A 57,671-nucleotide genomic window follows, 5' to 3' on the forward strand; every position below is an offset into this window, starting at 1 on the left:
TAATTTGTTGAATAGCATTAGTAGTTTGATTAATGGAAACAGCTTGATGGCTGGCTAGTCTCTGCTGTTGTTCAGTAGCCACGGCAATTTCTGCTGAGGAGGTAGCCAGAACCTGTGTAACTTGTTGAATAGGATTCATAATCACACGAATCACAATAAAGCTAGTTATAGAGCCAATGGTGATTACCATAAAAAAATTACCCCAATTAATGATTATTGCTAATTTTTGGATGGCTTGATAACGCTGATTTCGGTCAGTCAATAAATTTTGTTCCTCCTCAATCATCCTATTAATTTCACTGCGAATATTATCCATAAGTTGCTTACCAATTCCCGAATTAACCCAGGCTAAAAATTGTTCTGATTCTCCGGATCTAACTGAATTTATGGTTTGTTCAAGTAGCGCCAATTTTTGGTTAGTTAAGTTTTGAAGATTGGTTAATCTCTGGGTTTGTATGGAATTACCTTGCAGCAATTGAGATAAAGTGTCTAAATTACCCTCGATTTTTGTATTAGCTGAATAATAGGGTTCCAAAAAACCTTGGTCTTTGGTAATAATGAATCCCCTTTGAGAGCTTTCTGCATCGACCAAATTTTTGTAAATATCCTGCAAATTCAGCTTAACTTCGTAGGTATGAACTACCAACTTAAAGGATTGATCTAGAGTTCTTTGTTGCCACTCTTCCACTAAGGTACTGATGCCGACTAATAAAAAAATTGCACTAAATCCTAGATATATTACTTGATTAATTTTCATAATACAAAGCTGCCATATTTTGGTGAGAAATAGTTGACCGTGTGAGCAGTTTTGATGAACGGAAATTGCTGCCTGACCCCACCCGAATCCTAGGTGGAAATAGCAGATGCAAGGGGCTGATTTAGGGAAAATTTTTGGGGGTTAATTAACAGTCACTATAATTATATAAAATACCTGTGATTTTGACAATTAAGAAACCATTAAGAAACGGAGTTTTGAGGGTCAAGGGAAGGAGAAAGTGGTACGGGGGTAAGGGGACTGATTTAAGCAATATCTGGAGGGATAGGGCGAGACTTAGAGCGACGCAGAGACTGATATTGTTGTAGGTAAACTTGGATAGTATCCTGTACATCTTGGCGTTTAACCTCAGTAGCAGCGTCAAGATGACCAGGCTGGTCAAAGAAAATAAAACTATCTAGTTGGGGGATAGCGATCGCCTGAAACAAAATGTGGGTAACGGGAACGGGGACAGCGACCACAGAAGTGGAAAGATCTATCCTAGAGTGAACGGAAGCATCATCTAAACTAGAAAAAGCATAAATAACTTGCTTTTGTAGATCGGGATTATCCACATTACCGAGAGTAGTTAATACCAAATTTTGGTCAAGACTGGTCAAAATAAAATACTGTAGGTGTGCTAATTGAGCGGCCAGTAATTTGAGACCGGGAGCGATCGCCTTAATAATGTCAGGAGTAGAACCATCCTGGGGGGCATTTTCAATCAAGGCTTGAATTTGTTGGTCGAAATCCATTGTTAAACTTGAGTAAGTGCTGATTTTCGCGCTACATGATAACCGAGAAAACCCCAATTGATCAGGTAGGCGACTAGAAAATTGCCGGTGTTGTGATCGTAACTAAACACAACCCGGTTGGGAAACCCTCCGGAAACTCAGAGGCTTTACTGGAAAGCATAGGTTAGGGTCATTGTTACTAAAATTATCATCATGGGGGAAATCTGCCAGAGCCATAAAATTTTTCAACGGTTGTCCGGTGAGCTAAAACAGGCCACCCAGGCATCTGAGCAGAACTGTCAGGATATCGCTTGGCGCTTAACAGAAGAAGCAATTCGGATCTGTACAGAAAGCCAGCGCATCCAAGCCTCGGGGGATGTGGAGACTTGGGCGATGACACTCGCACAGCATCGCTTACAACAATGTCTTCACTATTATAAACTCAGGTCAAAGCAGGCACCGTTGGAACTCCACAGCACTCTCAGTGCCATTATCTATCGATATATCACACCGCGCCAGGTTCAATCAAGTTATCACGCTAGATTGGAACTGATTAGGGACTTTTTACAGGGGTTTTATGTTGAATCACTAAATGCCTTCCGCAAGGAAAACCAAATTCCGGCCGATTATCGTCCCCAGACATTACTGGAACTAGCGGAATATCTAGCCTTTACGGAACGATATGGAAAACGGCGTATTCCTCTCGCCCGAGGTCGTAGTCAACAATTAATCATTCTACGATCGCAGACATTTTCTCAACAACAACCCAGAGAAGCGTTTGTGGATCTTGATCAAGCCGCAGAAGGTGGGATACAGGATTCTGATCAAACCTGGAACGACTCATCTGTACAAGAGGTGCGAGCCGCCATGGTGGCTGAGTCTAACGAACCAGAACTAGAATCCCTACGCCAAACGGTTGTGGAAGAGTTAATCGAATATCTTGAGGAACACAATCAAAAAGACTGTGCCGATTATTTCACCTTGCGAATGCAAGATTTGCCCACTCGAGAGATAGAGGCGATTTTGGGGCTAACCCCTCGCCAACGGGATTATCTTCAACAGCGATTTAAATATCATTTGTTGCGATTTGCTTTGAGTCATCGTTGGGAATTGGTGCATCAGTGGTTAGAAGCGGATTTAGATCGCAATTTGGGTTTACTCCCCCACCAGTGGGAGGATTTCCAGAGTCAACTTAGCCAAGATCAAAAGAATTTGCTAAGGTTAAAGCAAAAGGGGCTATCTGATCATGCGATCGCCGAAAATCTAGGTTGCAAGGCGACTCAAGTACAAAAGCGGTGGTTTAAAGTTTTGGAATTAGCCTGGGATCTTAGAAATCGTTCAGTGTCCGGAGCTAGTGCATCTACTGATGAATAACGAAATAAATCCAGATCGTCAACTCTCCGAGTGCCAGTTTTTCGAGGGGTCTGAATCACAACCCCTTGAGACTGCTTCCTCTGCTGCTGGTGAACCTGCTACCTCAGCAGATCAATTAGCAAATAGTTCTAGGGTCGAAGAACCAGGGTGGTCAGAAGCCGATCTACTGGACTATGAAGAGATTGACGTTTTCTACCCCAACGACGAACCAATTAAACTGGGAGAGATACCAACCGTGAAAGACAGATTTGAAAGCCTGTTAAAAAACAGGTTAAGAATTGAGATCCAAGAAAAACCACCGCTATTCCCTTGGGAAACTGAACTCGGCGCTGATGCTATTTACCCAGACGTGATTAGCGATCCGACTGTTCCCAATCCTTCTTGGTGGAATGCTCAAAGGGAAAACCTGAAATGGTCTACTTTTCTACCAGAAACGGTTTTTGCTGATCTTCTGACTCCGTGTCAGAAGGTTTTGCATTCAACCCTACAACAAGGCGCGAAACTGGTGGAAGCGGTGGAAAGTTTTTTCCCACAAGCCTCTGATTTGCTTAATGAATGGGCAGGTAGGCTGGTTTTAGGGGAAGTTCGCGATCCTGAATTGAACAAGCTACAACTCCCCCCCTATGAGACGGCTAATCAACAACAGCAAATGGTTTTGTTGCTACTGGCGGCGCGAGAAATCCTCGATACGCTGACGATAACTTGTTTTTTGAATAAGTCGGTAGGGCTTCAGGAGTGGCAAACTAGCTTAGGGCTGTTAACAGTACAAGCCCAATATCAGACCCGCGATTATGGCAATTGCTTAATGATTTTGGCTAAATTACCTGCCGGTGGATGTCTGCAATTGAAGGGAAATCATGGCGAAACCACGGCTAGACGCACCGAGGCTGGATATGTGACCATGGAGCTGGTAGATCCAGAGCCTAATCATATCTATCGACTCAATGTGTTGTTTTATGACTGCGAACAAAATCCCCTCTGTTTTGCCATTTACCCTCGGATGATGAGTTAAATTTTGATAGGTGAAGCTGATTTTCAGAAATATGGGTTACAGTAATCTGAGAGTGACTAGCAGATTTTCAAATCCATGACAGCCGATATCCCTATCTTCAGTCAATTGTGGCGACGGATCGAAGCAATACCTCAACCTGAGCCAGAGGACTCACTTCTGCTCCGCATTTTCGTGCAGTTATTGGTGGTTGTGGGCATTATTGCTACTGATGTGGCGATCGAGGAGCCACTAAATCTATGGGCGATCCCTGTCAGTTTGGTGGGGGCGACCTGGAGTTGGTTTCGTCGTCGTCATCGTAATGTGCCAATTAAATTTTGTATTGCTATTGGTATGTTGGTAGCAATGGCGGTTTTTTTCAGTCGTCTAGTGCTGGAGTTGATCGATACCAGAATTGTTTTGGCACAACTGTTAATTAATTTGCAGGTTCTCCATAGCTTTGATCTGCCACGACGCAAGGATCTGGGCTATTCGATGGTCATTGGCTTGATTTTAATGGGGGTGGCTGGTACTCTTAGCCAAACTTTGACTTTTGGGCCGGTGATTTTGGTGTTTTTGGCGCTCTCGTTGCCAACTTTAATCTTAGATTACCGTTCCCGGTTGGGATTGGAAAAGTTGAACCCCTCGGAGGCTAGTTCTCCTAAATTGAGGATTCCTTCTAACTTGAATTTCAAGTTTTTGGGGGTTAGCTTTCTGGCTATTGTGGCTTTGGGATTGGTGATTTTTGCCCTTCTCCCTCGGTTTCCTGGCTATCAACTGCGGAACTTTCCGATGAGTTCCCCTATTCAAATGCCACGAGGGGAATTTGATGGCAGACAAATTTTTAACCCTGGTTATACGGGGGATTCTGGAGATGGCACGGGGTCGGGAATTGGACAAAATCAGGAGTCGGGGGCGGGTGTTTTAGATGAGGTTCAATATTATGGTTTTAACACTCGGATTAATCAGAATCTTAGGGGAAATTTAAGGCCGCAGGTTGTGCTGAGGGTTCGATCGCAAGCACGGGGATTTTTTCGGGTGATCGGCTTTGATAAGTACACGGGTCAGGGGTGGGAAATTTCCCGCAATGACCAGGTAGAAACTGTCCAACGCACTTGGTGGTCCTATCTGTTTAATCTGTTTCCGCCACCGACACAGGCTAGAACTAGGGAGGTGATCCAAAGTTATACGGCGGTGATTCAATTACCTAATTTAATCCCGGCTTTAAAACAGGCTAAACAATTGTATTTCCCGACTGAGGAAATTGCGATCGACCGAGAGGGAACTTTGCGATCGCCTTTGATGTTGCGGGAGGGATTAACCTATACGGTGATTTCCAGAGTCCCCTATCGTAACCGCACCCAGTTGGGTCAAGCCTCCACTGACTACACACAAGCTATTCGTGATTACTATTTGCAGGTTCCTGATGAAATTCGGGACAGGGTGCGACAAAGAACCGAGGAGATTTTGGCGGCGCGGAATCAATCCAACCCTGAGCAACAAGCCTTAACATCTCCCTATGAAATAGCCCTTTATTTAGCTCAATACTTAAAACAAAGCCCCGTTTATAAACTACAAGAAGACCCGCCTTTTTTGAGACCTGATGAGGATTTGGTGGAGGCGTTTTTGTTTGGCTATAAAGATAGTCCAGAGGGAGAAATTATCAGAGGCGGTTATCCAGATCACTTTGCGACGGTGTTAACCATTATGTTGCGTTCTATTGGCATTCCGGCGCGACTAACGGCGGGTTTTGAACCGGGTGAGTTTAACCCATTTACGGGGTTATATGTGATTAAAAATACTGATGCTCATGCGATGACGGAGGTTTATTTTCCTGAATATGGTTGGTTTGCTTTTAATCCCATTCCGGGGATGGATTTAATCCCGCCTTCTATTGAGGAAAATCAGACTTTTAGTGCGCTGAGGGCTTTTTGGAATTGGGTGGCGGGATGGCTACCTTCTCCGGTAACAAATAGTTTACAGAGGATATTGGCGACTATTTTCGGGGCGTTGGATACGGTTGTCGGCTGGTTTATCGATCTGTTTACTAGGGGGTGGGTTGGCTTGTTTACGGCGACGATAACTTTATCTGGTGTCGGGTTCCTAAGTTGGTTGCTGTGGGATGGATGGAAAAATTGGCGCGAGAGGCGACGCTTGGCTAAATTACCCCCGGAAGAAAGACTATATCAAAAACTGTTGGCATTATTAGCCCAACGGGGTTATCCGAAACATCCCGCCCAAACTCCGGTGGAGTATGCAGAGGCGATCGCTAATCAATGTTCTGTTGATGAAGCTGAGGCGATATCAGAAGTTTGTCAAACTTATGTGCATTGGCGATATGGACGCAGAAACACTAATTTAACTCAACTGCAACAGTTAGTTAAAAACTTGGAAAAAGCCGGGATTAAGCGATTTCAGCAACGATACAGACGCAGATAGTTAGTGGCTATTGTGTTCTGGGTAATTCGCGATCACATATTGGTTTCTGCCATTGTTTTTGGCTTGGTAAAGGGCGCGATCGGCATCAAAAAGAAGTTGGGTTGGTGATTGTTTGTGGCTGGGAATTTTACTGGCAATTCCCATACTCACAGTCACCCGTTGGAAGTTAGCAGGAATTGCGCCGGGCTGCATATTTAACTTGAACACAGCTTCCTGTATTTGTTGGCTAATTTCTAGACCACCTTCTATGGGTGTGTTGGGTAATAAAATCACAAATTCTTCGCCACCATAACGGGCGACTAAATCCCTCGGTCGTTTCAGGGAATTTTTGATGGCATTAGCTACCCTTTGCAGGCATTTATCCCCGGCAATGTGTCCATAAGTGTCATTATAACACTTAAAATAATCAATATCACACATGATTATTGATAGGGGTTGTTTTTCCCGTTGCAGTTGTAACCATTCCTGCTGTAAAATATGATCAAAATGGCGGCGGTTAGCGATTCCGGTCAGAGAATCGAGATTGTAGACTTTCTCGAGTTCCTCATGGGCTATCTGAAGCTGATGATATAGTTCGCCTTGTTGAATGGCGATCGCTAACTGTTCTGTTAGTTGTTTCAGCATATCGATTTCTGCGGGTTTATAGTTGTTATCTTCTGAGGAAAAATAAGCGATAAGTAGTCCCCAAAGTTGCTCGGCTTCTAACCAAATGGGGAAGATTAAATGAGTCGGTCCTTGAAATTTTTGCCACCTTTCCACAGAAGCATTAATTTTTCCGGTGCGACAAGATTGGGCAATTTCCAAAATTATTTGGTCAATTTTGATAGTCATGACCGGATCTATTGCACAAAAAAGTAGGTCAGAGTCCCTAGATAGTTCCCTAGAATGAGCGATGATTTCATAACTCCAATTTAACTGGAATTTGCAAACTAAAACTATGTCATTTCCCAGAAATTTGGAGACTTCGACAACGGTGGTATTAAGGATATCCTGAACATGGAGCGATCGCCTGATTCTATTGGTGACTTTTGATAAGATATCCTGTCTCTCAGATTGTTGTTGAATGGCAAGTTCTGCCTGTTTTAATGAGGTTAAATCTCGGACAGTGACAATCACTTCATTTACTGTGCCATCAGGTTGCAAAATCGGGGAATAGGTGGCTCCGATAAACCTGGGTTCTCCCGGAAAACTTAACCAGGCTTCATAGCGGACTATTTCTCCGGCTAGACATCTATCAAATAGAGGCTTAACTATTTCATTAAAAATCTGTTTACCTAATACATTTTCGATGATATTGCCAATAATAAAATCCTCGGATTTTCCGGTTAAATTGGCGTAGGTTTGATTAACAATTTGGTAAATATAATCCCGATTAATTAAGGCGATCGCTTCCGCAGTCGTGGCAACAATACCCTGGAAACGCCGCAGATTTTCTTCATATTTTTTGCGTTCACTAATATCAAAAACAATGCCATGCCAAATATTACCTTCTGGGGTTGATTGGGGTTGAGCATTACATTCTACCCACTTCATTTTTCCCGAATTAGTAATAACCCGACCTTGCCAATACCAGGGTAAAAATTCCTGCAAAGATTGTTGCATTGATTCACGCAAAGACGGTAAATCATCTGGGTGGATTAAGTTAATCAGAGAATTGATGTCTGCCAGAATAGTATTAGCTTCTAATTCAAAGATATCAAAGCAGTGATGACTCACAAATTTAAAATCAGGCAGATTTTGGGAGTTGTTTGGACAGTAACTATAGACCATTCCCGGCATATTAGTTACCAATGCTTCAAACTTGGCTTGACTAAGTTTTAGGGAGGTTTCGGCTTGTTTACGGTCAGTTACATCTCTGGAAATACAAAGGATAGATGTAAGATTTTTGCCTTGGTTAATTTCTGGGACGATCGCCATTTCAAAATAGCGCCAACCATTAACTGTCTCAGCTTCAAATTCAATAATCTGTTTTTCACCAGTTGTTAATAACCGATTCGCCGCCGCCTCCCAACTATCAGCCATGGCTACAGAGAATGGCAAATCCCGGCAAGTTTTGCCAATCCAAGTCTGTAGAGGAATTTCGGTTAATTGGCTTAAAATGGGACTGACATAAATATGTTTAAAACTGGTATCAAAGCGTTGAATAATATCCGGGGAATTTTCGATGAGGGTTTGATATTGTCTTTGGGAGTCTAGGAGGATGGCTTCTATTTGCTGTCTGTGGATGATTTCATTTTGCAGTTGCTGGTTAATTTTTTGGGTTTTGCCAGCATAACGCCAAGCATATTGACCTAAATAGACGGTGAGTGCCATAGTCCCAACTATGATTAAACCTGCTGATAAAACCAGGGTAGGAAGGGGAGATTTTTCCTCTTCAATCCAAGCAGGTTGCGGAGAAATTTGGACTGTCCAATCGGCTCCATAGGCGCGGACAATTGAGGTTTTTTGAAAGGGAGATTCTGAGAAATCACCATTGCTATAAACTAAATCCCCACGGTCATATATTTGAATCGTATACAAGGGAGATATGGGCAAAATCCCATCAAAGAAAGATGTAAATTCAAAGACTCCCACAATAAACCCATCATGGCGCTCATTCACAAACAAAGGAATAATTACTAGAAATCCCTCGCCACCCTGAACTAATGAAATATGTTTACTCAGGATAATCTGATTGAGGTCTCTGGCTACTTGTAAACTAATTCGGCGACGGGGTTCTTGTGTCCAATCCATATCCTGGACTTGTTCGTTTCCCTCTAAAGGAACTATCCAACGGACGATAAAAGATGGATCTACCCAGAGTATGGCTTGGTAGCCATGAGTATCATCTAAATAGTTGCTGACATCAGCTTCCCAAAATTCTCGGGAAGTGCCATTACTGAGTTCCCAACGCTTGGCGATACGATTTAGGGATACAATGTGGCTGGATAACTCTCGATTGAGGATAGACTGGATACTGTTGGCTTCTTGCTGAACCAGTTGTGCAAAATGCCGTTGCTCTCGGATGTAGAGTTTGTGCCAAATCAGCAGCACGGCGAGAGTGGCGATCGCACCAATGAATAAAGCTAACCAGCAGTATTTAAATCGCCTCTTAATGGACTGTAACCATCGATGTAAATGTGACAAGACCGCTGACCCCCATATAATAAGAGTCTATATTTGGTATATTATAGCCCTTGGGGTTCCCGTAGAGAGTTACGGCTGTACATATTGTAATGGCGTTTATTGGGATGATGTTGGCTTTTTGGCAGCTAAAATCAGGGTTAAATCATCATCGGTGCGCTGATTTACCCTAGGCGATCGCAAAAATGAAATTAACTGTTGTTCGGCTTCTGTGCGATCGCAGATAGTTTCCACAAATTGAAATAGAGGAGAAAAAAACGGAGCGTGCGGTTTTCCTTCAGGCATTTTTAATCCTAACATTTGTAAACCATCGGAAAATATAGCCAAATACTTAGGCATTCCAGACCATACCTGAATTTGAGCAGATTCTAACGCATTCGGGGAAACCAGAAAGGTGGTTTCGTTTAAATATTCTCCACTGGCGGGAATAGTTAAAGCCATCAAAGTTCCCTGTTGATCTTCAACTACCACCGCGCCATCACCTATCTGAACTACAGCAATGGTGGAAGCGGTAATTACCCCTAAAATTAATGTGGTTGCTAGTTCCCGCGCCAATATATCCCTGTGGTCGGCTTCGGCTTCGATCGCCTGTTTGGTTTGGCTAACAACAGCTAACAATTGACTGTTCCAGTCCACGGCGGCGGTGTCATCGACGGAGGATAGATACTCTTCGATTAATTGGGTGGCGGTTTTAACTGCTAGTTGGGCTCCCACATCAGCAAGGGAAGCTGAACCCGCACCATCGGCTACAGCGACAATAAATTGATGGGGGTCAATCTCCCGATAGATATGAGCATCTTGACAGGGAATGGCTTGCTTTTCGTGACTGGTTCCCGCCACGGAAGCTGAGATAATTTGCCAGTAGGCAGAATTTGGGTTCATGGTAAAAGTCTGCGATCGCATGAGTTTTTGGCTAGACAGTTCCCCATCCTGGCGGTGGTAGGGCTACCTGTTCGTCAACTTTGGAGTGAGAAACTGTTTGCATACTGGCGGATAGCCAAATGAACATTTCCCGAAAATCTAACCCTTTCAGTTTCAGGGGGGTTCGTTGAGCAATCTCTCCTAAGCGCTCCATATTCGCCCCTTCTACGCCTACCGCAAAGAATGCGACCTGTTTGTTGGCTTCCTCGTCTCGAATGCGTTTAATGGCCTGTTCTGTGATGCGATCGCTTTCTCCCTGGGGTTCGCCGTCGGTAATCATGAACACCCAAGGACGATAGTAGGTAATCCCATTATTGCGATACTCGGCTTTGCGACTGGCAATCATGTCTAAAGCCTCCCCTATGGCTGTTCCCATATAGGTTTGACCCTGGGCGTTTAACAGGGGGGGTTCAAAGCGATCGGCTGTGACAAAATCCTGGATGATTTTTACCTGGTTATCAAAGGTGATCAGCGCGATCTCAACCCGTTTTTTCGCGAGTTCGTCTTTGATTAGGTTCTCCCTAAAAGTCATTAATCCTGCATTGAGACCATCTAGGGGTTCTCCCTGCATAGATGCTGATGTGTCTAGCAATAACACACAGGGACACCGGGGTTCCGGGTTTTCGGCAAATTCAACCGCTTCCTCAAGTCTCATATTTTGATTTTTGACTCTGACCATCCACATCACCTAGGATATCAGTCAATTATCAACAATTAAGAATCCACAAAGTGGCGTTTTTGTCAATAGGCATAAAAAAGGCGATCGCTTTTGGCCAGAAAACTCGTGCATCGCCAGTTTAATATTTTCGTGAGAAAATAATGTTAATCGCGATATAATCGGGGTTGTAGGCTCTATTTTTGCATAAGGACAGAGTAATCCCTTGGGTGAGATTTATTTGATGGTATCATAACCCCCAGAATCTCGTCAACTTTTTGCGAGCAATTTTCCATAAATCTGTAATAATTCTTAACAGTCTTTTGAAAATCCAATACCTTGGGGATTGTAGATTATCAGAAATTATGAATAGCCAGCTATATCAATAGTCTGTTTAGGAAGATTAGCTATAATAGTCGCTAATTAATTATTAGATAGCAAATGATGATTAGCAATAAAGAAAGAATTGGGGACGCTTTAGAGTTATTAGCTGAGGGCTTATATCCTCCGTTTAAACAGGAAATGACAAACAAATATTCAGACCAATGGCAGGAGGAAGCTCAAAAATATATCACCAAATACAAAAACATGAAAAAGCGAGAATTGGAGGAGAGGCTATCTCAAGATATCGGAGCATTACTGCAAGTTATATCGAATAAATGGGATAGTATTTTTAAAAACAATGAAAATGTGGATAATCAACATAGGGGGATAATATTTGAGTTAATTCAACTTAGGAATAACTGGGCTCATGGGAATGAATTTTCTCACCGATATACGGAACGTGCTATAGATAACATGGTGCTGCTGTTGACGGCTTTTCAGGCTGAAAACTCCATAATTAATCAATTAAAACAACATCAGGAGATTATGTTAAGTAAAATTATCGAAGACCAAAATATGGATCCTGACCGAGAAAAAAAACTGCGGCGAGAATTATCGAAATTGCTGAAAAAAATACCTTTTCAAAATGTGGATTTACTCAATCACGCCTTAACTCACAGTTCCTATCTATATGAACACCCGAAGGAAGTTAAGCGGGATAATGAATTGTTGGAGTTTTTGGGGGATTCGGTGTTAAATTTTATATCGGGTGAGTATCTTTATAATAAGTATAAAAGTGTCAGGAATGAAGGGGATTTAACTAAGTTGCGATCGGCTTTGGTGGAAAATAAGCAGTTGGCTAAGTTTGCGGAAAAATTAGCCCTACAACAATATATCAGATTAGGGAAAGGCGCGGCGCTGAATCCTTCCTTATTAAGCAATACGTTTGAGGCGATGATTGGGGCTTATTTTTTGGATTCTGGGATGAAGAAAGTACAGGAATTTCTACAACCTTTGTTCGATTCGGTGATAGCTGAAATTACTTCGCTTTCTCAAGGTAATTCGGGGAAAGTGGCGGCGGACTCGAAAAATAGATTACAGGAATGGGTGCAAAAAAATATAGGTCCAATTACACCAGAATATGAAACAATTAAGGAGGAAGGAGCCGACCACAAAAAACAGTTCACTGTCCAGGTTATGGTTCAGGGTAAGGTTTATGGAGAGGGTAAAGGTTCCAGTAAAAAAGAGGCTAGTAAAAAGGCGGCTGAAAAGGCTCTGGGTAAAATAGATAAATTGGGTTTATAACAGTGGTATAAGGTGAAATTGTTATTTACTGGGAGTTACTGTAAAATGTCAAATAATGATAATCTGCAATCGGAAGTTATTCAACTTAATGAAAAAGCAGTTTACTATTTAAAACAAAGGAATTGGGGGGAGTCGATTAACTGTTGTGAACAAGCGTTAAAAATCGACCCTAATTTTGCGTTGTCTTATAAAACTTTGGGGACGATAAGACAGTTACAAGGGGATTTGACGGCGGCGGAGTCTTGTTATCATAGTGCTTTAAAAATCGCGCCTAATTTTGCGGAAGTTTATGCTAATTTAGGAAGTCTTTACGCCCAAAATAAACGCTGGAATGAGGCGATAAATGCCTATGAAAAGGCTCTGGAAATTCGCCCTAATATGGCGGGGTTCTATCGTAATTTGGCTAAGGTGTTTACCCAATGTGGTCAGCCGGAAAAGGCTACAGAATATTGGTGTAAAGCTATTTTGTTAAGTGCTGACCCGGTGAGTTTTCAAGATTATCTGAATTTGGGGAATCAGTTACAACAGCAACAGCAATTAGAAAAGGCGATCGCTATTTATCAAAAAGCAATTGTCAATTATCCTAATCAATCGGATGTATTTTATCATCATTTAGGGGGAATTTTTAAACAACAGGAAAGGTGGGAAGAGGCGGTGAAATGCTATCAAAAGGCTATCGAAATTAACCCGAACCAGTTTTACTATTATTATGGACTAGCCCAAGTTTTGAAAACTCAGGAAAAATGGTCGGAATTAATTCCGGTCTGTGGTCAGGCGATCGCTTTAAAACCTGATGTAGATTGGCTGTATATGAGTTTAGGAGATAGCTTACTAGAAACGGGAGAAATTGAAGAAGCGATCGCTAATTATCGCCAAGCCATTACACTCAATCCTCAACTTTCTTGGTTACATCAAAAATTAGGTCACGCACTGAAATTAGCAGGTCATATTGATGAGGCGATCGCGGCTTATCAAAAAGCGATCGAACTGAAACCAGAGTTAATATGGCTTTATGAGATTCTCGCACAACTGTTAACCGAAAAGCAACGTTGGCAAGAATTACAAGACCTATGTATAGAGGGATTAAAACGGAAGCCAGACTTGCTCAAAGCCTATCATCATTTTGCCCAAATATTAGCCCATAGAGGTTTAATTGAGGATGCCAATAATGCCCTAAACTTCAAAAAATTATCATCAAAATTTATCCGAGAAATATTGCCTAATTTATCAGAAAAAACCACAACCAGCCCAACCCATCCTAGTGTTCAATATATCCTCATATACCCAGCTAAGACTATTGAGATTAAACCCGCTAATATTTTAATTACCAACCTTCCCGAAACATTTACAACCTGTCAGATATCAACCGGAGATTTCGGCGTGGCTATTGTCGAAAATGGGCGCGTGTGGGGAGATATGGCGACCAGTGCAGTTTTCACAGATGATGGCAAATTAGTCACTGATTTAGCTAGTGGTGGGGCGGAGTTTGTCGCCGTATCCGAACACCTACCGCCACCCCATGAAATTGATGGTGTGGTTGCCTTTTTATCCGTGCGTTTTGGGGCGGGATATTTTCACTGGATGTTAGATATTATCGCCCGTTTTCATTTATTAGAAGCTGCGGGAATTGACCTGAACTCAATTGATAAATTTGTGGTAAATGCTTGGGAGACACCTTACCAGAAACAGGCTTTAGAGACCCTCAAAATTCCACCCGAAAAAATCATCAGCAATAAAGATATCAATCATCTGAAAGCCGCGCAAATAATTATCCCAACTCCTAACCTTTCATCCCACCGAGGCTTACAAATTAGCCAGTGGAATTGTGATTTTCTCAAACACACTTTTTGTCCGAGTCTGGGGGATACTAAACAGCGAATTTATATAGATCGCACCTTAGCACAATCTCGCCAGGTCTTGAATAATTCCCAGGTGATAGAATGCCTAACACAGTTTAATATTAAACCAGTACAATTAGAATCAATGACTCTTGAACAACAAGCGGAACTTTTCGCTACTTCCGAAGTGATTATTAGCCCCCACGGTGCGGGACTCACTAATTTAGCTTTCTGTCAAACTGGTACTACAGTTATTGAAATCTTATCCCCAGATTATTGTCCGTCAATTTATCGATTATTGAGTGGTATTTGTGAACTGGAATATTATCCTATATTAGGAGATAATTTGCCGGAAAATGAACCGAAACTTATCGGCAAAAATATTAATATTGTCATCAATATCGACAGGCTTATGCAGACAATTCAAGCCGCTGGTTTAGCTTAATCTTAAAAATAGGGCGGCATATACAGCAACGGACATCCCGCCCATTTCACCAGTTACTCAATTGATAGCCTTTATATAATCCATATTTGAGGATTTCCAAGGGTTATACTTTGGTACTATACCCGCAGTAATAAATCTCCGGTTTATTGACTCCCCATGGATAGTTAAATTGTGGTTAAAAGATTACTGAGACTGGTTATTCCTGGGAACAGACATAATCAATCATATCAGAGGTAGCGTGACTGTTTGGGGAATATACTTCATCGTAACCGCTGACATACCAGGTGCGTGAGTCACAGCAAGCTATTGCATAGATGGTTTCTTCACCAATGCTATAAATAAATCTCAGCCCTTCCCGGTTCCGTGAAATACTATCAGCATCTACATATACATCTTCCCCGGTGGCAGCCTCACCCATAAAAATCCAATTTTCCGCCCAAGCTGGGACAATTCCCCAAGAAAATGCGGTCACAGCTATACCTGCCATTAAAGACCAAGATTTGGTTTTCATGAAACCTATTGCTCAAGTTTGTTTGTAGTTTGAGCATAACTTAACTTTGCTAAAAAGTCTCTAGGAAAAATCAAGATTTACCAACAAATTAAGGGAGGCTCAAAATCTATCAAAATCAGAAAAATTGCTCATCCCCCTTCGATGAAAGGTTGTTGATTCTACTATCATAAATTTGATTAAGCTATCAATTATCCCAATGGTTAATTAATCATAAAAATCAGTCACAAGATACTCTATATAACTTAACTAACAGGTTCAACTGTTGATTGTCAATGGCTTTGACTTGATCGGAACCGCTGAAACTGTGATAAGTTGTTATGTTATTAATCCTAATATCTGATCAAGGAGAGTAGGGGAATCAATGTCTACACCCACGATTAACCCTTGGCTTATGTCCAGTCCAACTTTAAACGACATCATCCATAGAGACCCCCTAACGGTTGTTCCTAATACCTCCCTCATGGAGGTCATGGCTTTAATGAGTCAGGAGCCCTCAGACCAGTGGGGAACAGAAAACTTCCCCCCTAACAGTTGTGTACTGGTGGTGGAAGATGGGAAATTGGTGGGTATGTGGACGGAAAGGGACGTGGTGCAGCTAATTGGTGCGGGGGAAAATCCGGGGGACTTGGTTGTGTCTGAAGTGATGAGACAACCCCCTGTGGTCTGGCGAGAAGCAGATGAGCTGGACATTTATGCAATTATTCAAAAATTAAAAACCCATAAAATTCACTATATCCCAGTTCTAGATGAGAAAGATTATTTAACTGGAATAATTCCTGAGTATCGGGTGATAGAAAAACTTGTTGATTCCCATCCTAACCATGATATTCTCAGTAGAATTAGCCCCACTAAGCTGCAACAGCAACTGGCACAATTTAAGGCTAAATTACAAAATACCAATGCCCAACTACAGGGGGAAATCAGTCAACGGGGTATCATCCGCATGATTGAACAAAAATTGCGAACTGGTGAACCGAATCTTCTGACATTTTTTGATGCTTTGACTGATATTATCCTGATTATTAATACTCGCACCAATTCGATTCAGACTCCCCGCAAGTCCCGGCAAAATAATCATGAATACCTAGGTACAAAATACGAGGGTAATACATCTCCAATAATTAACCAAACTCGGCAGCTATTTTCTCCTGATTACCCGGACAATATTTTTAGAGAAAAAGTTAATCAATGTTTGCAAACGGGGAGAATTATAAATTTTGAATATCATCTGAATGTGGAAGGTGATTGCTTGTGGTTTTCGGCAAATATCTCCCCCATTTCCTCGGAATCTGTAGCTTGGGTTGCTCGTGATATTACTGAAAATAAGCGAGCTGAATCAGCTTTAAAAAGTCTGACGGCGGAATTGGAACAACGGGTACAAGAACGTACCCTTGAACTGCAAAAAACTAATCAAATGCTTACCAGGTACTTGGAGGAACAACAACAGTCAAAAAAAGAGTTATTAAAAGCTCATAATAAAATGCGATCGCACGTGGAAAATTCTCCTCTAGCTGTGATTGAATGGGACCCAGAATTTAAGGTACAATATTGGGGAAAGCAAGCGGAAAAAATCTTTGGGTGGAAGGCTGAAGAAATCATAGGTATTCATTGGGGAGAATGGCCAATTGTTTTTGAAGAAGACCTACAATTAGTAGAAACAGTTATCGGTGATTTACTCGGAGACAAAACCAATAAAAATATTTGTAAGAATCGTAACTATACCAAAGACGGGAGAGTAATCTACTGTGAATGGTATAACTTAGTATTACGGGATGAGTCCCATCAGGTTATATCGATTTTGTCATTAGTTCAAGATGTGACGGAACGGGAGTTATTAGAAATTGAACGTTGTCAGGTTGAGGAGGCTTTGCGGGAAAGTGAGGCTCGCTATGCGACTCTTACAGATATTTCTCCGGTGGGGATATTTCGGACTGATGCTGAAGGTAAATTTGTCTATATCAATGAGCGTGGATGTGATTTGGTTGGCTGTTCAGTCATGGAAATGTTTGGGCATGGTTGGACTAAAAGGCTTCATCCTGATGACCGAGAGCGGGTAATTAATGAATGGAATAAATGCGTTAATAATCATCAAATGTTTCAGTTAGAATATCGTTTTTGTCATGGTGAAGGCCAGGTGGTTTGGGTTTTTTCCCAAGCTGTTCCTGAGCTAAATGATGATGATGAAATAGTTGGTTTTGTGGGAACTCTCACTGATATTAGTGAACTAAAATCCGCTGAAAAATCTCTGCAAGAATTGAACCAAGACTTAGAAATGCTGGTGGAACAGCGAACATCTCAACTACAAGAAACTAACGAAAAGTTGCGAGTTGAAATTGCGGAGCGACAAAAAATTGAGGCGGAAATTGCGACTAAGGCTTATCAGCAGGCTATGGTAGCTGAAGTTGGACAAAAAGCTCTCTTGGGTATTGACTCGGAAATATTAATTCAGGATATTGTCGGGATGGTGGGTCGATGTTTACAGGTGGATTATTGTAAGTTATTAGAAATACGGGTGTCTGAACCCGATCGCCTGACGGTGGCGATCGCTAACCATCAACACACCCATAATCATCGCTTAAAAACTGACAAATATCACCAGGTTTACTCATTTATTTTACCTGAATCATCATCAACTACACCCTCTCCTAGCCACCACCTTAACCTAGGAATAGAACCGTCGTCAAATATTTATCAGTTTCCCCATATTAATGGGATCAGTATTCCCATTGAAAGCCAAAATTCCTATTATGGCATTTTGGGGGTTTATACGACCGAAACTAGAGAATTTGTGCAGGAGGATGTACACTTTCTGCAAAGTGTAGCTAATGTTTTAGCAACGGCGATCGAACGCCAACACGCTGAAGAACAATTAATGAACTCCCTTAAAGAAAAAGAAATTTTGCTGAAAGAAATTCACCACCGAGTGAAAAATAACTTGCTGGTAGTTTCCAATTTATTAGAGTTTCAATCGGATTACACGGACAACCCAGAAGTAATCAAACTTTTGTCAGATAGCCAACAACGCATTCAATCTATGGCTCTGATTCACGAAAAACTATATAAGTCAACAGGTCTGGATAGGATTAACTTTGGCGACTATCTCAATGATTTAGTTGAGCAACTATTTGACTCTTACGGGACAGAAGCTCACACAGTTGACTTAGAATTAGATATAGAATCCGTTGAACTTAACCTGGAAACAGCTAACCCTTGTAGTTTAATTGTCAATGAGCTGATATCTAATGCTTTTAAACACGCCTTTGTCGATGAACGTCCTGGTAAACTTGGGTTAGAACTTCATCAAGATGATCTTGGTATTATTACTTTGATTATCCGGGATAATGGGGTCGGTATTCCAGAAGGACTAGATATTCGCAATGTGGAATCCCTAGGAATGGAGTTGATCTGGACCCTGACTGAGCAGATAGAAGGAAACTTAGAACTATTGGACGTAACCGAGGGAACAGCATTTAAACTGATTTTCTCGGAATTGTCCTATAGACAAAGATATTGAAATTATTAAGTTGTTATATGAGAACATCAATAATGGTGATCAATTTTGTATAATTACGATAATTTTCAGCATACCAAACCAACTAGGTGCAATACCATGAACACTGTCCAAATTCTGATTGTCGAGGATGAGTTATTAATTGCTAAAGGATTGGCCAGAAAACTCAAGTCTTTGGGATATACTGTAGTGGGGATTGTTTCTTCGGGACTAGCGGCGATCGCCAAAGTTGCAGAAACTAACCCTGATTTAGTATTAATGGATATTGTTATTAAAGGGGATATGGATGGTATTGAAACCGCCGCTAAAATTCATGAACAATATGGAACTCCGGTAATTTACCTGACGGCTTATGCTGATGATAGTACCCTAGAAAGAGCTGAATCTACTGGGTCTTATGGTTATCTTTTAAAGCCTTTTAAGGAGCGAGAAGTTCATGCAGCTATTCGCATGGCATTAAAGAGATATGAGCAGGAAGTACAAGTCAAGGAATCTCTGAATTTATTTCAGGAGTTAGAAGCTGAAAAAACACGACTGTTATCCATAGCATCCCATGATTTAAAAAACCCTCTAACTTCTATTCAAATGTCTACGGATTTGTTAGCTAAATATGACTCGAAACTAGATGAGCAGAAAAAACTTAAACATTTTCAGCGAATCCAGTCATCAATTAATAGTATGAATCAATTACTAGAAGATGTCTTAACATTAAGTAAGTCTAGTTCGGGAAAATTGACTTTTGCTCCTAAGTTAGTTAATGTGGTCAAGTTGATCCAACTCTTAATAGACCAGTTAATGGTGCAAGTGAATGACCAACACAAACTCGAATTAAGAACCTCGGGAGATTTAGATGATCCGATCATGTTAGATGACAAATTGCTGGGTCATATTCTAGCTAATTTATTATCCAATGCTATCAAATATTCTCCCGATGGTGGGGTGATTAATTTTGATGTTATTCGCCAAGAAAATCAGATAATTTTTCGGATTAAGGATGCGGGTATAGGTTTACCACCAGAGTATAAACAAAAGCTATTTCAAGCCTTTGAACGTGGTTCTAATGTCGGAAACATCAAAGGTACAGGATTAGGATTATCTATTGTTAAGCAAGCTGTAGATTTGCATGGAGGAGAGATTACTGTTGACAGTGAATTAGGACAGGGAACCACATTTACAGTGATTTTGCCAATCACAGAGGTTTCCTAAATATCTAAATATGGCATAATTGAACCTATTAACTGATTTAACCGATCTAGGTATAGGTACAAAATTAGAATAAACGAAAGCAGAATTAATATGGCTAAAGTTTTAGTAATTGAGGATGAAGAGACAATTCGGGAGAATTTGGTAGAATTACTGGAGATAGAAGATTTTGATGTGATCTCGGCTGAGAATGGCAAGTTGGGTGTAGAACAGGCTCACAAACATTTACCGGATTTAATTCTCTGTGATGTGATGATGCCTGAGTTAGATGGTTATGGAGTATTAAAGGAGTTAAGATCCCATATGGAAACGGCGACAATTCCGTTTATATTTTTAACGGCTAAAGCCGATCGCGATGATTTACGGGAGGGGATGAATTTAGGAGCGGATGATTACCTAACTAAACCCTGTTCTATGGAAGAATTGTTAACAGCGATCGCCATCAGATTAGAAAAACAGTCTTTAATCAAACAGCAATCGGAAATACAGATCCGGGAATTACGGGAAAATATCACCCATTCCCTCCCTCATGAATTACGAACTCCCCTAAATGGCATCATCAGTAATACGGAGTTACTACTCTCAAATTTAGACTTATTTGAACCGGATGAAATCAAGGAAATTTTGCAAGATATTCGGATTTCCGGTCGCCGCCTCTATCGTTTAATCATCAATTTTTTGCTATATGCAGATTTAGAAATTATCGGTTTAAATGTAGAAAAAGTGCGATCGCTCCGATCCATTCAGGTCAAAGACAGCCAATCAGTTATTATCAAAGCCGCCACCCAACAAGCCCAAGAACACCAAAGGGAGACAGACCTAGAATTTGACCTAGAAAATGCCACGGTACAGATGGCAGCTAACCAGCTTGAAAAAGTGGTAGTAGAATTGATTGATAATGCCTGTAAATTTTCGGAACCCGGTACACCAATTCAGGTAATTAGTCAAGTAGGTGAGGAATTTTTATTACTAAAAATAAGCGATCGCGGTCGAGGTATGACCCCGGAACAAATCAGTAAAATTGGCGCTCATGTACAATTTCAGCGAAAACTGTACGAACAGCAAGGCTCAGGACTAGGACTAAGTATTATTAAATGTATTGTAGAACTGCATGGCGGCCAGTGGAGAATTGAAAGCGAATCTAACCAACAAACCACCATTTCCCTAAACTTACCCCTAGGCTTGGATGTACTCCCAGGCTGAAACCAAATAGTTGACAACGAGGAGAGGGAGTCCTCCAATAGCCGCAAGACTCCCTATTCGATGAACTGAGGATATAGGTTATAGGTTGATGGGCAGGAATTACATCATTCCCATGCCACCCATGCCACCCATACCACCCATACCACCCATACCACCCATACCACCCATGCCGTCCATATCTGGCATTGCTGGTTTAGGCTCAGGCTTCTCAACCACGAGAACCTCAGTGGTAATCACCATTCCCGCAATTGAGCCAGCATTTTGCAGGGAAGAGCGAACCACCTTGGCTGGGTCTAAAATTCCTGCCACAATCAAGTCTTCAAAGTTACCCGTTAAAGCATTGTAACCAATATTAGAGTCACTGTTACGGACTTGTTCAACAATTACAGAACCCTCAACCCCTGAATTATTAGCAATTTGACGCAGAGGTGCTTCTAAAGCTCGTGCCACAATTTTAGCTCCCAGCTTTTCCTCTTCTATGCTGAAAGTTGCAGCCAGTTGCTCTACCTTTTTGACCAAGTGAATTAAGGTTGTACCGCCACCGGGAACAATTCCCTCATCCACAGCAGCTTTAGTGGCATTCAGAGCATCTTCAATACGAAGTTTACGCGATTTCAGTTCAGTTTCCGTAGCCGCACCAACTTTAATGACTGCCACACCGCCAGCTAACTTAGCAATACGTTCTTGCAGTTTTTCCTGATCATATTCGGAATCAGTTTCTGCCAGTTGCTTACGCAATTGTTCGACCCGCTGTTGGATCTCACCTTGATGACCGGAACCAGAAACAATGGTGGTGGAGTCCTTGTTAATTGTGACTTTAGTGGCTGTTCCTAGCATCTCTACGGTGGCTGTTTCCAAGTTTAAGCCAATTTCTTCGGAAATCAACTGACCCCCGGTAAGAATGGCAATATCTTGGAGCATGGCTTTCCGACGTTCGCCGAAACCAGGGGCTTTAATAGCAGCTACATTCAACACACCCCGGGCTTTGTTGACAACTAAGGTGGCTAGGGCTTCCCCGTCGATGTCTTCGGCTATAATGAGCAGGGGTTGACCAGAACGGGCGACTTTTTCCAGGACGGAGACAATATCCTGAATGGCACTGATTTTTTTATCGGTAATCAGGACACGAGCATTGTCTAACTCTACTGTCATCCGTTCGCTATCGGTGATGAAGTAGGGGGAAATATAACCGCGATCGATTTGCATCCCTTCCACAACTTCTAATTCGGTGGTTAGGGACTTGGACTCCTCAACGGTGATTACTCCGTCTTTGGTCACTTTGTCCATGGCTAGGGCGATCATCTCTCCCACTTCCTTATCATTCCCGGCGGAAACTGTGGCTACCTGTTCGATCGCACTTCCTTCGACGGGTTTAGCTAAGGATTCAATTTCTTTGACCAGATACTGAACGGTTTTATCAATTCCCCGCCGCAAAGCCACGGGGTTCGCACCCGCCGCCACATTCTTCAAGCCTTCCTGTATCATGGCTTGAGCCAAAACTGCTGCTGTGGTAGTACCATCTCCAGCCACATCATTGGTTTTCGCTGCTACTTCTTGAATTAACCGCGCGCCTGTATTTTCTAGGGGATCTCCTAATTCGATCGCTTTGGCTACGGTAATTCCATCACTGACAATATCCGGTACGCCAAATTTTTTCTCTATCAGTACATTGCGACCTCTTGGACCGAGGGTAACACGAACTGCGTCTGCTAGGGCGTTGACTCCCCGCTCGATCGCTCGCCGTGATTCTTCGTCAAAGGCTACGATTTTCGCCATATTACACCTAATTTAGCTCTCCAAATAGTCAATTTAGCACTCATGGTGTACGAGTGCTAATTCGTGGAAACCGTACCAAATTGGGGTGGGGACAGTCCCAAGTTATTAGTCCTGTGGTTAGAGGTCTAAGCCATGACCATGCCACCATCAACATTGATAACCTGACCCGTGATATAGGCGGCGGCGGGGTCAGCAGCCAAAAATCTGACTAACCCGGCGACTTCTTTGGGTTCACCGTAACGACCTAGGGGAATAAATTTCAGGATCTCTTCGGTGTTTTTTAAGTCTTTGGTCATGTCTGTGGCTATAAAACCCGGGGCGACGGCATTAACTAACACTCCCCGAGTCGCAAATTCTTTGGCTAGGGTTTTGGTTAAACCTATGACTCCGGCTTTGGCGGCGCTGTAGTTGGCTTGACCGGGGTTCCCCATTTGACCCGCCACGGAAGCAATATTGATGATCCTACCCGATCGCGCTTTCAGCATGATTTTAGCTACCGCGCGACAGCATAGAAACACTCCGGTTAGGTTAAGGTTGATTACGGCTTCCCAGTCGGAGGGTTTCATCCTCAACAATAGGGTGTCGCGGGTGATACCAGCGTTGTTGACTAGGATATTGATGCCACCACACTGGTCTACAATATCTTTGATTAGCTGATCTACTTCCTCGGCTTGGGATACGTCCGCTTTCATGGCGATCGCCTCTCCTCCGGCTTCGGTAATTTCCGCTACTACTTTCTCGGCCGCTGTGCTAGAACTGGCATAGTTGACAACTACTTTAGCCCCTTGTTGGGCCAGTTCTAATGCGATCGCTGAACCAATACCCCTAGATGCACCAGTTACTAAGGCCACCTGCTGTTTTAACTGCTGCATTGATTCTGGTAACATTTCCATCGGGATTTTTCCTTTCCAGTTAACTTCCAACTCAATTATGATAAGGGGAATGGGGTTTGAGGTACAGCGATATATAATGGGAAATTGAGCAATAGCTAATTCATGGGGATTATGGCAGTTAAAAAGCAGTTTCAGAATTTTCAGGAACTTCTTGAGAGTTCCGAAGTCCCTGTTTTGGTGGACTTTTACGCCACTTGGTGCGGTCCCTGTCAAATGATGGCTCCGATTTTGCAGGAAGTTAACCAAGAGATGAAAGAACAAATCCAAATCGTCAAAATTGACACCGATAAATATCCGCAAATTGCCTCGGATTATCAAATAGAAGCTCTCCCAACTTTGATATTTTTTAAAAATGGTCAACCGGTAGACCGTTTTGAAGGGGTTAAACGCGCACCAGAACTGATTAAATGGCTTTATGGGTTGCTGTAACCTACGGAGTGGCGATCGCTTGTGGGGGTGTTCCTTTTATAGGCGATCGACTATGAAACTTGAAGTGCGTCAATAAATACCTTATGGTAATTAGGCTTATATTTGGTGTGGGAGTCCTGGATGTATCCCTTTTCTAGTTCCGGTTCCGGTTGTGGTGACATGAAGCCACACAATAGTAAAGTTGTCAATACTTGCACCCCAGAGATTTATGGTCTTTTACCTGTTCCCGAAGGTCCGTTAAGGATTTCTGGAGAAGTTCCACAACCAACGGATTTGGATCGTCCGTCAATTCTGCTGTCCGTAGCTATTCCCACTTTTCGGGAAAGCCAAAATATACCCATCTTGATTGATCGCCTCACCGGGTTATTAGATCAAGTCATTCCTAGACAGTATGAGTTGATTGTAATTGACGATGATAGCCCCGATCGCACTTGGGAAGTCGCCACCAACATAGCTACTTATTATCCCCAGTTGCGGGTTATGCGCCGCCGAGGAGAAAGGGGTCTATCAACCGCCGTAATTAGAGGCTGGCAGGTGGCGTTGGGTGAGATTTTAGCTGTCATTGATGCTGACCTACAACACCCCCTAGACACGATACTACAATTGTGGTCGCAAATCCAGTCTGGGGCTGATTTAGCTGTGGCTAGTCGTCATGTTTCTGGGGGTGGGGTCAGTGATTGGAGTTTGGCGCGACGGATTTTGTCTCGTGGCGCACAAATGCTGGGGTTGATGATTTTACCCGGGGTAGTGGGTCGGGTTTCTGATCCTATGAGTGGTTATTTTATGCTGCGGCGCGATACCCTGGCTAATATCGACCTCAACCCCGTGGGATACAAGATTTTGATTGAGGTATTGGGTCGGGGGAGAATTGCTAACATTCAGGAAGTCGGCTATGTGTTCCAAGAACGTCAGGAGGGGTATAGTAAAGTTACCAGTAGGCAGTATTTTGAGTATTTACAGCATTTGCTAAGATTGCGGATCGATAATTGGCCAGTGGGTCGGTTTGTCAGATTTGCAGTGGTCGGGTTTAGTGGCTTATTTGTCGATATGGCTATCTTTTATCTGTTATTAGATGGCTGGGGTTTACCCCTGACCCTAAGTGCAGTGCTATCGGCGGAAATGGCGATTATCAATAACTTTATCTGGAATGATCAATGGACTTTTCGGGATTTGTCTCGCCAACAGTCTGGCGGTCATCGAAGACTTAAAAGATTGTTAAAATTTAATCTGATTTGCCTGATGGGGTTAGGATTGAATGTAATCATACTCAACCTGTTGGTTTCGGTGTTGGGCTTAAATGCCTATATGGCTAAATTGGGTGCGATCGCGATCGTGACATTTTGGAATTTCTGGGTTAACCTCAAATTGAGTTGGCGAGTTACAGAGGTCAAACCATAAATTTGCCAATTCGAGTTAGGAGTCAAGCCCCATATTTATGGAAACAATAGATCAATTTTCATACCCAAGACTTATGTTATTTAGACCCAGACCACCTTTAACATGATTTGAAAAAATCCCCAGCAAAAATCATACCTAAATCCGTTAATTAATTAGTAAATTTTATCAAAGTCGCAAATGCTCTGAAGGAGGTAATTAATAAGAATGAAAGTTTCCATAATTGTTAGCGATTTATCCTCCCAAGGTGCAGGCCGGTGGGGTGGTGCTGTGCGACCATTTTTGTTGGCTAAAGCCCTCAAAAAAATAGGCTGTGAGGTGGAAATCGTTGGTTTCTCTCGCCGAGATAAAGAAGGGTTAAGCTCTAGTCCAGATGTGCCAATCATTGCCATCCCCACTCATCCGTCCTATCCCAGGTTTTTGGCTTCAGTACCCAAATTTTTTAGTCACATTACTGGAGATATTATTTATGTTTATAAGTCCAAACTACCTACATTAGGTATAGCTTTACTGCACAAAATCAAAAGTGGCTGTCCAGTAATTGTAGATATAGATGATTGGGAGTTAAGTTGGAGTGGTGGTGATGAGTATCAATATAAACCCTCTGTATTTCAATTATTAAAGGATATATTGGAACCCGGTGGAGCATTGCACAACACCGATCATTCAATATATCTAAGATGGGCAGAAAAGTTAGTGGCTAAGGCTGATGCTGTCACTATCCACACCCAGTTTCTACACGATCGCTTTGGTGGGATTTACCTACCTAATGGTAAAGATACCGCACTGTTTGACCCGTCTCTGTACAATCCAGAAAATAGTCGTGAGAAATATGGTCTCAGTAATTATCGCATCCTAATGTTTCCCGGCGCTCCCACCTATTCTAAAGGGGTACAAGATGTTTTAACAGCATTGGACATCTTAAATCAGTCAGATATCAGATTAGTAATTGTTGGTGGTAGTCCTTATGACGACTATGATCAGCAATTGACAGAAAAATGGGGGCGATGGATTATCAAACTTCCCAAGTCTCCACCTGCTGTTATGCCGGAAATTGTAGCTGCTGCCCATATTATTGTGGTTCCTCAAAGAGATACTCCCAGGTCTCGAGCTCAGTTTCCTTTAAAACTTACAGACGGAATGGCAATGGCTAAACCTGTGTTAGCTGCTCGTGTTGGCGATATTCCTGAAATTTTAGGGGATACAGGTTACTTAGTTGATCCTAGTTCACCTGAACAAATTGCGGATACGTTACAATTAATCTTTTCCGATTTAGAAGCAGCTAATAACAGAGCATTAAAAGCCAGGGAAAGATGTAAAGAGTTTTACAGCATTGAAGCTATGGCTAATGTTTTATCTGGTGTGATAGAAAAAGTCCTATAGATTGAGAGCGCATGATTCCGAGGAATGGTTCATATAATGTTAAGAATTACTTGGCGATGATTGAGGCAGCAATAATTGTCTCAGAAATGATCAATGGACTTTTCGGGATTGGTCTTGCCCACAGTCCGATCTTCGTCAAACAGTTAAAATATTATTAAAATTTGGTTAAATTGCTCTGGTTAAGTTAGCATGGAAGGTGATAATGTTCAACTGGTTAGTTTCTCTGTTGGGCTTAAATGCCTATAGGGGTAAATTGGGTGCGATCGCGATCGTGACATTTGGGAATTTCTGGGTTAACCTCAAATTGAGTTGGCGAGTTACAGAAGTGAAGATGTAAAAATTGAAGTGAGGATAACAGCAGCTCCAATGACAATGCCAAATTTTCTTATTATCGGTGCTGCGAAGTCAGGAACCAGTTCTTTAGAATATTATCTCAAGCAGCATCCACAGATTTACATGAGTTATGCTGAAGAAATGCACTTTTTTGCATTTGAGAACCAGAAATTGAACTTTCAAGGAATTGGCGACATTTCTTTGATGCGACGGGCTGTTACCAGCCTAGATGATTACCAAGCTCAATTTCAAGATGTTTCTGAGGAAATAGCAATTGGTGAAAAATCAGCTTGGTATCTTTACCATCCGAAAGTACCGGAAAGAATCAAGCATTACATTCCAAACGTTAAACTCATCACTGTACTTCGCAACCCAGTAGATAGGGCTTATTCGAGTTTTTTGCATCTCATTCGGGATTACAGTGAGCCGATTCATGATTTGGAAGTGGCTCTGGAAGCGGAACCACAGCGCATTGACAACAATTGGGAATATTTGTGGCATTATCAACAGGCTGGATTTGATTACCAGCAGCTTCAACGATATTTCGATATATTTGCTCCTGAACAAATTGGAATTTTTATTTATGAAGACTACCGGAAAAATCCAGAAAAGTTTCTTGTAACTATTTTTGATTTTTTGTGTGTAGACAAAACATTCAAGCCGGACTTGTCAAAGAAAATAAATGTGGGAAAACTAAAGGCAAAAGTTCCTAAAAACCAGACCTTCCATAATTTTGGGAGTGAACCCAATATCATTAAATCTATGGTTAAAAATTTTTTACCTATCAGCTTGAGGGAAAGGATTCGGGAGGGACTCAAACAGACAAATTTAGGTCAGCCTCCACTCCAGCCCCAAGTCAGAAAAAAAACTCTTAGATATCTATCGGTCAGATATTATGAATTTAGAAAGGTTGATTTCCAAAGACTTGTCTCGATGGTTAGAACCATAAATAGACCCATAAACTGTTTGATTGATTCAATATGAAAGTCATCCACAGTCTAAGTTGGTATTTTCCCCAGAGTTCCGGTGGTACAGAGGTCTATGTTGATGGTTTGGTGCAAGAGTTGCGATCCCTAGGAATAGAAAGTGTTGTTGGTGCTTCCCTAAATGGAACAAAGGAGCAGAGCTACCAACATAATAACATTTCCGTTTATCGTTATCCTTTATTTCCAAATCCGACTCAGGCACAACTTTACGAACTCGAACCTCCAACCGGTTTCAACTATTTTTCATCGTGGTTAGCCGACCATAAATCAGATATATACCACCAGCACTCTTGGCGATTCGGCTGTGGAGTACACCACCTTAATTGTGCTAAGGAAAACGGTTTAAAAACTTTAGTGACCATTCATATGCCAGAACCCTTATGTCTTAGGGGTACTATGATGCTACATGGCCAACATCCCTGTGATGGAAAAATTCAAGACGTGCGCTGTAGTCAATGCTTGGGATTGCCGGCAAAAGTGCCGAATTGGGCAATACAAGGATTAAGTCGAGTGCCCTCGTCTTTAGCCACGAATTTTCAAACTCAATTAAAAACTTCGAGTTCGGTTCGATTGCAGCAGTTAGGAAGGACAATAGGTACACCTCCAAAAGTTATAAATCATCAAAAAAAACTGCACAGAATGTTCGAGCTTTCAGACCTGGTTATTGCGCCTTGCCAGTGGATTTATGACGGCTTAATTGCGAACGGTTTTGCCAGAGAAAAAATTGTTTTGTGTCGCCAAGGAGTCTCGAATTTTAATAGAAATTTTGAAAAAAAGCAGAGCCAAGAAAAAAAATTAAAAATCGGCTTTTTAGGACGTTGGCAGGATACTAAAGGAGCGCAAATGTTGGCAGAAGCAGTACATCGCCTGCCACCAAATTGTCCGGTAGAACTGATTATTCATGGTATGGGTGGAAGTAAACAAGATCTGGCGAATCGAGAAAAAGTGATGGCTTTGGCATCTACCGACTCCCGAATTAAAATAGCCGATCAACTTGCGAGGGAAGACGTTCCAAAGGCTTTGGCACAATTGGATCTCTTGGCCGTACCTTCCCAGTGGTTGGAAACGGGGCCTCTTGTCGTTCTCGAAGCTTTGGCTGTGGGGACTCCAGTTATCGGTTCCAAACAAGGTGGAATTGCTGAATTAGTCCGTCACGGCATCGATGGTTGGCTGGTTCCCGTCACTGTAGAAGCTTGGCAAGAAGCCATTGCCTATCTCGCTGTGAGGCGAGATGTAGTCCACCAATTAAGTCAGTCTATAAAGCCAGTCCGGACGATGAAAGAAGTTAGTAAAGAAATGGTTGTACTTTATCAAAAAGTGTTGAATTAAAATTAGAGAACCCAATTGTATAATTGATTCACTCAAAATTCATGAAAGTCAAAAAAAAGTATGAAAGTCCAACCCCATGATTTCAAAAAATTGAAAATTTCGATCATCAGCCCAGAAATGTCGGGGGCTGGAGTGGTGAGGTCTTTTTTGCTCGCCCAAGCTTTAAAAATGCTAAATTATCAAGTAGAAATTCTGGGTTTTTTGGTAGAAGGTAAAAATATTTATGTGACTCCAGCTTTTGATGTTTCTATTTTCTCCGTAGCCGTAGATGATAATTATCAAAATTTCATATCCGCATCCCCAAAAATTCTTGAAAAAGTTGATGGAGATATCATTTATGCGGTTAAACCCAGAAGCAGCAGCTTCGGTATTTCTCTAATTAAAAAAGTCATGAGTCGTCGCCCCTTAGTGTTAGATATAGATGACTGGGAACTCAGTTGGCAGGGAGGGGATGACTGGAAGTATAGCCCAAATCCGAAGCAATTAGCCAAAGATATCTTGAAGAAAGATGGGGTTCTCAGGAATCCAGACTATCGTTTCTATTTAAAGTTGATGGAGAAATTAGTGTCCTATAGTGATGCCGTGACTGTCAATACTAAGTTTATTCAAAATCGCTTTGGTGGTGTATATTTGCCCAATGGCAAAGATACGACTTTATTCGATCCGAGCAAATATAATCCCGAGATGAGTAGAAGTCGTTATCACCTCAGCGAATATAAAATACTAATGTTTCCCGGCGCTCCCAGACCCTATAAAGGGGTAGAAGATGTATTGATGGCTCTCGATCTGATTGACCAGTCGGATTTCAAGTTGGTAATTGTTGGGGGTAGCCCCTATGATAATTATGATGATATACTCATGGAAACGTGGGGACGCTGGATTATCAAATTGCCAAACTTTCCAGCCGAAAAGATGCCGGAGATCGTTGCCGCCGCCCATGTTATTGTGGTTCCCCAGCGCGATCACCCGGCGACTAGGGCGCAGTTTCCCCTGAAGCTGACCGATGGAATGTCTATGGCTAAACCTGTCTTGGCGAGCCGAGTTGGTGACATTCCCGAAATTTTAGGAGATACTGGGTATTTGGTCGAACCGAACTCTCCTGAACAAATTGCTGACACACTCCAACTGATATTTCAAGATTTACACGTTGCTAATGATAGAGGATTACAGGCTAGAAAAAGATGTGTAGAATTGTACAGTATTGAGGCGATGGCAAATGTTCTGTCTAATGTGATTGATCAAGTCATGTAAATTTTAAAAAGGGGAATAATTTATGTCATCGGAAAAATTACTGTTAAATTTTGCTAGAAAATACCCGGTCAGAATTGTAGTTATCGTCATTCTGGGATTTTCAGGAGCCATATTTAATGGGGTCAGTACGACCTTGATTGTCCCGATTATTCTCAATATATTAGGGGTGCAAGCTAACCTAAAAGATGCCCCAGCATTGATTCAAAATATCATGTCTCCATTTGACTCAGTGCCAGAAATATACCGTCTACCCTTAATGACAGGAGCTATTTTACTAGCGATTATTTTAAAAAATTTAACTAACTATGTCAAAAGTTTGGCTTCCAGTGCGTTAACTCGTGCTTTAACCGCTGACATGAGAGAGTCAGGCTTACGGTTATTACTGAATGTAGATTTGGACTATTACTCTCAAATGAAGGTGGGGGATATCGTCAACAGATTAGGGGGTGAAATCAGTAGAGCATCAAGTACCATTAGCACATACATTGGGATGCTCATAACATCGATTACAATTTTAGTATTTGTGGCGATGCTGTTGGCAATTTCCTGGCAACTGACATTGGTAGCTACAGTTTTGCTTTTATTCGTTACAGCCATTAATCAGGTAATAGTTAATCGTTCTAAAAGATTTGGTAAAAAATTGTCAGAACTATCAAGAGGATATTCAATTAAACTATTAGAAATACTTAATGGTATTAGATTGGTAAAATCTACCGGTAATGAAGAACAGGAATATGAACAAGTTAGCCAGTTAATTCGCGATCGCGAAAAAGCGGATTTTGAGGAGCAGGTAAACTCAGCAGCTATTGGACCCATCAATGAAGTCGTTAATATTTTAGTGATTCTTTTGTTAGTGATGATCGGCAGGATATTTTTGCAAGAACAAGTATCATCATTGGCAACCGTTCTGCTCACCTATTTATTTGTACTATTTAGAACTCTTCCCCTAATTTCCGGGTTAAATAGCTCCCGAAGTCAAGCAGCCAATAAATCGGCATCCGTAGAAATTGTGCATGACTTTTTAAGACAGGATAACAAAAGTTTTATGAAGAATGGTGAGCAAGAATTTAAGCGTTTAGAGAAGGAAATTCATTTTAATCAAATCTCTTTTGCTTATCCAGGGCATAAAGATATGGTCTTAAAAAATATCGATTTGCACTTGCCACGGGGAACTACCTTGGCCTTGGTTGGGGGCTCTGGTTCAGGAAAATCAACCTTAGCATCCCTACTCCCTCGGTTTTATGATCCGAGTCAGGGTGCGGTGATGATAGATGGAAAAGATTTGCGCGATTTTGAGATAAAAAGCATCCGAAAGGCTATGGGAATTGTGAGCCAGGATACATTTTTATTTAATGCCTCAGTTCGCTACAATTTAGCTTATGCCAAGCCAGAGGCCACAGAAGAACAAATCATTGATGCAGCTAAACGAGCCAATGCTTATGAATTTATTGAAAATTTGCCCCAGGGCTGGGATACCCAGATTGGCGATCGCGGTGTGTTATTATCGGGAGGTCAAAGACAACGACTAGCCATTGCTAGAGCTTTGCTACAAAATCCCGATATACTTATCCTAGATGAAGCCACCAGTGCATTGGATACAGTCTCAGAAAGGCTGGTTCAAGAAGCGATTGAAGAACTCAGCAGAGAACGGACAACTTTAGTGATTGCTCACCGTCTTTCCACTATTCAAAAAGCTGATCAAATTGCCGTTTTAGATGAAGGAAAAGTAGCTGAAGTCGGCAGCCATGATGAACTACTAGCTCAAGGGGGAAAATATGCCCGCCTCTACACTTTGCAGTTTGCCGACGAAGCCGAACGCGATCAAGCAATTATCAAGAGTTCCTACGATGTTCGGACTCGTCTCAATCCCATGATTGGTTTCTTGCAATTACTGTCAGAGGATATGATCGATGAACCCGAAGAACGCGAAGAACTCTTAAATGAGTCTTATCATTCGGCTACCCACATTCTGGAAAGTTTAGAGTTTATCGAACAAAGTGTTAAACTTCGGCTAAGTAAAAGGCAAGAATCATCCTCAAATTAAGGAATAAATTTTCAATGGCTAAACATTACCTATTTTTTACTCAAAAGACTCTCCCTCAACCCAACGTAGCGAGTTTAGTTCAAGTGGTTCATTCGGCGAATGCCGCGGCAAATTTGGGCTACCAAACTGTTTTGGCTTATATGAGTCCCCAAAAGTCCACTTTTAACCCAATTGGGTTGATGCGACCCTTTAATCCCCAAAAGCCAGAGCCACAACTGATTGAACAATATAATATACAAGAATACCTCAAAGTCTCTCCCTTACCCATGCCGTGGCCTGTGAATGCCAAGTGGGGTGGTAAATGGACAAACTCTAGCACTGTTGTATCAAAATACTACTTGCCTGTTCATATCAAACCTGATACTAAAATTGTTCATACTCGAGATTGGAATTTCGCTAAAGCTGCTATTAAACATAGATTACCAGTCATCTACGAACAACACCATTATGATCAGAAAAAATTTCCGCCAGAAATTGTTAGATCTCCCTGGTTTCAAATAGCGGTTACAGTAGCAGATACTGTTAAAGATAATTTGATTGCTAACGGTATGCCTCCCGAAAAAACTATCAAACTTCATAACGGTTTTAATCACCTATTTATATGTAGACATGATCAAGAAGCCGAAGAATGGCGAAAAAAACTTATCCCAAATGAACGCAACCATCTAGTTGTTTACTCGGGGGGACTTTATCCTTTTAAAGGTGTGGATCTGCTCATTGATGTGGCTAAAAAATTACCCAAAATTCAATTCGCATTTGCTGGAGGTAATCAATCTCAGGTACTAGAGTACCAAACAAAAGCCAAAGATAATCAAGTTGATAATGCTGTATTTCTGGGTTTTCTCCCTCAAGATCAACTCGCCAGTTTACTGCAAGCAGCTGATGTTTTAGCTCACCCTCATCTCATGACTGAGGCAGCAACTTTTACATCTCCTTTAAAGTTTTTTGATTATCTAGCATCAGGAACCCCCATTGCCGCCAGCGAAATTCCCCCGTTAAGGGAATTTAAGTCATCAAATATTGCGGTGGGATGGTGTGAACCAGACCATCCCACCGTTTTCGCTGAGTGTATTGAAAAAGTTTTGTCAACCTATCCTAGAAAGACGGGAGGATATCCAGAAACTATTGAGTTTGCTACTCAGTTTTCTTGTGAAAATCGAATCACGAAAATTCTCAGTTATGTCGATGAATCAATGCGACCAGAGTTAGTTAATTAATCATAGGTAAAATCAAAATGGAACCCCAAATTGTTGGTATGATTACCAGTTACCCAAACGCCAATCAAACAGATTGGTTGTGGCAACAAACCCCTGATCATTTTGGCAGATGGGGAAATATCGCGATCCAGTCAACTCATCCACATCCTGATTTCTTACTCCTGTATCAATTTGATTTTCCTAAGCCTCGTCAAAAAACTTCCTGGCGCGATCGCCTGCAAGACTTGGTTAAACCACAGCAACCAGCACCCGATCTCAGGGAAAAATTTAGGGGTGTTCCCAAAGAACGCATGATTTATCTGCTCCGAGAACCGCCTTTAAGTAAAGTCGTTGAAAGAACTCAATATAACTACCGGCAGGCTGAATTGTATTGTGATTATGTTTCTGGACCAGATAACTTTGCTCCAGTTCCTGATTATATGCCAGCCATTTGGTATCATCATAATTCCTTTCGAGAACTTAATGAAATGGAACCACCCACCAAAGAGCTTTTTTGTTCTTGGATTACTTCGGGAATTAATCGCAGTGAAAACCATCAGCAGAGGTTGAATTTTTTAGGACTAATGCAAGAAGTAAATGTGGAGTTTGATTTGTATGGCCGCCAGTTGCCTCCCGCCTCCAACTATCGAGGACAACTAAGTAATAAATGGCAGGGTATGGCACCTTACTACTATAATTTAGCGATTGAAAATTATGCTGACAATGATTTATATGTGAGTGAAAAGCTCTGGGATTCTTTGTTGGCTTGGTGTTTGCCAATTTATTATGGAGGACCGGCAGCCGATAAGTTATTACCACCTGGAAGTTTTCTGAGATTGCCAAGCCTGGATGAAAAAGGGTTAGAATACATTAAGGAGGTGACTGCTACTGCTGATGCTTGGTATGAAGCTAGAGAGGCGATCGCCGAAGCTAGACAAATTATTTTGCACAAGCTTAACTTACTCGCTTGGTTGGACAATTTTGCCAAAAATCATTAAGCATGGAGCAACTCAATGGCTAATAATTCTCAAGAGGGAAATACCAAAAATTCTCAAAGATTGTGGGAGTTGGATGTGCTGCGAGGAATCGCAGCATTAAGTGTGGTCTTATTTCATTACACCAGTCAGTATAGTACACTGTATGGGCATTCCGATCAAGTCTGGTTTTATTGGGGATTGGGACGACATGGAGTTGAGTTTTTCTTTATTGTCAGTGGTTTTGTGATTTTGATTACCCTGGAAAGAACGAAAAGCTGTTTAGACTTTATAATCAAGCGCTTTTCTCGACTGTATCCGGCTTACTGGGTGGGGATTATTTTGACATTTACAATTACAGCGATCGCTCAATTACCAGATCTACAAGTCAGCTTCTCAGACGCTTTATTAAATCTGACAATGTTTCAATGGTTATTTAATGTTCCCAATGTAGATAAGGTATATTGGACTCTCAGAATTGAAATTTGTTTTTATATAATGATGTTACTCATCTACAAACTGAGACTTTTAAAGCGCGTAGAAGTAGTCGTATCTGGATGGTTAGCATTAACTTTATTTTATTCGATTAAAACTTATATGGCAAGCCGAGGATTTGAATTTTCATATAGTGAAAATTACTTAGAAGCAAATAATTATTTTTTAATGGGTAGTTCAACTTTAAACAACCTTGATTATTTATCAATGGGAATAATTTCTAACTTAAAAAGTATAGTACGCGAACTAATTATCATTAAATATGCACATTTATTTATCGCAGGATTAATGATTTACAAGGTGAATAAGCAAGGTTTTTCGATTCATAGATTCCTGATAATTATGATTTGTGTTTTGGCCCAAAGGTTTGCTTATCCCTGGGAAAATTCTTGGTCTACAACTATTATAGTAGCCAGTTTTATAGTGTTACTATATTTGGGAACTCAGGGTTATTTGAAATGGCTCAGGTTGCAGCCGTTAATTTTTTTAGGCACTATTTCTTATAGCTTATACCTAATCCACCAAAATATCGGCTATGCCTTGATTAGACAACTTTACCAATATGGTTTTAATCCTAACCTAAGTATTATCCTAGCCATCATTTTGTCTATAGCTTTGGCATCTGCTATCACCTTTATGATAGAACTACCCGCCAATCAGTGGTTAAGGTTAAAATATCAAGAATATCAGAATAAGTTATTGTCATCAACTTGAACCCAACTCGCGATTTTAAGGAGGTCAGAATTATGCGTGGTATTTGCAGTCTAGGTAACGATGTTGTTTATGATCAGTTAGTAGGACTTCTCAACAGTATAGATGCAATTTTGGGTCCAGAAACCCCCGTTTGTATCTATCCATTTGATGATCGCATCGAAAAAATTGCCGCCGAAATTGCCAAGCGACCTAACGTCACCCTTTACGATGATAAGGAATCAATCCAGCGTTGGGATAGTTTTATGGCCGCGGCGGCTCCAGAAAGACTGAATAAAGAGAAATTTAGATTATATGGCGCTCATCGGCGGTTTTGTGCCTTCGATGGTCCTTTTGACCAATTCATTTATATGGATGCCGATACCCTGGTCATGAACTCTTTAGATCCCGTGTTCGACAAGTTACAAGAGTATGACTGGGTAGTGTATGATTTTCAGTTCACAGATCCGACTAAAATCTATAACTTACAGTCCCCAAAATTGCCAGAAGTTTTTGACAAACAGAGGATCGATTCAGAAATATTCTGTTCCGGTTTCTACGGTTCTAAGCGCGGGGTATTTGACGAAGCAACCAGAAACGATCTGTTATCGAAGTTAAAAGCGGGAGAGTATGAGATTCTCTATCCGGGGGCGGGGGAACAGCCCTTGCTCAATTATATGGTCATGCGTTCTGGAATTCCCAGTTACAATTTTGCCAAAGGTTTGCCAGACTCACAAAAGACCGGGTGCAGCGCCACTTCCAAACATTTTGAAGAACAAGACCACATCTTGTATGATAAAGGCAATCGACTCACTTACATCCATTATATCGGTGTTCAACCTGAGTTAATTTCTCGCGTTTGTGCGGGTGAAAATCTTGGTTTTCCATATCGGGATGTGTTTCTGCACTATCGCTATCTCCACGAACCGGAGCAGCGTCCAGTGTTTACCACACCCCCAAAAACTGAGAATTCAGAAACCCGGCAGAGTTTGATGAAACGAATTCTCAGAAAATTGAAATTAACTCGTTAAGAATAGGAGAATTTATGACCCGAGGAATTTATATTGTCGCCAACGATCGCGTCCAGGAAAATGCGATCGCCCTCCTGAATAGCATTCGTCGCCATAATCAGAGTGTTCCCGTGGTGATGATTCCCTTTAATGAGGAATATCATCAAGTTTTTAACACCTTAAATCGTCTCCATGATGTGCAGCTATTTCCTAACTTAGAATTCCTCGAAGAATTAACCCAAAAAGTGGGAGCAATTTTTGACAGAGATTTTCTCAAACTCCCCAATAAAATGCGAAAGCTGGCCGTCTGGTTTGGGCCGCTACAAGATTTCCTTTATATTGACACTGATATTATTGTTTTTGAAGACATTGCAGCTAACCTCGATTATTTATCCGAGGTCGATTTTTTCTGCTGTGACTATCATCACGCTGGCGAAAAATTGCGGAATATTTTTTCCCCCGTCGTTATCGAACAAAATATCTTCAGTGAAACCGATTTAGAAGATGTCTTTAACAGCGGTTTTTGGGCTTCTAAAAAGGGTGCAATTACCTTAGATAAACTATACCACACCTTGCAGGAATGCTCCCAACACCGGGAGTATTTTGACTTTACACAGGGTGTCACCGACCAGCCAATTTTTAACTATCTGGTACTCAAACATATTCCCAAACGTGGTAATTTGGTCAAGCGTCCCGGAGGAGATGTCGGGAGTTGGGCCGGTTCTAAACACTTTCAGGAGCGGAACCATATCCTGTATGATAAGGAGAAACCTTTAAAGTACCTTCACTGGGCAGGTACTCCCTTAAATCCTGGGCAAAACTATTGGGATATCTGGGAATATTATCGTTATCTCCATGAAGGAAAACCAGCATGGCAGAGGAAACTGAGCCGCTTATTTTCTTTTCTAAAACCCTAAAAAACTAGACCTAGACAAGGACTAAACCTATGACAGACGGTATCTATACTTTTGCCAATGATGTCGTTTACGACCAACTCGTTGCTTTACTGAATAGCATTGAAGTCAATGAAGGTCGAGAACTACCCGTATGTATTATTCCTTACAATAATCAGTTAGATAAAATTCGTGCGGAAGTGGCTAAACGTAACCATGTCACTTTGTTTGACAATCAAGAATCAATTGCTTTTTGGGAAGACTTTATGACTCAAGCCTGGAAAGCCAATCAAACCGCCCAAAAGGTTTGGAAAGAGCAGGGCAAACCTGAAGTTCGTCGGGTTAATTTTGTCAGAAAGTTATGCAGTTTTGATGGGCCTTTTGATAAATTCATTTATATGGATGCAGACACCCTATTAATGAACTCAGTTGATCCAATTTATCAGAAACTCAATGATTATGATTGGGTGGTCAATGATTTTCAATATAAATCGGAGATGCACTATATTTATAATCCCGAAAAAATCGAGATTTTGGACAAAGTTATCGGCTTAGAAAAAGCCAAATCTCAGATTTTTTGTGCGGGATGGTTTGCTTCAAAAAAAGGAGTTTTTAACCCCGCAAAAATAGCCGAGTTACTTAATTACTTGAAATCCGGTGATGCCGAAGTTTTGTCGTTACGAGGCTCGGATCAACCCCTTTATAATTACATGGTTTCTCGGAGTGGTATTTCTTTCTACAATTTTGCCTACCATAATTTAGAACAAGCCACCGGAAGCCACTGGTCTTCTACTTTTGATGTCGTGGATAACGTGCTTTATGATAAAGGTCAGAAAATTACTTACATTCATTTTATGAGCATATCTGCTGGTAAGTTTACTCAGCTTTGCGGTGGTGAGGATGTCAAAATTCCTTATCAGGATGTGTTTTTGCATTATCGATATTTGAAATCACCGTCAGACCGTCCTCAGTTGAAGCCACCGAGTTGGTTGGTTCAGGTACAGAGAAACCTTAAGAATGCGATCGCTAAAATAAGCGATCGCGTCATCTCAAAAATCCGTAAAATTAAACGGGGTTTATCATAATTTGGTCCCCAGTCGGCATCAAAATTAAGGTTTCCCATGCAAAACCAAGAACAGAAGCCAATGAACATCCTGCTAATCGGATATTACGGACAAAGAAATATCGGCGATGATTTGTTTGTCAAACAGCTAACCAATTATTTTTCCTGCCAATCTAACGTCGGCAAAGTTTTCGTTTTATGCAAGGAAGATTATTACCCCAAAATTAGCGAAAAAGTTATTTATTTTTCCGAATCAAACTTGCCCAAATTAAAGAAGCTGGGATTGATTTTACGCAGTGATTATATCTTTTGGGGAGGGGGTACATTAAATATTGGAAGTAGCCCCCCTAAAAATTTATTGAGGCTGAAAACCTTATCCAAATTAATGGGCAAAGGCTTTGGTTTTTTGGGAGTGGGTTTGGAAGGGAGTAATTCCGAAAGCTACCAGTTATTTGACAAGTGCTATTTGCTCTACCTGAGAGATAAGTATTCTTATGAACTGGCTTTAAATAATTTTAAGAATACACAATTTATTTGTTTGGGAGGAGATTTGGCTTTTTTAGAACTCACTTTTTACGAACCATTTATCGCGACAAAAAATAGGTCTGAATTCAAAAATATATCATTTTCTGGTAAATATTGGTGGGGAGAAGGAAGAGGGGAGTTTTATGCCAAACAGTTGATTCCAGTTATTGAAAAATATAACTCAGTTATTCATTTACTTCCCAGTCATGTGGGAGACGAAACAAATGACAATCGGTTTCATGAATTTTTGAGGAAGTATCTGCCAGAGAAAAATTGCCAATTACATTCATGGCAAGAACCGCAAGAATTTATCAAAATTTTAAGTGAAATGGACTTTCACCTCGGAAACCGACTGCACTCCATTATCATTGCTGATATTTTAGGAGTTCCCAATATAGGTATCCAAAAATCTGGCTCTAAAATTGACAACTATCTTCAGAAAACTGGGGTATTACCACAGGAAAGAAGGGTCGATGTCCTGGGAGAGATTGGACTAGACCGGATGGAGAAAATTTTCAACCAATATCAGCGTCCAGACGCATTTATTAAAAATGAGTCTGAACAAGTCAAAAAATGTTTGGAAATCATTGGGCAGTAAAAACTAATTATCAATGCAATTGCCTCTGAAACTTTGGTTCATTCATCCATGCATTCTAAGTTAAATCGGATATATTTTCAATATTTCTCTAGCAGCATTTTCGACATCTGAGGCATCTTGAACAAATTTACAAAAGGGAATTTCGTGAGTCCAAGTTTCATAAAATGATTGATTTTTATAGTAAGAATTGGCTAAAAAAACGTGGGGAATTTCTAATAAAATGCCAAGTATATGACCGTGGAGACGGTTGGTAATTACTAAACCGTGAGGTTTAAACTGATAAACTCCATCATGCATAAATTTCCAGGAGTTCAAGTGCCAAGATGGGTTATCCATTTGCTGAAATTTGACAACGTAGGGATGGAATAACTTCCACTGTTGCCGAGAAAACCATTCCTTTAATCTACCTTGTTGAATGAGAGTGGTTAAGCCTTTCAACGATCAAGCACTGGGAGTACCTTGATACTCGTAGGATGCCCAATCCTGTGTCACCACATTCGGCAAATTCAGGGTTTTTGGCGCTGAGTCTTTGTTTAACTCTTTCCCAGTTCGACAATGGTACAGGATAGAATTAGAACGATGATTTTTGTTTGGTAAACCTGGCATATTAACCAGTTGAAAAGCCATATCGGGAGCTAAGAAAACTCGACAGCTATGGAAATATTCAAGAGCGATATTGTAACTGTAATTTTCTCGCGCAAATATGGTTAGATTGGGGTGGGAGTTAAATATATTAGCGACCTTATTTAAACGTTCCTGCTCCGTAAAATAAATGCTTTGGGGTAGGATAATTATTGGGCGATCGCCATACTCCGAAATAATCTCTTCATAAAAATTTATATGTTTATAAATATCGTTTAAATTCCCTCCACCCGTAAAGATTAGAGGAGATTGTTTGTCGAGCTTTGGCTCAATCTGACCTTTTGATAAATTCTGAACTGCGACATGGTTGATGGTACAGCCAACCACGTCAGTTAGATACAAAATTGCTCCTAGCCAAATTAAATGGTCTCCTATATTGCCATAATTGGGGTAGTTAAGCAATGCACATTTTTCAAAACTTCCTACGTTTCCTAAAGCCTGATGCAGCTCTTCCTTAATAATTTCTGGTTGGGAAATATCCATTTATTTTTCCTTATTAGTAAAGACAAGTTGGCAGATTCTAACCATAATAAAATTCCCAATCTTTCAAGGCTTTAATGCGAGCCAAGTTTAACCTTGAGTGGTACTTCAGTTTAAATTTAAGTTCGTCTCCCATGGTTTTAAGTTGAGAATTAGGCAGTTTTTCCGTTGGGTCTTTAGAAGCATCCAGGTGTCTCCTCACTTTAATTAAATCTTGAAAACCGTGGGTATTAACAGTCCATCCCACCTTAGCAGCCGCTAAACCGATCGCATTTCCATCTCCTCGATGAATTTGTCTCAATTCCAAATATCTGCCAATTCTACCCCACTGTTTAATAAACTCTTTTTCTCTGCCTTCATCCCTCGCCACAATATACAGAGCTTCTTGAATCCAAAAGGTATTCTCTAAGGAAATCCCTAGTTTGGAGGCTATTTTGTGAAAAGCTTCTCGTTCTTTCGGTATTTTTTCTCCCAGATATTTCTCTTTCGCATCAAGATGGCCGATAATATTTTGGAATTTACCTTGGCCAGATGTGATTCCAGGCTGCCAATCTATTTCCGGCACTTCTTCAATAATTGTTGTATCGGCATCAATATGAATAGCAACCCGAAATAATGACAAAGCCTTTTCAATTACGAAACGGCGATCGTGGAAACAGTAGAGGACACCCTGAGACTGATGAGGAAACGCTAAAATATTGTTTTGATCCCTTAAATCTTCCGGTAAGTCTGTATAAACGACTAATGAAGTTCCTGGAGAATACTGTTGGATATCCTGAGCCAGTTGTTTCACTAACCGTCGGTACTTTTCACCCAGAGCCAAGGTACAAAAACAAAAATCTTTATCACGGTTAATCATGATTTGTCCCTACTATGGCTATATATCCCATCTTACTATAGATTAGAGTTGAAGGTAGTTATCATTTGTGTTGTTTTGTAAAGTAATTATAACCATAATTGGGGTCTAACTCCTGAGCAAGTTTTTTCTCGATAAAATCGATGTCCTCTAGTGAGATCTTATCTTGATACCCTCCGACCTTTGCTTCTCTGACTTTTAAGGATTCTTGATCGATATTGGGATGGGTTTCGTTTGGCAACTTTCTCTGAGTTTCTTTCTCTCTCATTTGCTCAAATGATGCCCGTTTGACTGCTTCTTGAATCAAGCTGTCACTAACTTGTAAACCCAAGAATTTCATGACTTTTGTCAACTCTCTCTGAGTTTCTTGACGGATATCCTCATATCGTAATAGCAAAAATGATTTAGGTAGATCATGATATCCCTTCCAGGCATTACATAAAGCGATGAAGTCGTCCAGATAATACCCTTCGCGAATGAATTCAGATAAACTCTTCTGAATCCATTTAGGACTTTTATCTCTCTTGGTTTTCAGAAAATAGTTAGATATCACAGCATCTCTGGGATCTCGAACTAATAAAATTATGTTCTTGTCTCGGTAATCCTCTGGATTCTTAAATCGCTCGTGGACGGCTTTTACATAAGGAATTTTAGGACTTAATTCGGCAAAATAGGAAATATTTTCAGGGTCTATATTATTCAAGCCTGATAACGATTGGAAGACATTTCCAATCATTACCCGCAGCCAAGTTCTACCACTATTCGGCTGTGATATTATTAAGTATTTAGCGGCATCACGCTCTCTGTCTTCCTGGCTTTTATGGGGGTCAATAATGGCTTGAATTCGCTTTTTGAGAGCCAGAATTTTGGTTTTCATGATATTTAGTAAACCTTGCTAATTTAACTACAACCCGACCCGACCAGATGATTTATCAAACATCATATTGATGTGTTTAGATACACTGAAATCGGAAAAAACATGGCCATAGCCGGAAGTTTATGAGTATGGCACAATCTGAAAAATCAGACGTGGAGGCATCTTTCGATCGCACCATAACAGGAAAGTATAAACAGCACAATTGACACCTACAAATCGCCTTGGGAAAACCAGGATATACAGGCGATTCACTTCACGTAAAACTCCTGGGAGGGTTGGAAGCTCCGTGATTTATCACGGAGAGGAAAACCGACTCAAGCGGCTTTAGCCGCCAGCACCCCCTTGCGGGGTGGAGGGGTATGGTTGCCCCTCCATGGAGCTATGGTTGGCTCCGACTCCCTTGTGGGGTAATGTTTGCGCTTGCGCTAACGCGCACGCTGCGCGAACGCCAATGTTCAGAGTCGGTACTATCCAAATCGCACGTCCTGAACCCCTTAGAGATGTTTAACGATTCGGTTCATGAGCCTGGAACTAGCACGCATTCCAGGGTAGGAACTTTAACTCTTGCTCTGAACGGAGCCAGTTAAGGCTTAAGCTGGTCAGCTACCTGAAAGGGGGGCACGAAGCCCCCGTGCTTCAGCCGGGGGTGCTGACGTCTACTAAAAAACAGCTATGCTTGCTCATAGTCCCACCATTTTGAGTTTATCAATAGTTGGGTATGATGTCAAGCATTTTGGTAAAAATTTCCCAATAATAAACTAGCAGCACTGGGTTGATCGTGGCGGATTGTCTACCCTCCCAGTCGCCACACTGTCGCTGGTAGGGGTCGAAAGGGAAGTCGCCTTCCCCAACTCCCATTCAAAACCGTGCTTGATACTTTCGCATCACACGGCTCCTGATGTGGATACCCTATTGTCAGTAGGAACAGGGTTACTACCCCCTGCTTTATAACTTCAACTTTGGGAGCTATATACACTACGTAGTCTTTAAACTCGCTCTGGTCATAAGCACTCCTACTTGTCGCAGTCTCTATATCCACACCGTGACTAGTGGGCATATCCCAACCATTACAGTTAGGCATTAGCTTTCAGTCACATCCCTTCCCCTTATGGGCATACGCTTACACTTTTTACTACTCTACGAGATGTACTCGTAGAGAGCCCAATAGGGGTTTAAACGTTCCGTATATATGGGCATTCCATCTTTAGATTTGTCCTATCCACCGGGGTATCTTTAAAGGTCTGTGTAGGTAGTAAATTGAGCCTCCTACTTTTCCCCTTGTCCTTTTGGACGCAGCGTGTCAACCTATTTCGCTGCTTCATAATTACGATGGTTCAAGCCAGACATTCGGTTTCCCTAATCATGGATGGTTGGCAGTGGTCGGATTTTGGGAATGGGTTTTCCTTCACGCCTTCCGTTCCCCGCTTAAATCCCAGATTTGTGATTTCTGAAACTTGGGGTGGCTATCGCCTTTACTCTTTCCCATAATCGCCCCAAGTGAGTTATAATACTCCTCCTAGGTAATACTTGGATGGTACATTGCGATTTCTTAAAATGAGATTGACCTTGAGTTCCCTGCCTTGCTTAGAGTCACGACTTCTAAGCGTTGGGACATATATACAGTTAAGGGGTAAACTGGTCGAGTTAGTTTATCTCCCTCTAGGAGGTTATTTCAGGCATTGCAGCCTTATTTCACTCCTAAACGTCTCGCACCAATACTTCTTATGATAATAACTCTGAGCGTGACTCGCAACCGCCTGGCTGTCATCCCGACACCCACCTAAAGGGAAGGGATGCGGGGATGAAAGCGAATGGATCTAACTCTGGGGATGAAATGGATGTGCTTTTACTCGGAGAGATAGAGTTCCTCTTGCAGGACTTGTTCATAAACCCTGGGGAGGGAACTGGTCATCATATTATCCTCAATCCCATATCCTAAACTGGTCCAAGTTCCTGAGAGCAACTTCAAAACTTCATTGAGTCGTCCCTCTTGTAACATTCGGGAAATATCGACACCCCAAAACTCCTGATCCAATAACCAACGATAAACCACTAGGTCTTGATATTCTGGCTCAAAACTATAGGGATGCCAATACCAAAATCTGGCAGGTTTGGGATGGTAGCGCTCGGCCATCTGTTCCCAGGTAGATGATAAAAACTGGTAACGTCCGGCCGCCGTGGTGCATTTACCTTGATTGGGTCCAGCAACAATGGTAACACAGCGATCGGGGTGGTGACTCAAATCTGAGACATACTTGCCACCGTAAATGACATGATAGGGTCGCGGATAATTAGACTCACTGGCTGAAATCGTCCGCATAAGAGATCTAATGTAAGGATCACCTCCGCGCATGACTAACGGTGGCCATTCATTACTAAGATGGTGGTCGATCGCCACCCGACCTTCACCAAATCGGGTAACAACCTGACCCCATAGCCAACCGACCCCCCAGAGTAGCAAAAAACTCAGTAAGAGAAGTTTGAATAACCCTCCTCTGCGCCGAGTCCGTCGATATGGCATCCCCGCCAATGGTGATGGCATCATTTCAGGAGTCAAATCGCCGCCTGCTATAGTTTTCGATCGCACCACACGGCGATCGCGTCTTCTAGGGGATCTTGATTGGTGCATAATCAACCATTAAGGCACACTAGCGAACAACTGAGAGAGGGAGTTTTGTGGTTCTCCCGGTTTACTGACAACTTCCACAATTTTATTACCAGCCTCTGGCACAAATAAAGCCTCTACAGACACTTGAGCCACCTGAGTCCGGGGAATACTGCCATCAAACAAAGTATCCGGGGCCCCCATAACAATGGGATAATCAGTCTCCTCATTTTTCAAACCCCCAGGCCTAACAATAGTATAAGTCAACCCGCTATTTTGTAGATACTCCTCAGCTTGTTTCTTCCACAGCAAAATCAACCAGAACAGATTGAGAGGGTGAAACAACTGTGACACACACAACGACGAGACCATTACAAAATGCTGAATTCCCTTATCCTTAGAAACATTGACCAAATTCTTAGTCCCCTCGTAATCCACCCGATAGGGACTCGTGAAGTCGAAACTGGGAGTCGCACCCGTTGCACACAAAACCACCGTACTATCACCGATACAATCTACCAAAGTTTTCGGGTCCAATACATCCCCGACTACAATCTCGACTTGCTCCGGAAACATACCCTTAGCCTTCTGCAAATCTCTAACCATAGCGCGGACAGGGATTTGCCGTTCACAAAGAGCCTGGACAATTCGGCGACCTGTTTGACCTGTCGCACCTGCTACAAATGCCTTCATCTGTTACACCTATGCTCAACCCAGTGAAATGCCAGCCATTTTTCCTAAAAAAATAATGGTAGATTTATTGTAGCGGTTTTACCGAGCTACAAGGCATTCTAGTAGATAGAAGCAAATGGCATATTCGAGGAGCATGATTTAATCTCAAATTAGGTTAACATTTTACGGCAATACGGTATAATACCAAGTATGGTGCGAGACCTTCGGGTATGAAATAGAGCTGAAATGGGCGAAATAACTACCCGGTGAGGACTTCAACCCCTTGGTTGATTGGGTCGCATCCCTGGCCATCCCATAACACAGCCTGATTTTTTTGCCCCCCTTCGAGACTTCCAATATGGTTGCCAAGGTGAAGCGTCTAATCAGGTCTAAGACTGCCCGCGCCATGCTGAAATGGGCGCATTATCGATTCAAACTAACCCTGAGACATAAGCGCGGAAATAACTGAACAGTTGTAGATGTGACCGAAGAATACACCAGCAAAACCTGTACTCACTGTGGTCATGTCCATTCCCAGCTAGGTGGCTCAAAAGTGTTCCGATGTCCGGAGTGCGGGTTCACTCTACCACGGGACTGGAACGGTGCTTTTGGAATCTTTCTAAAAGCTTCGCGGGATACCGCCTCTGTTACCTTAACGGGTAATAGTGCTATCGTCGCATTGTCCGGGAACAACCGGAAAAATGTCGCGTAAATGTATCAGAACCCATCATGCCACAAAATTTCGTTAGATCTCAGCCAGTAGCAGCATCTGAGCCAGACCTAAATAACCCCCGTGATATGCAGCCTTCCGACCCAGAACAACAAGACTCCACAGAACAACCAGAACAAATGTGGTTTCACACGGACTACGACGACTGTATGGAGATGTTTGCGGATTGGGAGACGGTAGCCGAATATCTGGGACATCACCAAGGTTGGTTTTGTCGATGCGCGCAACCGATGAAAACCGAACCCATTGGCGAAAACTCCTATTCCCTAATTATTGGACGTTTCGGGGCTTTTGGCTATCAAGTAGAAGCTAGAGTCGGCTTGGAATTAGTCCCCCCAGACGAAGCTGGAATCTATCGTATCCGCACGACACCAATTCCTGATTATGTTCCCCCTGGTTATGAGGTGGATTTTCAATCGACTATGAAACTGGTGCAACTGTCGGTTGAGGAGGTCTGTGAGAAATACCAAGTGGAACCGGAAAATTGTCCGGCGATCGTGACTGGGGCTAAATGGCATTTAGATCTGGCTGTGGGGGTGAAGTTCCCCAAGTTCATTTTGGATATGTCGCGGGCGCTAATTCAGAAAACCGGAGATAGCCTTCTCAAGAAGATAGTCAAACAGGTTTCTCGTCGCCTTAGTTACAAAACCCAACTAGACTTTCACACTACCCAAAACTTGCCCTTTCCCAAGAAACGTAAAAACCGCTAGTTATCTGTAGGGTGCGGTGGGGGGATAATTGCTGATGCCTTGGTAGCAACCCCCCACCGGTTATCGTAGCTGGGTCTAGGCTATAATAGATATGACGGTGCGAGACGTTTAGGAGTCAAATAAGGCTGCAATGCCTGAAATAACCTCCTAGTGGGACTTTCACCCCTTGGTGAAATATAAGGAACTCGTATCCTGACCATCCCATAACTGTTTATATATCCTACGTTTGGTATAAAAATATACAAACAAGGCAAGGAACTCAAGGTCAAAGACGCAAAGCTAGAAATCCTAATGATTCCTTAACAATTGCGTTGAGAGTAACGGCGATAGCCACCCCCAATTTTAGGATTCACAACCCTGGGATTAAAGCGGGGAACGGAAGGCGTGAGGGAAACCTATTCCCAATAATCCGACCACTGCCAACCATCCATGACTAAGGAAATCTGAATGCTCCGACTTGAACCATCGTAACTATTAAGCAGCGAAATAGGTTGACACGCTGCGTTCAAAAGAATAAGGGGAAAAGAAGAGGTTTCGACATACCATCTTCACAGACCTTTAAAAGTACCCCGGTGGATAGGACAAGTCTAAAGATGGAATGCCCATATAAACGGAACGTTATAACCCCTTTTAGGCTCTGATTATCTGGTCGAGATAGTTAGTAGTGATAAGTGTAAACGTAAGCCTATTAGGGGGTGAGATGTGACCAGAAGCCAACGCCCTATTGTAATGATAGGGATATGCAGACGGGTCACGGTTTGACTGTAAAGAATAGAGTCTAGTAGGAGTTACTATGACGAAAGCGAGTTTAAAGAAAGGGTTTGAGAAATCAAAGCTAATCAAGACGTGCGTTTGTATGGAAACAAATTCCCTGGGCGAAAGTTCAGAGAAAAGTTTTCAAGCTCCAAAAGAGGATATTTCAAGCAGCTAAATCGGGACAGGACGCAAAAGCGAGAAGGTTGCAACGTCTATTGTGCAAATCATATTATGCCCGTCTACTAGCAGTACGGCGAGTGACCCAAGATAATCAAGGCAAGAAAACGGCTGGAGTCGATGGAATGAGAGCAATCTCGCCAAGACAAAGGTTTAAACTTGTTGAGAATATTAAAGGAAATCTCAAAGTAAAACCACTGCGAAGGGTGTGGATTCCAAAACCTGGTAGGGATGAAAAACGCCCTCTAGGAATACCCACAATCCAAGATAGAGCAAGGCAAGCCTTGGTTAAGTCGGCTCTCGAACCTGAATGGGAATCGAGATTTGAAGACACAAGCTATGGATTCAGACCGGGAAGGTCTGCTCACGATGCAATATCCAGAATCTTTCAGAGTATCAACAAAGGAGGTTATTATGTTCTGGATGCAGATATAGCTAAATGTTTTGACCGAATAAACCATGATTACCTTCTGTCCAAAATTCATTGTCCAAGCAGTCTAAAAAGAGACCTGAAATCATGGCTCAAAGCAGGCGTGCTAGATAACGGTGTATTTAAGGATACAGAAGCAGGGACACCCCAAGGAGGGGTAATAAGTCCACTCCTAGCCAACATCGCACTGGATGGGATGGTTAGGCTCATAAAAACAATGTATCCTAAGAAGAAAAATGTGGTGCAAGCCACAATAATCAGATACGCTGATGATTTTGTAGTAATATCTCCATCACTAGAAATCATTGAACAGTGCAAAACTGCAATCTCCGAATGGTTAAAACCTGTAGGACTAGAAATTAAACCCGAAAAGACTCGAATTTGCCATACACTCAATCCCATTGAGTATAACGGCAAAACAGAAGAACCAGGATTTGATTTTCTAGGATTCAATATCAGGCAATATCCAGTAGGAAAATATAAATCTGGAAAAAGTAGGGGAAGAAGAAAAGGAGGCTTCCTATTTAACAAGACCCCACATAAAATGTTGGGTTTCAAAACCCACATCAAACCCAGCAACAAAGCAGTTAAAGCCCACACAGAAGTGATTAAAGGTGTAATCAAACAACATAAAACAGCACCTCAATCAGCCCTGATTAGAAAACTAAACCCAATCATAAGGGGATGGTCAAACTACTATTCAGGGGTTGTCTCATCAGAGACCTTCATTAAACTAGACCACATAGTGCGAAACGTTTAGGAGTCAAATAAGGCTGCAATGCCGAAATAACCTCCTAGAGGGCAATTAGACCTTTACACGGTTACTCAGTATCGGTCTAACCCCTCAACTGTATATATGTCCCGACGCTTAGGGAGTTGTGAATCTAAGCAAGGCAGGGAACTCAGGGTCAATCCCATTTAAGAAATCACAGAATACACTTTTATCTTCCAAGTATACTACAAGGAGGAGTATTTCAACCCACTTGGGGTGATTTGGGAAAGAGTAAAGGCGGTAGCCACCCCCAGTTTCAGAAATCACAAATCTGGGATTGAAGCGGGGAACGGAAGGCGTGAAGTAGAACCTACTACCAGAGGCGACCACTGCCAACCATCCATGATTAGGGAAACCGAATGTCTGGCTTGAACCACCGTAACTAGTTAGCGGCGAAATAGGCTGATACGCTGCGTCCAAAAGGACAAGGGGAAAAGTAGGGTAATTATGTCATCACCTACACAGACCTTTAAAATGTACCCCGGTGGATAGGACAAATCTAAAGATGGAATGCCCATATATACGGAACGTTGAAACCCCTGTTGGGCTCTCTGCGAGTACATCTCGTAGAGTAGTGAAAAGTGTAAGCGCAAGCCCATAAGGGGAAGGGATGTGACTGAAAGCCAATGCCTAACTGTAATGGTTGGGATATGCCCACTAGTCACGATATGGATATAGAGACTGCGATAAGTAAGAGTTTAATGGCGAAAGCGAGTTTAAAGACTAACGCAAGCATATAGCTCCCAAAGTTGAAGTCATAAAGCAGGGGGTAGTAACCTTGTTCCTTTGACAAAGAGGGTATCCACATCAGGAGCCGTGTGAAGGGAAACTTTCAAGCACGGTTTTGAATGGGAGTTGGGAAAGGTGACTTTCCTTTCGACCCCTACCATCTGGTTAATGTTACGGGCATGGACAGCATCAAGATGCGGAAAGGCAAGTTACGAAAAGCTAGGAAACTACTTCCACAAAGGAACGGTTAAACTTAGCAATGGGAAAGAGAGACATGAATCCTGGTTATTCAAGACCAAGGATGGATTCACATTATGGCAACATAGTTGGACTCCAAATGTTAGACACACCCCAATACGCCCTGACGCAACACCATACGACGGAAATTGGACTTACTGGGCAACCAGGAAAGGACAAGCAATTGAAACGCCAAATAGGGTAGCAAAACTACTCAAAAAGCAAAAAGGTAGGTGTACCTGGTGCGGACAATATTTCGTACCACCGGATTTAGTTGAAGTAGACCACATTATACCTCGAAACCAAGGTGGAAAGGATGAATATAAGAATCTCCAACTACTACACCGCCACTGTCACGATGATAAAACGGCGTTAGACAACGCCAAAGCTGTATCCTTAACAACGGAGCAGTCAGATTAGGAGCCGTGTGATGGGAAACTGTCACGCACGGTTTTGTATGGGAGGGGGTAGAGGCGACTCTACTCTCGACCCCTACTACTACTTACTTACGACAATAGTGCGGGAGTCTGAAAGCCCCGTCGCTTTAGCGCGGGGATGAAAGACGACACGGCGACTTGAGTCGCCGTCCTGCCAAGACGGCTTATATTGTGTGCATGGATATAGCCATGATGTGCGATTCGTTCCCGCCAAAAGTAGAAGGAAAATTCCTGAAACGTAGGCGGGGCAAGGAACACAGCCCCCAAAGGGCATTGAACCTTGACAACTAGATATCGATGGTGGTGAAAGTCCATCCCGCGAGGTGTATCGCGTGAAAGCACGTCCCCCACAGTAGCGACTGGTCATCAACCTGTGAAGCGGGGATGAAAGGGAGTAAGCCTGGGTCTAAACGGGCGCCCTCTTGAGCAAGTGTCCATGGATAGAAAACGAAGTCACGTCCGAAAGCGTCGTTACTATAAACCTGCGAAAATTAGACTGACACGCAGGAGCCAAAATGGCTAAAGGATAAAGGGGAGGCTGATATCATACAGACCTCTCATACACCCAAATAAACCCGGCGTAAAGTGGCATCCTAAAGGCACAATCAATCGATATCTGGAACGAAGTAACCTCCGTTGTTGCTCTCAGGAATAAGGTCGAAATCCTGAGTAGGAAACCATCCGCAAGCCAACGTGAGGAAGGATTGAGTCAGAAGCGAATGTCTGGGGTAATGCCCAGGATATGCTGACGGACTCACGATAACTTGGAAGATGGAGCCTTAGTAGCATGGAAATGCCCAAAACGATTGGAAACAATACGGTGGTGCTGGAATGGCAAGATGTTGATTGGAAATCAATCGAACGTCGAGTCTTCCGCCTGCAAAAACGGATTCATCAAGCCGAACGTCGTGGTGACATCAAAACAGTTCGCGGACTCCAAAAGTTACTGCTGAAGAGCTGGTCAGCCAGAATGTTAGCGGCTCGTCGGGTTACACAAGATAATCAAGGCAAAAAGACGGCAGGAGTGGATGGGGTTAAATCCCTATCCCCAAAAGCACGTATGCGCCTTGTAGGTCAATTGAAGCTCAACTCAAAAGCCAAACCCGCACGTCGGGTATGGATTCCCAAACCGGGAAGAGACGAAAAGAGACCATTAGGAATACCCACAATATACGACCGCGCATTACAAGCCTTAGTCAAAATGGCACTCGAACCCCAATGGGAAGCCAAATTTGAACCTAACTCATACGGGTTCAGACCAGGTAGGTCTTGTCAGGACGCAATCGGGGCAATATTCAATGCCATTAGGTGCAAACCTAAATGGGTATTAGACGCCGACATTGCTAAATGCTTTGACAGGATTGACCATGGCAAACTATTGGACAAGCTCGAAACGATACCCGCCATCAGACGACAAATCCGGGCATGGTTAAAAGCTGGGGTAATAGATTCTGGACAGCTATTCCCGACCGATGAGGGGACACCACAGGGAGGCGTAATAAGTCCCCTACTGGCAAATATTGCCCTCCACGGCATGGAAGAGAGCATCAAGGAATTAGTGGAACAACTACCTGGAAAAGGTAGTCGTACCAATCGAAGACGAGCAGTATCCTTAATCAGATACGCAGATGACTTCGTTATCATTCACGAAAACCTTGGGGTAATCGAGAAATGTCGTGACCACATCCAGGAATGGTTGAAAGGGATGGGATTAGAACTCAAAGAGGAAAAAAACTCATATCACTCACACTCAAGAGTGTGATAACCCGGGATTCGATTTTCTCGGTTTTAACATCCGACAACATAAAGTTGGCAAATACAAAACCGGGAAGAATACCCATAATGAGCCTCTAGGATTCAAAACCATCATCAAACCCAGCAAGAAGGCTGTCAAGTCCCATTACCAGAAATTGAAACAGATAGTAGATTCTCACATCGTCGCACCACAAGAGGGGCTAATTAGGCACCTTAATCCGGTCATCAGGGGATGGAGTAACTACTACTCAACTGCGGTGTCAAAACAAATATTCTCCCAATTGGACGAACTCCTCTATTGGAAATTAGCCAGATGGGGAAAAAGAAGACACTCAAATAAGACTGGGAAATGGGTAGCTCGGAAATATTGGCGGAAGATTGGAAGTAGAAATTGGGCTTTCGCGACTCGCACGGAGTCAAACCCGATGCAGTTACGAAGCCATGCAGAAACACCAATTATCCACCACACCAAGGTCAAAGGCGAAGCCAGTCCATACGACGGTAATCTTAAATACTGGAGTACAAGAATGGGCAAACAACCAGGAATTCCTACAAGGGTGTCAAAGCTCTTGAAGAAACAAAAAGGGAAGTGCGCCCACTGCGGACTAACATTCCGGGAAGAAGACGTGATGGAAATCGACCACATCATCCCTAAGTCGAAAGGCGGAAAGGATACATACAAGAACCTCCAACTTCTTCACCGTCACTGTCACGACGTTAAGACGGCCTTAGATGGTAGTCACGGTTCTCATGACAAGAGCCAAGTTATCGAGGAGCCGGATGAGGTTAAAGTCTCAAGTCCGGTTTTGGAGACGAGTCGGGTGGGCGACTACCCGGCTTAGTTTAACTGTACTAGAGTTCAAAGCCTACGGAAAACCCCAGCAATTCAGCGCCATAGACGAGGCGGTGAGAACAGTTCAGTTCATCCGAAACAAAGCCATCCGTTATTGGATGGACAACCAGGGAACTGGACAGAACGACCTGCAAAAGCTATGTGCTCAACTTGCTAAGGAATTCCCTTTTGCTGCTGAACTCAACAGCATGGCTCGGCAAGCATCCGCAGAAAGAGCCTGGAGTGCAATCTCTCGATTCTACGAAAACTGCAAGAAGGGTATCCCCGGAAAGAAAGGGTTTCCCTCTTTTAAGAAAAATAACCGCTCGGTAGAGTACAAAACCTCTGGGTGGAAGTTAGACTCGAATCGCAAGGCAATCACCTTCACCGACAAGAAGGGCATTGGTAGACTAAAGCTCAAAGGCACTCGTGATCTGCATTTCTATCCAATAGAGCAGATTAAGCGAGTTCGCCTCGTCAAAAGAGCCGATGGCTACTATGTTCAGTTCTGTATTCGTGTAGAACGGACTGAATTTGTTGAACCCTCTGGTCGAGCCATCGGCTTGGATGTTGGACTCAAAGAGTTCTACACCGATAGCAACGGTGAAACAGTTGGAAACCCCCGGCATCTCAGGAAAAGTGAATCACGACTAAAGCAGTCGCAGCGCACTGTTTCCAGAAGGAAGAAAGGGGGTCAGAATCGAGCCAAGGCCAAGGTGGTTCTAGGCAAGCGCCATCTCAAGATAAGTAGGCAGCGTAAAGATTTGGCTGTGAAGTTGGCAAGATGCGTAATCCAGTCTAACGACTTGGTAGCCTATGAAGATTTGAGAATCAGGAATATGGTGCGAAATCACAGCCTTGCTAAATCGATTAGCGACGCTTCCTGGTATCAGTTTCGGGTGTGGTTGGAATATTTGGGCAAGGTGTTCGGCAAGAGCACTATTGCTGTTCCACCCCACAGGACAAGCCAGGAATGCTCTCGCTGCGGTGTCATTGTGCAGAAGACTTTATCCACTCGAACTCATGTTTGTCGATGTGGATGTGTGATGGACAGGGACTATAATGCAGCGAGAAACATCCTTAGTCGGGGATTGAGTACGGTAGGGCATACCGGAACTTTGGCGCTAGACGCAAGCAACGCTTCAGGAGAATCGACCTCTACTTTGGCTGGAGCAATCCTGTCTGAGCAAGTTGGCTCGTTGAGTGAAGAATCCCCGTCGCTTTAGCGCGGGGAGTGTCAAACTACATATTGCTGATAATCCGTTGCAGGATTTCTACCCCTGTTAGGGCTTGCCACAAAAACAGTCCTAACAATACTGTGTTCAAGCCGATATGAGTATATCGCGCCCAATTAACCCCCTTTTGCATCAGGGGACTCAGAGAAGCTGAAACCGCCACCATTCCAGTCATCCCTAATCCTACTAGGAGATGAGGACCCACAAATAATTTATGGTTGTTGATATAGGTGACACTCATTCCACCAATAGAGCCTAGCACCATCAAAGCCAGGATCAGCGACCCGACTTGATAGTGTTTGCTATTGAATTTTCCCTTGATCAGTTCTTTTTTCTGTTCCCCCTCGGATGACCTGGTGCGCCGAATTTGCACCCCTAGGTACATTGCGTAAATTGTTAGGGCTAACAACACCCACATAATCGCTGGGTGAATAAAATTCAGGTAGGGTTTGATAGTATCTGGAATTGGCAGATCCATAGTGTTCTCCGAATCGGTAAAATGATGAAATCTTCATAAAACTTAGCATATTACTGATCAGTTGTGTTTGTGATATCTTCCGGCTGTGGGAATTTGCTTATGTTATGGGCTAAAAAGATTGACTGTTTTTGATAGATCCTGCGAAGATGCAATTGGCAACTGCGGGGTTCTCTATTATGGAGTCATCGTAGTTCTGTCCTCCAACCAACGAGTGGGATGAGAAAAACATTTCATGGGTTCAACAACACAGCGGGACAGTACCTTAGTTAGAGCGGTTAAGACGGGTAATTTAATTAACACCCGCGCTATCCTGGCTAAGGGGGGAAATGCTAACGCTAAAGATCGCGATGGTGTTACGGTGTTAATGTTGGCAGCACAGGCAGGATACTTGGAGATTTTGCGGGTGTTGGTGCAACGGGGAGCTGATGTTAATTATGCTAGTCGCCGCTATGGTATCACGGCCCTTATGGTGGCGGCGGCTCATGCTCAACTTGATTGCGCTCGTTTTCTACTACAAAGCGGCGCTAATGTCAATGCTCAAAATGAGGACGGTAGCACGGCTCTCATGGCTGCTACCCAGATGGGCGATCGCTCTATGGTAAAATTGCTATGCCACCATGGGGCTGATGTTAATGTCATCGATCGCTCCGGCGATACAGCCTGGAAATTAGCCCTATCACAAAACCATCTCGAAATTGCTGAAGACCTCCGGGAAGCTGGGGCTACCTTAGAGCCATTACCTGATTCGAGCATATTATTTCCGGTGGTTGCCTCTGGTCGCCCTGAAGGTCTCCCCACCTGGCTGGACATGGGTTTAAATGTCAATGTCTGTAATGAGTCTGGGGAAACTCCCCTTATGGTGGCTACTGATAGGGGAGATTGGCAAATGGTAGAATTATTGATCCGAGCTGGGGCTAATGTTAATGCCCGCAATAGCGATGGTAGCACCGCTCTCATGGCGGCGGCGGCTCAGGGTCAATTATCTATCGCTAGTGCCTTGCTTAAAGCTGGGGCTGATATTTATACTGGCGATCGCGATGGTGAAACTGCTCTACATTTGGCTGTCCTAGAAGGACACCAGGATATGGTGAAACTCCTATTGGGTTGGGGTGCTGATGTTCACGCGGTTAATCGCTTCGGCGATGTCCCCCTGATGTTGGCAGCTATCCAGGGACATAGTGAAATTATGACTCTGTTAGTTCCTCGTATTTCTCGCGATCGCCGTGATGCTCTTCTTAATGCTAAAATTAGTGGCGAAACTCCTCTTTCTTTGGCTATCCGACAGGGAGATTTAAACGCTGTACAAATCCTGCTTAATAGTGGTGCCGATATTCATCTGACTACAGAAGGCGGTAAAACTCCCTTGATGACCGCCGCTGAAGTGGGAAATGTGGCGATTATTGAACGGCTACTTCTTACCCCAATTGACCTGAATCTTCAGGACGAAAAGGGAGCTACAGCTTTGATGTGGGCGGCTCATCGTGGTCATCAGTTCGCAGTTCAATTGCTCATTGAACGCGGTGCAAATATTAATCTTAAACATCGTGGGGGTTGTACAGCTTTAATGTTAGCCGAATTTAACCGACATCACGAAATTGTTAAGCTGTTGAGAGCCGCTGGCGCTCAAGAATAACTTGATTTTTTATTCAATTAACCAACCCTCGCGCGGA

41 protein-coding genes and 5 pseudogenes (1 of these 46 running past the window's edge) are annotated in these 57,671 nt (G+C 42.5%); 31 read left to right on the forward strand and 15 right to left on the reverse strand.

Going from position 1 to position 57,671, the window contains the following annotated elements:
- Both XZ46_RS11495 and XZ46_RS11500 read right to left on the reverse strand, forming a co-directional pair.
- Positions 1-757 carry the 5' portion of a CHASE3 domain-containing protein gene (locus XZ46_RS11495; protein WP_008050613.1) on the reverse strand. It extends 686 nt beyond the left edge of the window, so the window shows 757 of its 1,443 coding nt (coding positions 1-757); its start codon is at positions 755-757; its stop codon lies beyond the left edge, outside the window.
- Positions 758-1,020: 263 nt separating this feature from the next.
- Positions 1,021-1,509, reverse strand: a complete 489-nt coding sequence (locus XZ46_RS11500) for a hypothetical protein (RefSeq protein WP_006625846.1) — start codon at positions 1,507-1,509, stop codon at positions 1,021-1,023.
- A 192-nt stretch (positions 1,510-1,701) separates the two neighbouring features.
- On the opposite strand from XZ46_RS11500, the gene hetZ reads away from it, so the two are divergent.
- The 3 genes from hetZ (at position 1,702) to XZ46_RS11515 (ending at position 6,289) form a co-directional block, all read left to right on the forward strand.
- Positions 1,702-2,862 (forward strand): heterocyst differentiation protein HetZ, encoded by a 1,161-nt coding sequence (gene hetZ, locus XZ46_RS11505; protein WP_008050616.1) that lies wholly within the window; start codon positions 1,702-1,704, stop codon positions 2,860-2,862.
- A complete protein-coding gene (locus XZ46_RS11510) occupies positions 2,855-3,874 on the forward strand; it encodes a hypothetical protein (RefSeq protein ID WP_008050618.1) in 1,020 nt (339 codons plus the stop codon). The genes hetZ and XZ46_RS11510 overlap by 8 nt, the downstream gene beginning before the upstream one ends.
- A 75-nt stretch (positions 3,875-3,949) precedes the next feature.
- Positions 3,950-6,289 (forward strand): transglutaminase TgpA family protein, encoded by a 2,340-nt coding sequence (locus tag XZ46_RS11515; RefSeq protein ID WP_006625843.1) that lies wholly within the window; start codon positions 3,950-3,952, stop codon positions 6,287-6,289.
- Here the strand turns inward: XZ46_RS11515 and XZ46_RS11520 are convergent, their stop codons facing one another.
- From XZ46_RS11520 to XZ46_RS11530, 3 genes are all read right to left on the reverse strand, one after another.
- Positions 6,290-9,415: a diguanylate cyclase gene (locus XZ46_RS11520; RefSeq protein WP_008050619.1), complete on the reverse strand. Its 3,126-nt coding sequence runs from the start codon at positions 9,413-9,415 to the stop codon at positions 6,290-6,292.
- Between the two features lie 96 nt (positions 9,416-9,511).
- Complete coding sequence (locus XZ46_RS11525; protein ID WP_006625841.1) at positions 9,512-10,294, reverse strand: PP2C family serine/threonine-protein phosphatase; 783 nt, start codon at positions 10,292-10,294, stop codon at positions 9,512-9,514.
- Between the two features lie 31 nt (positions 10,295-10,325).
- Entirely contained in the window at positions 10,326-10,988 is a 663-nt protein-coding gene (locus tag XZ46_RS11530) for a vWA domain-containing protein (RefSeq protein ID WP_048895409.1), read from the reverse strand.
- Between the two features lie 441 nt (positions 10,989-11,429).
- Here XZ46_RS11530 and rnc point away from each other — a divergent pair, with 441 nt between their 5' ends.
- Positions 11,430-12,617, forward strand: coding sequence for a ribonuclease III (gene rnc / locus XZ46_RS11535; RefSeq protein ID WP_048895060.1), 1,188 nt, complete (start codon positions 11,430-11,432; stop codon positions 12,615-12,617).
- A gap of 45 nt (positions 12,618-12,662) precedes the next feature.
- On the forward strand, positions 12,663-14,900 hold the full coding sequence (locus XZ46_RS11540) for a tetratricopeptide repeat protein (RefSeq protein ID WP_008050624.1): 2,238 nt from the start codon (positions 12,663-12,665) through the stop codon (positions 14,898-14,900).
- Between the two features lie 196 nt (positions 14,901-15,096).
- Here XZ46_RS11540 and XZ46_RS11545 read toward each other — a convergent pair whose 3' ends face one another.
- Positions 15,097-15,411: a hypothetical protein gene (locus tag XZ46_RS11545; RefSeq protein ID WP_008050641.1), complete on the reverse strand. Its 315-nt coding sequence runs from the start codon at positions 15,409-15,411 to the stop codon at positions 15,097-15,099.
- Between the two features lie 361 nt (positions 15,412-15,772).
- On the opposite strand from XZ46_RS11545, the gene XZ46_RS11550 reads away from it, so the two are divergent.
- From XZ46_RS11550 to XZ46_RS11560, 3 genes are all read left to right on the forward strand, one after another.
- Positions 15,773-18,925, forward strand: a complete 3,153-nt coding sequence (locus XZ46_RS11550) for a PAS domain S-box protein (protein WP_048895061.1) — start codon at positions 15,773-15,775, stop codon at positions 18,923-18,925.
- A 96-nt stretch (positions 18,926-19,021) separates the two neighbouring features.
- Positions 19,022-20,128, forward strand: coding sequence for a hybrid sensor histidine kinase/response regulator (locus XZ46_RS11555; RefSeq protein ID WP_006625835.1), 1,107 nt, complete (start codon positions 19,022-19,024; stop codon positions 20,126-20,128).
- 90 nt (positions 20,129-20,218) lie between these two features.
- A complete protein-coding gene (locus XZ46_RS11560) occupies positions 20,219-21,328 on the forward strand; it encodes a hybrid sensor histidine kinase/response regulator (RefSeq protein WP_008050645.1) in 1,110 nt (369 codons plus the stop codon).
- Between the two features lie 99 nt (positions 21,329-21,427).
- Here XZ46_RS11560 and groL read toward each other — a convergent pair whose 3' ends face one another.
- Together groL and fabG are read right to left on the reverse strand one after the other, a co-directional pair.
- On the reverse strand, positions 21,428-23,104 hold the full coding sequence (groL, locus tag XZ46_RS11565; RefSeq protein ID WP_006625833.1) for a chaperonin GroEL: 1,677 nt from the start codon (positions 23,102-23,104) through the stop codon (positions 21,428-21,430).
- A 125-nt stretch (positions 23,105-23,229) separates the two neighbouring features.
- Positions 23,230-23,997, reverse strand: coding sequence for a 3-oxoacyl-[acyl-carrier-protein] reductase (gene fabG / locus XZ46_RS11570; protein ID WP_008050647.1), 768 nt, complete (start codon positions 23,995-23,997; stop codon positions 23,230-23,232).
- 102 nt (positions 23,998-24,099) lie between these two features.
- On the opposite strand from fabG, the gene trxA reads away from it, so the two are divergent.
- From trxA to XZ46_RS11640, 15 genes are all read left to right on the forward strand, one after another.
- A complete protein-coding gene (gene trxA, locus XZ46_RS11575; protein WP_006625831.1) occupies positions 24,100-24,426 on the forward strand; it encodes a thioredoxin in 327 nt (108 codons plus the stop codon).
- A 120-nt stretch (positions 24,427-24,546) separates the two neighbouring features.
- Entirely contained in the window at positions 24,547-25,824 is a 1,278-nt protein-coding gene (locus tag XZ46_RS11580; RefSeq protein WP_008050650.1) for a glycosyltransferase, read from the forward strand.
- A gap of 204 nt (positions 25,825-26,028) precedes the next feature.
- The gene (locus tag XZ46_RS11585; protein WP_006625828.1) at positions 26,029-27,204 is read left to right on the forward strand and encodes a glycosyltransferase; all 1,176 of its coding nucleotides are present in this window, start codon (positions 26,029-26,031) and stop codon (positions 27,202-27,204) included.
- 202 nt (positions 27,205-27,406) lie between these two features.
- Positions 27,407-27,541: a hypothetical protein gene (locus tag XZ46_RS37520; RefSeq protein ID WP_006625827.1), complete on the forward strand. Its 135-nt coding sequence runs from the start codon at positions 27,407-27,409 to the stop codon at positions 27,539-27,541.
- Positions 27,514-28,521, forward strand: a complete 1,008-nt coding sequence (locus tag XZ46_RS11590) for a sulfotransferase family protein (RefSeq protein ID WP_228116535.1) — start codon at positions 27,514-27,516, stop codon at positions 28,519-28,521. The genes XZ46_RS37520 and XZ46_RS11590 overlap by 28 nt, the downstream gene beginning before the upstream one ends.
- Positions 28,518-29,852: a glycosyltransferase gene (locus tag XZ46_RS11595; RefSeq protein WP_006625825.1), complete on the forward strand. Its 1,335-nt coding sequence runs from the start codon at positions 28,518-28,520 to the stop codon at positions 29,850-29,852. Before XZ46_RS11590 ends, XZ46_RS11595 begins: the two co-directional genes overlap by 4 nt.
- 60 nt (positions 29,853-29,912) lie before the next feature.
- The gene (locus XZ46_RS11600) at positions 29,913-31,103 is read left to right on the forward strand and encodes a glycosyltransferase family 4 protein (protein WP_006625824.1); all 1,191 of its coding nucleotides are present in this window, start codon (positions 29,913-29,915) and stop codon (positions 31,101-31,103) included.
- A 22-nt stretch (positions 31,104-31,125) separates the two neighbouring features.
- Complete coding sequence (locus XZ46_RS11605; RefSeq protein WP_006669696.1) at positions 31,126-33,147, forward strand: ABC transporter ATP-binding protein; 2,022 nt, start codon at positions 31,126-31,128, stop codon at positions 33,145-33,147.
- 14 nt (positions 33,148-33,161) lie between these two features.
- Positions 33,162-34,364 carry a glycosyltransferase gene (locus XZ46_RS11610; protein ID WP_006625822.1) on the forward strand — a complete coding sequence of 401 codons (1,203 nt, stop codon included), beginning with the start codon at positions 33,162-33,164 and terminating at the stop codon, positions 34,362-34,364.
- A gap of 17 nt (positions 34,365-34,381) precedes the next feature.
- Complete coding sequence (locus tag XZ46_RS11615) at positions 34,382-35,341, forward strand: glycosyltransferase family 10 domain-containing protein (protein ID WP_008050654.1); 960 nt, start codon at positions 34,382-34,384, stop codon at positions 35,339-35,341.
- Positions 35,342-35,356: 15 nt separating this feature from the next.
- Entirely contained in the window at positions 35,357-36,526 is a 1,170-nt protein-coding gene (locus tag XZ46_RS11620; RefSeq protein ID WP_006669698.1) for an acyltransferase family protein, read from the forward strand.
- Positions 36,527-36,558: 32 nt separating this feature from the next.
- Positions 36,559-37,533 (forward strand): Npun_R2821/Npun_R2822 family protein, encoded by a 975-nt coding sequence (locus tag XZ46_RS11625; RefSeq protein WP_008050656.1) that lies wholly within the window; start codon positions 36,559-36,561, stop codon positions 37,531-37,533.
- Between the two features lie 14 nt (positions 37,534-37,547).
- The gene (locus XZ46_RS11630; protein WP_006625818.1) at positions 37,548-38,429 is read left to right on the forward strand and encodes an Npun_R2821/Npun_R2822 family protein; all 882 of its coding nucleotides are present in this window, start codon (positions 37,548-37,550) and stop codon (positions 38,427-38,429) included.
- A 29-nt stretch (positions 38,430-38,458) separates the two neighbouring features.
- Positions 38,459-39,490: an Npun_R2821/Npun_R2822 family protein gene (locus tag XZ46_RS11635; protein ID WP_006625817.1), complete on the forward strand. Its 1,032-nt coding sequence runs from the start codon at positions 38,459-38,461 to the stop codon at positions 39,488-39,490.
- A 36-nt stretch (positions 39,491-39,526) separates the two neighbouring features.
- Positions 39,527-40,591, forward strand: coding sequence for a polysaccharide pyruvyl transferase family protein (locus XZ46_RS11640; protein WP_006625816.1), 1,065 nt, complete (start codon positions 39,527-39,529; stop codon positions 40,589-40,591).
- 60 nt (positions 40,592-40,651) lie between these two features.
- On the opposite strand, the gene XZ46_RS36570 is transcribed toward XZ46_RS11640, so the two are convergent.
- The 4 genes from XZ46_RS36570 to XZ46_RS11655 all read right to left on the reverse strand — a co-directional run bounded on the left by XZ46_RS36570 (position 40,652) and on the right by XZ46_RS11655 (position 43,446).
- Positions 40,652-41,029, reverse strand: coding sequence for a polysaccharide pyruvyl transferase family protein (locus tag XZ46_RS36570; protein ID WP_008050657.1), 378 nt, complete (start codon positions 41,027-41,029; stop codon positions 40,652-40,654).
- A 3-nt stretch (positions 41,030-41,032) separates the two neighbouring features.
- Positions 41,033-41,716 carry a polysaccharide pyruvyl transferase family protein gene (locus tag XZ46_RS36575; protein WP_008050658.1) on the reverse strand — a complete coding sequence of 228 codons (684 nt, stop codon included), beginning with the start codon at positions 41,714-41,716 and terminating at the stop codon, positions 41,033-41,035.
- 37 nt (positions 41,717-41,753) lie between these two features.
- Entirely contained in the window at positions 41,754-42,572 is an 819-nt protein-coding gene (locus XZ46_RS11650; RefSeq protein ID WP_006625814.1) for a hypothetical protein, read from the reverse strand.
- A gap of 61 nt (positions 42,573-42,633) precedes the next feature.
- Entirely contained in the window at positions 42,634-43,446 is an 813-nt protein-coding gene (locus XZ46_RS11655) for a sulfotransferase domain-containing protein (protein ID WP_008053647.1), read from the reverse strand.
- A gap of 202 nt (positions 43,447-43,648) precedes the next feature.
- Between XZ46_RS11655 and XZ46_RS36580 the strand changes: the two are divergent.
- A pseudogene (locus XZ46_RS36580) lies at positions 43,649-43,857 on the forward strand (hypothetical protein).
- Positions 43,858-45,292: 1,435 nt separating this feature from the next.
- Here XZ46_RS36580 and XZ46_RS11665 read toward each other — a convergent pair.
- The gene (locus tag XZ46_RS11665) at positions 45,293-46,075 is read right to left on the reverse strand and encodes a glycoside hydrolase family 24 protein (RefSeq protein WP_008052442.1); all 783 of its coding nucleotides are present in this window, start codon (positions 46,073-46,075) and stop codon (positions 45,293-45,295) included.
- A gap of 9 nt (positions 46,076-46,084) precedes the next feature.
- Positions 46,085-46,744 (reverse strand): NAD(P)H-binding protein, encoded by a 660-nt coding sequence (locus XZ46_RS11670; RefSeq protein ID WP_006625809.1) that lies wholly within the window; start codon positions 46,742-46,744, stop codon positions 46,085-46,087.
- 298 nt (positions 46,745-47,042) lie between these two features.
- Here XZ46_RS11670 and XZ46_RS29270 point away from each other — a divergent pair.
- The 6 genes and pseudogenes from XZ46_RS29270 to XZ46_RS11695 form a co-directional block, all read left to right on the forward strand.
- Positions 47,043-47,435, forward strand: a pseudogene (locus tag XZ46_RS29270) (zinc ribbon domain-containing protein); the annotation flags it as partial.
- Positions 47,436-47,452: 17 nt separating this feature from the next.
- Entirely contained in the window at positions 47,453-48,163 is a 711-nt protein-coding gene (locus tag XZ46_RS11675) for a DUF1997 domain-containing protein (RefSeq protein WP_006625806.1), read from the forward strand.
- A gap of 793 nt (positions 48,164-48,956) precedes the next feature.
- A pseudogene (gene ltrA / locus XZ46_RS11680) lies at positions 48,957-50,274 on the forward strand (group II intron reverse transcriptase/maturase); the annotation flags it as partial.
- 912 nt (positions 50,275-51,186) lie between these two features.
- Positions 51,187-51,684, forward strand: a pseudogene (locus XZ46_RS11685) (HNH endonuclease); the annotation flags it as partial.
- An 810-nt stretch (positions 51,685-52,494) separates the two neighbouring features.
- A pseudogene (gene ltrA / locus XZ46_RS36585) lies at positions 52,495-54,298 on the forward strand (group II intron reverse transcriptase/maturase).
- A gap of 52 nt (positions 54,299-54,350) precedes the next feature.
- Positions 54,351-55,514, forward strand: coding sequence for an RNA-guided endonuclease InsQ/TnpB family protein (locus tag XZ46_RS11695; protein ID WP_048895411.1), 1,164 nt, complete (start codon positions 54,351-54,353; stop codon positions 55,512-55,514).
- Between the two features lie 16 nt (positions 55,515-55,530).
- On the opposite strand, the gene XZ46_RS11700 is transcribed toward XZ46_RS11695, so the two are convergent.
- Positions 55,531-56,001, reverse strand: coding sequence for a DUF4079 domain-containing protein (locus XZ46_RS11700; protein WP_006619778.1), 471 nt, complete (start codon positions 55,999-56,001; stop codon positions 55,531-55,533).
- 232 nt (positions 56,002-56,233) lie between these two features.
- On the opposite strand from XZ46_RS11700, the gene XZ46_RS11705 reads away from it, so the two are divergent.
- A complete protein-coding gene (locus XZ46_RS11705) occupies positions 56,234-57,634 on the forward strand; it encodes an ankyrin repeat domain-containing protein (RefSeq protein ID WP_048895062.1) in 1,401 nt (466 codons plus the stop codon).
- The last annotated feature ends 37 nt before the right edge of the window (positions 57,635-57,671 follow it).

It is taken from the genome of Limnospira indica PCC 8005, from assembly GCF_000973065.1.
Taxonomy (GTDB): Bacteria; Cyanobacteriota; Cyanobacteriia; order Cyanobacteriales; family Microcoleaceae; genus Limnospira; species Limnospira fusiformis.

Coding starts and splice junctions, on each gene's coding strand:
- XZ46_RS11640 (WP_006625816.1), top strand. CDS start 39,527: ATGCAAAACCAAGAACAGAAGCCAATGAACATCCTGCTAATCGGATAT.
- XZ46_RS11555 (WP_006625835.1), top strand. CDS start 19,022: ATGAACACTGTCCAAATTCTGATTGTCGAGGATGAGTTATTAATTGCT.
- XZ46_RS11560 (WP_008050645.1), top strand. CDS start 20,219: ATGGCTAAAGTTTTAGTAATTGAGGATGAAGAGACAATTCGGGAGAAT.
- XZ46_RS11610 (WP_006625822.1), top strand. CDS start 33,162: ATGGCTAAACATTACCTATTTTTTACTCAAAAGACTCTCCCTCAACCC.
- XZ46_RS11630 (WP_006625818.1), top strand. CDS start 37,548: ATGACCCGAGGAATTTATATTGTCGCCAACGATCGCGTCCAGGAAAAT.
- trxA (WP_006625831.1), top strand. CDS start 24,100: ATGGGGATTATGGCAGTTAAAAAGCAGTTTCAGAATTTTCAGGAACTT.
- XZ46_RS11510 (WP_008050618.1), top strand. CDS start 2,855: ATGAATAACGAAATAAATCCAGATCGTCAACTCTCCGAGTGCCAGTTT.
- fabG (WP_008050647.1), bottom strand. CDS start 23,997: ATGGAAATGTTACCAGAATCAATGCAGCAGTTAAAACAGCAGGTGGCC.
- XZ46_RS11635 (WP_006625817.1), top strand. CDS start 38,459: ATGACAGACGGTATCTATACTTTTGCCAATGATGTCGTTTACGACCAA.
- XZ46_RS11700 (WP_006619778.1), bottom strand. CDS start 56,001: ATGGATCTGCCAATTCCAGATACTATCAAACCCTACCTGAATTTTATT.
- XZ46_RS11675 (WP_006625806.1), top strand. CDS start 47,453: ATGCCACAAAATTTCGTTAGATCTCAGCCAGTAGCAGCATCTGAGCCA.
- XZ46_RS11620 (WP_006669698.1), top strand. CDS start 35,357: ATGGCTAATAATTCTCAAGAGGGAAATACCAAAAATTCTCAAAGATTG.
- XZ46_RS11625 (WP_008050656.1), top strand. CDS start 36,559: ATGCGTGGTATTTGCAGTCTAGGTAACGATGTTGTTTATGATCAGTTA.
- XZ46_RS37520 (WP_006625827.1), top strand. CDS start 27,407: ATGTTCAACTGGTTAGTTTCTCTGTTGGGCTTAAATGCCTATAGGGGT.
- XZ46_RS11595 (WP_006625825.1), top strand. CDS start 28,518: ATGAAAGTCATCCACAGTCTAAGTTGGTATTTTCCCCAGAGTTCCGGT.
- XZ46_RS11500 (WP_006625846.1), bottom strand. CDS start 1,509: ATGGATTTCGACCAACAAATTCAAGCCTTGATTGAAAATGCCCCCCAG.
- XZ46_RS11525 (WP_006625841.1), bottom strand. CDS start 10,294: ATGAACCCAAATTCTGCCTACTGGCAAATTATCTCAGCTTCCGTGGCG.
- XZ46_RS11540 (WP_008050624.1), top strand. CDS start 12,663: ATGTCAAATAATGATAATCTGCAATCGGAAGTTATTCAACTTAATGAA.
- XZ46_RS11530 (WP_048895409.1), bottom strand. CDS start 10,988: ATGAGACTTGAGGAAGCGGTTGAATTTGCCGAAAACCCGGAACCCCGG.
- XZ46_RS11605 (WP_006669696.1), top strand. CDS start 31,126: ATGTCATCGGAAAAATTACTGTTAAATTTTGCTAGAAAATACCCGGTC.
- XZ46_RS11580 (WP_008050650.1), top strand. CDS start 24,547: ATGTATCCCTTTTCTAGTTCCGGTTCCGGTTGTGGTGACATGAAGCCA.
- XZ46_RS36575 (WP_008050658.1), bottom strand. CDS start 41,716: ATGGATATTTCCCAACCAGAAATTATTAAGGAAGAGCTGCATCAGGCT.
- XZ46_RS11655 (WP_008053647.1), bottom strand. CDS start 43,446: ATGAAAACCAAAATTCTGGCTCTCAAAAAGCGAATTCAAGCCATTATT.
- XZ46_RS11550 (WP_048895061.1), top strand. CDS start 15,773: ATGTCTACACCCACGATTAACCCTTGGCTTATGTCCAGTCCAACTTTA.
- rnc (WP_048895060.1), top strand. CDS start 11,430: ATGATGATTAGCAATAAAGAAAGAATTGGGGACGCTTTAGAGTTATTA.
- XZ46_RS11650 (WP_006625814.1), bottom strand. CDS start 42,572: ATGATTAACCGTGATAAAGATTTTTGTTTTTGTACCTTGGCTCTGGGT.
- groL (WP_006625833.1), bottom strand. CDS start 23,104: ATGGCGAAAATCGTAGCCTTTGACGAAGAATCACGGCGAGCGATCGAG.
- XZ46_RS11545 (WP_008050641.1), bottom strand. CDS start 15,411: ATGAAAACCAAATCTTGGTCTTTAATGGCAGGTATAGCTGTGACCGCA.
- XZ46_RS11515 (WP_006625843.1), top strand. CDS start 3,950: ATGACAGCCGATATCCCTATCTTCAGTCAATTGTGGCGACGGATCGAA.
- XZ46_RS11585 (WP_006625828.1), top strand. CDS start 26,029: ATGAAAGTTTCCATAATTGTTAGCGATTTATCCTCCCAAGGTGCAGGC.
- XZ46_RS11665 (WP_008052442.1), bottom strand. CDS start 46,075: ATGCACCAATCAAGATCCCCTAGAAGACGCGATCGCCGTGTGGTGCGA.
- XZ46_RS11670 (WP_006625809.1), bottom strand. CDS start 46,744: ATGAAGGCATTTGTAGCAGGTGCGACAGGTCAAACAGGTCGCCGAATT.
- XZ46_RS11705 (WP_048895062.1), top strand. CDS start 56,234: ATGGGTTCAACAACACAGCGGGACAGTACCTTAGTTAGAGCGGTTAAG.
- hetZ (WP_008050616.1), top strand. CDS start 1,702: ATGGGGGAAATCTGCCAGAGCCATAAAATTTTTCAACGGTTGTCCGGT.
- XZ46_RS11615 (WP_008050654.1), top strand. CDS start 34,382: ATGGAACCCCAAATTGTTGGTATGATTACCAGTTACCCAAACGCCAAT.
- XZ46_RS11600 (WP_006625824.1), top strand. CDS start 29,913: ATGAAAGTCCAACCCCATGATTTCAAAAAATTGAAAATTTCGATCATC.